This is a genomic window from Luteibacter sp. (genome assembly GCF_036499525.1).
In the GTDB taxonomy this organism is placed as follows: Bacteria; Pseudomonadota; Gammaproteobacteria; order Xanthomonadales; family Rhodanobacteraceae; genus Luteibacter.
On the sequence record NZ_DASYDO010000063.1, the window covers coordinates 55,537 to 111,944 of the forward strand.

Consider the following 56,408-nt stretch of genomic DNA (forward strand, 5'->3'; position numbering starts at 1 on the left):
TGCAGAAGCTAAGGCGTTTCGAGTCTGGCGTGTCGGGTTCATCGTGCCTCGCCGCGAGGCGTGGGCGACCGTTGATGCTGCCAGCAATGAAGCTCGGCAACGGGCTACTCAAGAGGTGTTGCGCTTGCGCACCGCGTGGGCTGCGCTTTACCCGCTTCTGACGCCCGAAGAGCGAGAACAGTGGCTGTCCCGTCCAGGTTAGCGACGCTGCCGAAAACGCAGGTATATCGCCCGTGCCCCGCTGCACATCATTGAACGCTCCCACTACACTTAAATTCCCTCTGCACATGCCAGGATGCACCGTGCTCCATATAGACTCTTCTGCTCCCCTTCCCCTGGCAACAATCATCGCCGCGACCGTAGCGCTTGATGATGCGCTAGGGCGGACGCAGTATCCGCAGGCTCGCCACCACGCACGCATGCTTGTTTTGCGCAGCGAAACCGGCGAATTCGCCGACATTGCGACCGCGGCTCGCGAGCTGATGACAGCGCTCGACCAAACAAGCCGGCCCGAACGAACCCATTGGGGTCCCGCCCTCGACCGAGTCCATCACGCGGTCGACCAGGCGCTCGACGACGTGGACGACCGTAGTTAGCTGGGCAAGCCTTGGCGAGCATTCCGGGCCGCTGCTTCTGCCAGGAACTCCGCTGCACCGTCCACCAGATTTTGTTCGCCGCCCGCTGGTTCGTTGGCGCGGCCGAATTCACGAATCGCGACAATGCCATCAACCAAGATGACGAACAACTGGCTGTTTCGGAGCTGTTTGTGGAACTCGGTCTCAGGCCGCAATTTCAGGGTAGCCATCATCAGGTCCATCGACGCCCCCGCCAGAACGTCCGCCAGTTGAATCTGCGGATATTGTTTAGAGTCCGCGAACGCGAGCTTGGAGATGCGCAGAGGTAGCTCCGCTTTTCGCATGCCATAGCCGAATTTGCGAGGCGCCAGCGGGGTCATTAGCTCTCGAATGAAGGGTTCTCGTTGAGCCAAAGGCTTAGAAGCATCGTGAGTGACGCTGAATTCACCCGGATGCTCATCCATCCACTGACTCACGACGCCGATGAACAGGTCCGGCATGGGGTCGAACACTGCCCTTGCCTCGAACCCTTCTATGCCCTCTTGCGCCCGACCCTTCGTTCCATACAGCAGCATGGCCTCCCGCCCAAACTTTCCATCGGTAGCAGGCAGCACAACCCGGTCAAGCATCTGTTCGTAGGCCAAGAAGGCTTCTTTGGACTGCCTCCGAATAACCGCCTCAAAAGCTCCCAGCACTTTCCTCCACCCACCGTTTGGCAGGATATGAGGGCCAGCAAAATGCAGGAGCCTTGCCAGGCTGACATGCGTGTCTCCGGCATACGCGTCGATACCCGCATCCAGCAACGCCGGTTCGATGAGCTTGTCGACCAGATGAGCCGTCAGATAGAACCGCTTGTCCGCCACCATCACCTTGGCGCTTTCTCGATTCAGTTCGGAACTTCGCAGCAGCGACAGTAGCGCCGACTGTCCTTTGTGGGAGCCCTTGAGCTTCGAGTATTTCGCCTCACTCTGGCCCTGCCTGAGAAGGGGTGAAAGAAGGCCACTGCAAGCGGCTTCTTCCAAAGACGTCGACGCGAGCACCGCCACGGGCTGCGCCTCGTTGAGCAAATCAGTTCCCGTGTTGCCGGACTCATCGAAGTAAAGGTCCATCTACCGCTTTCCTCACAGCTGTTGGTGGGCTCTATTTTTGAACGACAAACTTGAGCCCTAGGGCGTTCAACTGGGCAATCAAACGTTTCACCTCAGCGAGCGACTGACGTTTCTCGAACTCGAAGCGAATGTCTGCCGATTCCAAGCCCGGTATGTTTACGTGCTCAAGCCAAGATATGTAGGCACCTCCTCCTTGCTCTACTGACCACTCACTGGCGCCCAGTATGGGCACCGCCTCGTGACGTTTCTTGCTACTCATAAGTCTCCTCCGGTTGTAATTCAAACGAACGGTAGCGAGTCCGACGCTCGAACTCTTCCAGCCTTACGTTAACCAGTCGCCTTCATTCGGACGACCCACTGCCCGACTGACTCTTCCACCGTCTCCAGTCCTGGATAGGTCTTCACCATATTGAGCAGGCCCGAATGCCCATAGGTCTTCGGTGAAAACGAAGGGTCGGTGCGCTTGAGATACTGACCTAGTGGACTCAGTAACACCTTGCCCTCCGGAGTGCTGGCGACAAGCAACTGCACGGCATCGAACAGGAAGGCCGGGCGCTTGCGGCTCGTTGCTTTCGGAGGCGCTGCGGGCGTGCCTTTGACCACTTTGTTCGGTGGATTGACCATGTCGGCAGCAGGCGCCTCCGCAGGTTTCGTCCACTCAAAGAATTCGTCGCTGGCGTTCCGCAGCGCGTCCGGCGTTTTGGCTTCTCCCACGATGCACACCTTGGCGTTGCGTTCTCGCAGCTTCCGGCACAGATACGCAAAGTCCGAATCGCTTGTGACTAGACAAAACACCTCGGCCCGCTGGTCAAAGAGGACTTCGAGCGCGTCCAACGCTAGCGCGATGTCCGCCGTGTTCTTGCCGGCGGCGTATTGGAATTGGACGCAGGGAGTGAACGCCTGGCTGACAAGCGTCTCTTGCCATCGTCCCGAGAGCGTCCCTGGGTTGCCGTAACCGCGGCGGACCACCACGCGGCCGAACTGAGCGGCCATCTTTAACGCATGCGCGACGATGTCGGGCGAAACGTTGTCGCAGTCGACCAGCACTGCCACTCGCGTATCAGAGTTGTCCATCTCGTGCCCCTCCCTTGGGCCATCGATTGTAGCCACACCAGCGGGATGGAGAACAACCTTTCGAGGCAGGCGTGTGTGCGCCGCGAGCGGGTAATTACATGTAATAACGCACCAACCTTCCGAAGCGGTCGCGGGCCACTCGACGGAACCGAATTCACCAAATTTGCAATCCATTCGCCGGCGAAAAAAGTGGCTCTAGCCGCCGCGTGATCGCACTTTTCGATTTTCGATGGCGAAAAGTCCTTAGAAATAGGTGTCGAAATTCGCCGTGATCCGCAGCCTTCGCGACGTAGCTCACTTGACACGGTCCAAATGAGAGGTAGACGTGCAGACCCTTTATGGACTGCCCCGTGACTCCGGATATCTCTCACTTACGCGCTACTGCATCTGGCCTCGCCGCGAGCCTCTCCGACTCCGGCGCGGCCGCTCAGTCCTTCTCCCGGGCATCGTCGGAGGTGGGCCGAGTCTAGCCGCCCTTCGCTCGCCACCGGGAACGGACACAAAAAAAGGCCAGGAGTAACTAGCTCCCGGCCTTGGTGACGCTGCAGTTTTCAACAGCCTGCGGAGTCGTTGTAGAGCCGAACCCTCCCCTTGTCAACTGGGCCAATCCTTGGCCCCACGGGCGCGCTTGGCCTTTGCCAAGGCGCCGCGGGAGTTCTCATGCAACGTTACGCACAATACGACACCGCTCAGCTTTTGATGACCACGCCGCTCAGCGACCGCGCCGTAGCGGCTTCCACCCGCTTGTCTAAAACCACGGTCAGGCGCTACCGACGCGTGCTCACCCAACAACCCCTGTCGTGGCTCGAACTCAAAACGCTGCCTGACCATGAATTTGAACGGGTGCTGCGCCGGCAGCGCTCGGGCGGCAAGCCCAAGCCCGAACTCGACTTCAAGTTCATCGAGCAAGAGTTGAAAAGCCCAGGCGTGACCCGCCAGCTCTTGTGGGAAGAATATCGCCAGGCCGACCCGGATAACACGCTTTGCTATTCGCACTTTGCAGCGAAGATACGGGAGCAGCGCCACCGGCAACCCACGGTCATGCGCCAAGACTATGCGGCGGGGCGGAGCCTCTTGGTGGACTACTCCGGCAAGCGGCTGTTCTACATCGATCGCGCCAGCGGACAGCCCGTGTATGTCGAGCTGTTCGTGGGTGTGCTGCCGTGCAGTTCGATGGTCTATGCGACATGTACGGGCACTCAGGGCAGCGCGGACTTTCTGAAGGCCCATGTCGCCATGTTCGAATATTTCGGCGGCGTTCCACTGATTCTCGTGTGCGACAACCTGAAATCCGCCGTCACCAAGCCTGCGAGCACCGGCAAACCGGCGGTGATTCAGCGCAACTACGGCGACCTGGCCAGACACTACGCGGTCGCCGTGCACCCGACTCGGCCACGTCGTCCACGCGATAAAGCCACCGTGGAAGCCTCGGTGCGAATCGCCCAGAATTGGATTCTGGCGCCGCTGCGCAAGCGAGTGTTTCATTCGCTCGAAGACATCAACTTGGCTGTGGCTGAAGCGTTGGAGCGGTTGAACCAAAGAAAAATGACAAAGGACGGACAAACCCGGCGCCAGCGGTTTGAAACCCTGGAGCGCCACCACCTGCGCCCGCTTCCTGCCGAGCCCTATCTCTATGGCGAGTGGCACATCGTGCCGAAGGTGCCGCAGGACTACCACGTTGCGGTCGAAGGCCATTTCTATTCAGTGCCGCACCACCTCGTGGGCGAGCGTGTGGATGCCCGCGTGCAGGATGACCTCGTAGAAATATTCCACCAACGCAAGCGCGTGGCACGTCACGCGTATTGCCGCGAACGCGGCCGGCACACGACCGTGCGCGCGCACCAGACCGAGGCGCACCAGATGCAGGCGGACCGTTCACCAGAGGGCATGCTGCGGTGGGCTCAAGATGCGGGTCCCGCCATTGCCCGATTTGTCCACGCGCAACTGAGCACCGACCGGCCTTATTTGGGTATGGCCGCTTGCGAACAGGTGCACGCTTGGGCAGCAAAGCACGGCACTGCGTTGGTGGACCGGGTGGTGGGGCAAGCCCTGGAGATGAAGTCGGCGAATGTCTCGGCGCTGCGCCGGTTGATGGCCCACGCCACCAAACCCGTGGATACGCCCCAGCCCACCACCCGCGGGCGCAACATCCGCGGCGCTCGCGCCCTGGTCGGGGGTGCGCCATGCTGAGCCAAGCCGTGAGACTCCTGCGTCAGGCGCGGCTGGGGGTGATGGCCGAACGGCTGGAGCAATGGGTGGCCGACCCGGTCAGCGTCACGGCGTCCCAGACCGAGTGCGTCATGGCCTTAGTCGAGGCCTTGCTGGCCGAGCGCACCACGCAGCGCCAGCGCAGCTTTGCCCGCCGCTCGGCATTGCCGGCCAATGTGTCGCTAGCCGCGGTGCGCACGCATCCCGCAGGCAAGCATGCGTTGACCGCTCGTGTGCTGAGCAACTTGGCGACGTGCGATTGGGTCCGCGCCGGCCGTAGCATCGTCGTGACCGGGCCGACACAGGCCGGGAAAAGTTTTCTTGCCATGGCTTTGGCTCAGGAGGCCACACTGGCCAAGTTGAGCACGCGCTACCTACGCACTTCGCACTGGGTTGCAAAGTGTGAGCAAGCTGCGTCTTCTCAAGCTGTCTTGGATGACATCCGTGCACTGACCAAGGTGAAGCTGCTGGTGCTGGATGACTTTGCGACGCAGGTGGCCGACGCTCGACACAGCCACTGGCTACGCGAAGTCCTAGACGCCCGTGAATGCGCCGGTGTGTCCACGCTCATCGTCGCGACGCCACCGATGGAAGAATGGGATGAGCGGTTTGAGGACAAGCTGGCGGCCGACGCTATCGTGGGTCGTGCGCTTCAAGCCCATTATCGGCTTCAACTGCCTTAGACGCCTGACACTCGCCGGAGCGAACGCAGCTCGTTGCTGCCGCCGCTCCGGCTTTTTGTTGGCTATTTGCCGAGCTGACCTCGCTATTGCCGAACCTCGGGCTGCGTGCCGCCGAAGGCGGGCGCGTCATCGTGGCACCGGTGAACGACGCAAGGCGGCCCGATGCGACGCAGATTCGGCACAACAAGCAATCTGCCTAACTTGGCCACGAGGTCTGGAACAACCAGACCATCACGCATCAGTGGCAAGCCTTGCCGCAGCAGGGATCGGCCGCTAGCACGGTGGTCACGCTGTTCCAGATTGAGGGAGATCCGTGCCGTCGCGATCATCCATAGGCTTTACTCTTCCTCCGTGAGACTTTTCCCATTCCGGCGTTAACGCTCGTCCTTTTGCTACGTGGTCACTTCGTTCCAGACCGATAGGTCAGTTGAAGCGGAATAAGCAGCTGCATATACCGGTGGGTATCTCCCTTTGGTCCGGAACAGGGCGACCACCATAATGGTCGGCGCATCATTCGCGCGACCTGCGACACATCTTCCGAATAAAGCGTCTACCGCGTCAGCTTTTGATGAGAGGTCATTGCCGGGCACCGTGGCTTATCGGGGGGCCCGTCGATGACCCGCCGAAGGCACGCGTTGCTTGGATGCGCCACCCCCTACGAGGCTGCCAACATTTCGCTAAGATAAAACAGAAGCCATCCGCTTGGTTGCAACGAGGTCAAGATGCCCGGCTATTCCAATGCAAGCCATAGATATCTCTTCTCAACGACAGACCTTCGGGAGCTGTTAGAGCGCCAGCTTGTCGGAATGCGGACGGAAGTCGAAAACCTTCCCCCAGACAGGTTTCTCAACACCGCACCAAGCGACCTGGCCCGGTATCTGACAGAGACATACACCGTTGACGCCATACGGCTCAATCGCCAGGACTGGCACATGACAGAAGAGGAGATTCAGGTCGACGTGCGTTATGACCGGAGGAGAGCCATCTTTGACGATAGCCGACCGGTTTACGTGCCGGGCCAACGGATTCAGGTGTTTGTGCCATTCTCGGGTGAAGCTCCACTGTTCCATGCCCGGCCGCCTCAGTTCACGATGAGCCCTCCGGCGGGTGAGGTCAAAGGAAACGAGTTAGTGCTCACCTTCGAATTTCCCCACGACAGTGCTCCAGAGCTTCGACCAATGATTGACCAAGCGCTGCAGGAAATTGAGTCTTATCTGGCTTGGTCGAACACGCCGATAGATTCAGCAAATCAGCGCCTTCCAGAGGAAGCAAGGCAGGTCATCGAAGCTCGTCGAAACCGAGTGCTTGCTAACCAAGGGAGGGTGAGTTCCCTAGGGATTCCAGTTAGGCCGCGAACGGGTGCGCCCACCACTTACGCGGTGCCGACGGCTAGGCGAAAAGCTCCTCCTTCTCTTCCACCTGCCTCGTCAGCCGCCTTTGAGCCAGAGCCAATATGGGCGATGGAGCACTATGAGCACGCGCTGGGTGTCATTCAGTCGATGGCACAACTGCTGGAGCGGTCGCCGGCGGCGTTCGCTAAGCAGAATGAAGAGCACCTGCGCGACCAATTCCTCTTTCAACTCAACGGACACTTTGAGGGCCGCGCCACGGGGGAGACGTTCAACGTCGGAGGGAAAACCGACATCTTACTTCGCGAGAACAATCGCAACGTTTTCATCGCCGAGTGCAAGTTTTGGAAGGGGTCCAAGGCGTTCCACGAGGCGATTGATCAACTGCTTGGCTACCAGTCCTGGCGCGATACAAAGATGGCGCTTCTGGTGTTCAATCGTGAGACCAATATGACTACGGTGTTGAAGGGAATCTCCGAGACGGCAACCGCTCATCCGAACTACAAGCGGACCCTCCCTTGGAATGAGGAAACCGGATTTCGCTACGTGTTTCACCACAACTCCGACACCAATCGGGAATTCATCCTCAGTGTGTTGGCGTTCGACGTCCCGAACTGACCGGCGCGCGCCCCAATTTTCAACCACCCGACGGGAAGAAACATGAGCGACAACCCGCTATACCGTAATGGATTAAATGCAATTCAGACCGGGGTTGACGATTTCAACGAAGGCTCTCCCGAACGGCTGGCGTCCGCCGTGCGCAACCTCACGGCTGGCATTCTTCTCCTATGCAAGGAGAAGCTTCGCCGTCTCTCGCCATATGACGAAATCCTAATTTGGAAGAATCTCAAACCGTGCTTGGAAGACGGGGAGTTGGTCTTCGAGAAGGTCGGAAATACGACGGTGGATGTCTGGGACATCGAGGAGCGATTCAAGTCCTGCGGTGTCGAATGCGACGTGACGCTGCTTAAGCGCATCGCAAAAGTGAGAAACGCCGTTGAGCATCACTATGTGGAAGACTCTAGACTCATCCAAAGCGCCTTCGTGGATGGTCTACGGTTCCTAACGAGCTTCATGCCGGACCACCTTGGCGCTGACCCACGAGATGCGCTGGGCGCAGAGGCCTGGGAATCGCTGATTGAGCAGAAGGAGGTTGAGGACGCTCTGCGAGCGGAGTGTCGGGCCTCCTACCAGCACATTGATTGGCCGCCCGTTCTTCAAGAAGCCATCGAGAAAGTCGGTTGCCCGGAATGCGGCTCCCATCTCGTCAAGCAAAACGACGCTAAGAATACGGTGGCTTTCGATGCCACATGGTCGTGTGCGGCGTGCGGGCATTCGGAGGGCAATCAAGAATGGGCCGGAAAGATTCTCTCTGAATATTTCGCGGCCGAGAGCTATATGGCAGCGAAGGATGGCGGTCTCGACCCTGTCGATAGCTGCCCCGAATGTGGGGAAGAAGCATTCGTGCACGAGGCCGAGATGTGTTTGGCCTGCGGTGTTGAGCCCGGTGACCTTGGGGAGTGCATGGTGTGCAGCGAGCCCCTTGGCTTGGACGACTACGGTGAATCCCTGTGCTCCTACCACCGCTATGTCGCAGAAAAGGAACGCGATAGCTGAGTGCACCGTTCGCGAGGCGACTCAACTCCTCGGTGGAACGCCAAGTGCAGGCAACGCTCAAAGACTCGGCCGAGCAACGTTCGACTTTTCCAATCGTAGCACCGGAGACGTTTCGACCGAAACGGTCGCCATGTCGAGCGCGTCGGACTCAACGCTTTTCGCGGTCCGGAGCGCCTGTGTCAGGAACGGGGTTGTGTGTGCGTCAGCCACGCTCGTGAGCACCATCGCGTAGAGCGGTTCCAAAGCAGCAACGGACTGCACACACGCATCCAACTCGTGTTGCGCCACGTCTTGTTCGTCCATCGCCGTCGCCATCTGACGGTCAAATCCGGCAACCCGTTCTACTGCGTCGGCGACGCCTCGCTTGAGTTGCTGAACTTCGGTATCGAAAGATGAGGCCTGGCCCTCCAATTCAACCAGGACGGGTGGCTTTCCGCTGCCACCCATGGCGCGGACCATACGCAACTGCCACGGATGCCCGTCGAGCCATTCCGCGAGCGCCTGCCTTGCTTCTGCGCGACGGCGCCGCCGGTCGTGCAGTTCCACCGAAAATGTTGCGCGGGCACCGTCATCCCGCTGGCGTCGCTCGCGCACGTCGAGCAGGCGAGCGGCCAGACCGACCAGCGCGCGCAACGCGCTCTCGATGCGTTGGAGCCAGCCGATAAGCTGCTCCCGCTGCTCGGGCGTTGGCTGCGGCAGCTCCGGCTTCTCGTCGAGTTCGGCAAGAAAGCGAGCCGCCAGACCGGTGGGCGCCACCGTGGGTCGTGACGTCACGGCCGACGGACCCTGGCGAAACACAATCGGAGCGGCTGGATACAGCCAGTCGTGGAGCCTAGCCTCCGACGCCGTTGCGACGACGGGGGCCACCTCCATGGGTGCCGTTGTCGGCGATTGGGTGGGCGCAGCAACGGGGGGCATACGCTCCTCTGCGAGAGCGGCCCGCAGTGAATCGCCCTTCCGTGTCGGTAGACCTTTGCGCTCCATCGCTGTAGCGCTAGGTCCAAGCCGAAGCTGCGGGAGCTTAGCGAGGCCCAGCCGCTTGTAGCTCAGGTGGGTAAAGTCTGGAACGAGGCCCACCGCGGATGCGTGGACGTTTGCCAGGTCGGCCCATTGCGCGTTTAGCTTGTCGATGACGACGGACGCAGCTTTCTTGTGCGACAGCTCTTTTAACTTATCTGTGAAGGACCAGCCCTCCGAACCGCCCGATTCCCCCTGCGCGCCCCCGTCTTCCGACGGTTCGGGTTTGCACTCGAAACGCCGGGTAGGAAAATACACGTGCGCATGGAAGCCAATTTTGCCGATGGGTTTGGGAAATCCCAAAGCGTCGACGGGCGAATCACGGTGGAGACCCACCGAGACGATCGTGTGGAACCGCTCGACGATGGATTGAGCCATGTAGCGGGCCATCTCGGTGGCCTCGACATCGCTGAGGCCAAAGGGCACGGGCAATCGATAGTCATGGGCGACCTGGCTGTCCTTTCGGCGCTCGGCCCGTTCCACAGCCGACCAGAGTCGTTCGGCGTCGGTCGCCCACATCGGCGCTCCTTCGGGCGCGAGCGTGAACGCGGCGACCACTTCTTCGCCTAAGGCCCTGTGCCGGTAGTCGTGCCATTCGCCCGTCCGCTTATCCAGAAGCCTCAGGCCTAGGCGGTAAGCGACGCCTGCCAGCGCCGAATGGCCTTTGCCCCGGCTATGCGTTGTCAGGTGCGGGCGAGCGTGAGTCATTGCACTTCCTTGTGTCAGTCCGTTCCCCGCCATGTAAGCAGCAATTGACGAAGTGTCAAGTAGACTTGACACTTCAGAATCACACTTCAGGAAAGTCTGTTGCGCCAACGCTGAGTGTTGGCGGCCGTGGATGTTCGCCTTGGCTCTGGATGTTGCTGGGCTTTGAGCGGCGAGTTGGAACAACTCTGAGACGCGCCCTAGATGTTGACGTGAAGGCGAGTATTGGTCTGCATATGGATTTTCCACCGGATTCGGAAGACTTTGGCGCGCAGGTCTTCTGCATGACCATTGCCAACGCAATTTCTGAGACACCAGTCCCTCAAGGCGCTCCGAAGAACGGACTACGTTGTCGGGTGCCCGAAACCACTCGCTTGGTCAGGACCGTGAAACCACAACGCACGGATATCAGCGTCATCGCTCTTAGGTCTGGGGTAGACATCACGCACTTTGAACGTAGTTGGCAAATTGACGGAATTACCAAAAATTAGTGCGTGTTGCTTCGGCAGCGAAGGTAGGCGCTTCATAACAGCATCGGAAATGAACGGTGTCATCTGTCGAATATGCACGAGATCGTCGGGGTTCTGAATGCGGTGGACCACGAAATTCGAGCATTGCGAAAGCACTGTCTTTGACAGTTCGCTTGGCCGTTGCGATGCGACCGTCAGGAACAGCCCATATTTTCGGCCTTCTTTGGCGATGCGCTGGAACACACGACTCGAGTCAATGGCGTGCAAGCCAGGTCGCTCCGCGATATATCGATGAGCCTCTTCTAAAATCATGTTTACCGGCAGCGCATTTCGCGGGTCTGCCTTGCGCAAGCGCTCGAAAATCAAACGAGCCATTACCGCAGAAGCAACCTCTACGACTTCGTCCGGCGCTTCGTTCATGTCGAACACCATGACTTGGGCTGCTTTGTAATAGCGACCTTCTTTCTTTCGAATGCCTAAGTAGCCGTCAACAAACGTTCCGATATCACGTTCTTCGGGAGCGAGTTTGTCAGGGTCTACGCGTAGGAAAGCGAACTCTTCTCGGTTGCCAATCCATTTGAGCCGCGTGACCATTTGAGCGCAGTAGTCTCGGATTTGCCGATTTCCGTGAGCCTCCTCATAGAGCAAGGCAAGGTCCATCGCCTTTTCGAGGTCTCGAAAACGGAATGGTGCATTGGCATACGCTGGAAGGTCCACGTTATCGGAAAGAAAGTCGCTCAAATAGGTCAGCGCAGCCGTGGGATCAACAAACCCACCGAAATTCACTTTGAGGCGCGGGCCAATTTTTTCGATGTTTAGCTCAGAGGTGTTAAAAGATGACAGCAAGGCAATGATGCGGTCCGCTTTGGCCGATGGTCCCGCCTCCCCTTGTAGGACGGAAATAAAACACGAGGCCAAAATGTGATTGCGAAGGAGGGCAAGGGAGCCGTCGGAACCCGAAAATAGCGATGACAGACCAAGTGCCGTGCGCAGGACCGGCTGCTGTGTGCGCTCGCTGGCTCGCAGCAACAGCTCCCATTCCTCGACCGCCATATACCAATGCGGCAGCCGAAAGACCGCGGTGGACTCGCTGCCGCTTCGGGGCGGGGGCGGCGCCGATGTCGGATCGCCAAGCAACGTTACATAACGTCGCGAAATCGAAGCGGGCAATTCTGCGAAGGCCTTCCGATACTCGCCATTGACGTCAAGAATTAAGAAGCATGCACCTCTTGCGAAATACTCATCCTTCTTCTCAAACAGGGACTGCACGATGGTCGCCACTGTGCAGGACTTTCCGCTTCCAGTGTTGCCAAGAATTGCCACGTGGCCACCGAAGAAACTATCGATGCGCACCTTCACCGAGTAATCTTTGAAAACGACCGATGTCCCAATCGTCAATGCGTTGTAGCGCGTCGCGATGCCATCGCCCGGCGGCGTGGGCACCACCTCCGTCGCGTCGCGAACTTCAAAAATTCGGTCCAACTCGGCATCTAAAACGTAAAGAGCGTCCGCATAAAGTGACGGAAACACAGAGACACCGAACCGGAACGGTCCATCCGACTCTTGGGGCAGCATCCCCACTGGAACTAGATCAAGAAATTTTGCGGACGAGGCTTTATCCATTCCGCCTTCGGATTGTCCCGAGTCCTTTGAGGGGGACGCGTCCCGCTCGCGCAACCCGACGACTTCGGCAATTACGTATTCCCCTTGTGTTGGCATGACCACAAATGAACCGAGTCGCGCCACGTAGTGGATGTCATCAAATCCCACAACGGTGAAATTTGACGTGCCGCCATGGAGTTCCACGGTGAACCTATCCGCAGCGACGGATACGACTTTGCCAATCGCGCGGCGTTGATCGTCTGTGCTCATGCGGCGTCATCGCTCGAAGCGGCTGGCCCCGCGCGTGTAATTAGTTCCCGCAGCACGCGCTCAACTGCCTCATCGACCTTGTCGCCGGGCGCCTCAGGCATAAAGCTATCGACGAACGTTTCAAAAAAATGCGCTTTGGCGCTCTTTTCCTTGCCCTCGCCGCCAATGAACCAAACCCTAGGGTCTCTTAAATTGCGCAGTTTCGCAGGCACCCCGGTGGCGTCAGGCGGCAGCATGACGACCAGCCGGAAAGTCGGTATGGTCAAGGCCTGGAAGATGATGTTGTTCACATGTTCATCGCCGAAACTGTATCCAACAACAAACAGCACAGTTTGCTCGCGAACCATTTTCGACTGAAACTCTCGAAACAAGTCTGAATAGGGCGACCCAAAACTGGCGTTTTGCTTCATTGGCGTCGGGTAGATCATCACTCGTTCGGAGTGCTTCGCCTGCTCGGCGGAGACCTCGCGGACAGGAAACAGGCTAGAACCGTCTTCAATCCAATTGATAGAACCGTGAAGTTTGCATAGATATACGAAGTTGTCGACAGCAACCCATTTGCGACTAGTGACATCGAGTTGCTCAGCGAGCGCATAGCGAAACGACGTCGGATTAAAGCGTCGCTCAACAACCCCTGAAAAGCCGTTGCAGTAGGGGATGCCCAGGCGGTCCAGCGCTGTTTCACTAAAAAGGTCGTAGTTGGTCGTAAACACCCATGGGCGCGGCAGTGTCCTGTCGCGATAACTTAGTTTTCGATAGAAGACTTGGTAAAGGCGCACCAAGGTGTCGTCGCCGGCAGAGAATTTTCCATCTGCACATTTGTCCGTAACGAACTTCGTAACTTGCTTAATCAGGCGCTTGACGGGTTCGCGCACCTTTACAAGATTCGCGTTATCACTTTTTCCTAGGACGAACTGAAAGCTGTGGAGCACCTCCATCAGGCGCTCCAGATTGTTGGCGAATTCTGGGCCCGCGATATCCAGTCCAAAATGCTCAAGCAAAGCCGTTCGGTCTTCGACGTCATTGTTCATAGCGTCACCGTCCGGCATCACACTCGGCGCATCAACGGGCTTAGCTTGTTTGGCAGATCCATCGGGTGTCTCGGCGCTGACCGTTGAAGGCAATGCGTCCGGGGCGTCTAAGGCTTTCTCCAAGGTCGCCGTTTCTTTAAATCGACGCAAGAATTCAGCCGCCAACGGCCCCATGGTATCGATGCCAAGCTGCTCATCATTGCGCACCATCGAAGAGCAACCTGACCCAAATAAAAAAGCCAGGTTTTTTGCGTTGAGTGCGTCGTGAAAGTGTTCACGCACTTTGGCAGCCGAACGGTCCCAATCAAAATTCTCACTACCCTTGGGAGCAAGGACGTCCTCACCCCCTTTGAGAAACGCAAATTGCTGCGGGTTACCTGCTGCGCTCGTCACGGTAAATGTCCTTAAGTTGTCAAATTCCGTTGCGCGGAGACAGCAGCCCGCGCAGCCCTTCTACGTCGAGCCATTCGCTCCACTTCAACCCGTCGGTGACCGCTGTTAGTTCCGCCGGAGTCCAGGGACGCATGTAGTTCGTCTTATGCACGTCCTCGCCACCTTCGTGCCCGACAAATGCGCGGCGCCGCTCCTCTGAGACCTCGCTGCCCTGAATCATCTGGATGACGTTTTTTCGAAGGCCGTGAAATCCAACGCGCCCGGCGTCGCGCTGGGGCTTAATACCAAGTTGACTGATGTAATACGAGAAGCCTTTGCTCAAAGCATTACCCACGCCGGCCTTGCCGTCGAGCCGCACACCAGGGAATAGTCGTTTTTCACCCTGCCCGCGCAGCCACTCCACGCGTTCCATCAACCCTAACCGAAGAAGGTCTGGGTGTAATGGCACGAGGCGGTGACTTGCCTCCGATTTGACGCGTTGTTCGTCGCTGTCGGCACATATCTTCATGCACGCGATGCCCCCAATTTCTAGAAAATCGCGCAGATACAACTGGGCCACCTCGCCCACCCGCGCGCCAGTGTAGAGCCCAACCAGCGCTCCCCAGCGCACATGATCCATGCGAGTTTTGCGCATGTTGGCGGGATGATAGATTTGCTGAAGATCCGCCAGGTCGAACGGCTCCCAGCGGTGCCCCAACGCCCGGCGCGCTTTCTTTTCCCTAGTTTTGATTTTTACGAGACCGGCGACTGGATTCCCTTCGACCTGGCCCTTCTGCGCTAGGCTGTCGAACAGCGCCGCGACATGGGTCGTGTAGTTCCGGACGGTCTGCTTGCTCTTGCCATCGCGAAGCAACGCATCCGTCCATTCCGATGCCCGAGCCCTGGTAATGCCGCCGACGGGGGTTTGCTCGTCCAGATAGTCCGAAAACGACTGGAGCGCCCGACGCCGAGCGTCCCAGGTGTCCGCCTTCAAACCCAATGCCTCAGTCTCGCCGTAGGTCTTGATGGCCACCTTGAGGGACGGACCGGTGACGGGGGCGGAGACCACGGGGCCCGGCGTCGCCGGCAGTGGACTCGCAAAGATGATTCGCAAGGCTTCGAGACCGGCTGCATTATCGCCGTCGCTGCCATTGGTTTTGAGGTGAAGAGGCAGATTGGTGCGAGGGTCGACCGTCTTGATGTCGAGCCGCTTGCCCCCGCCGCCCTCCATCAGAGCGACCACATCATCGATGTTTGGTGGCATTGACACGACTCGTCCCCTGAGTGCCGCGAAAGCCGCAGCATACCGGGAGCTGAGGGCATATGCGTAGAGCTTTGCCGTAGCGGCGTCTCGGGTGCCTAGCGACCGCTTAATGACGGCCAGGCCGACCTGGCTGCGAAGGTCGGCCGGCACAACGAGGCGGAAGGCATATAGGCCGCTTTCGCGGCGAACAAGATGGTGAGCGAGGCGCATAAGTTGACCCAGCGCATTGACCCACCCGCCAAACCTCAGGCAACAAAAAAGCCCTTGCTTAGCAAGGGCTTAGTTGATGTGGCTGGGAGACTAGGATTCGAACCTAGATAAACGGAGTCAGAGTCCGTTGTCCTACCGTTAGACGATCTCCCAATAAACCGGATTTCGGCGCGCTCTGACCTTGAAGCACCGAAGGGTGAAGCGCCTGCTCTAAAACAGAATCAGCGCTTCGAGAACTGCGTGGCGCGACGGGCCTTGTGGAGGCCGACCTTCTTACGCTCGACTTCGCGGGCGTCGCGGGTCATGAAACCGGCCTTGCGCAGCGGCGACTTCAGCGCTTCGTCGTACTCGACGAGGGCGCGGGCGATGCCGAGGCGAATGGCGCCGGCCTGGCCCGTGATGCCGCCACCGGCGACGGTGACCATGATGTCGAACTTCTCGTTGTTGTCAGTCAGCGCAAGCGGCTGGCGAACGATCATGCGGGAAGTTTCACGACCGAAGAACTGGTCGAGCGGCTTGCCGTTGACGACAATGCCACCGGTGCCTTTGCGGAGGAACACGCGGGCGGCGGAGGTCTTGCGACGGCCGGTACCGTAATTCTGCTGGATAGCCATGTCGATTCCTTAGATTTCCAGCGCCTGCGGCTGCTGTGCGGTGTGCGGGTGCTCGGCGCCGCCGTACACCTTGAGCTTGCGGTACATGGCGCGACCCAGCGGGTTCTTCGGCAGCATGCCCTTGACGGCGATCTCGATCACGCGCTCGGGATGCGTGGCGAGCAGGTCCTTCAGACTGGTGGTCTTCAGGTTACCGACGTAGCCGGTGAAGCGGTGGTACATCTTGTCGTCCAGCTTCGCACCGGTGACAGCCACCTTCCCGGCGTTGATCACGACGATGTAATCGCCGGTATCGACGTGCGGGGTGAATTCGGGCTTGTGCTTGCCGCGGAGACGACGCGCGACCTCGGTCGACAGGCGACCCAGGGTCTTGTTCGTGGCGTCGATCACGAACCAATCGCGCTTGACGCTCTCAGGCTTGGCGCTGAACGTTTTCATTTCGAAAATACCTGGTTTGCCGCCCTGGAAGGCGGAACACGGAATCGGTGAAAGCAAAGGCGCGAGAGAATAGCGAACTTTTCCCTCATCGCGCAAGCCCACGATGGTGGTGAGCTTTGGGCCGACAATCATAGCATGACGTCAGGGAATCTTCACAAGCCTGCCGCATCCGGGACGGCGCGGCAACGGGCATTGTAACGTGTGTCGTCCCACGCATGCTGGAGCCTCCGATGTCTGTCCGCACCCTTACCCCCCTCGACCGCCTCCTGGATGGCCTGGAGCGGGCCATGGAAGCCGTCGCGGGCTCGCCGGAGCCCTCGCGCCGCTCCCCTGCTGACGCCCTGCCCGACGCGGCCCTGAGCGACGCCGAGCGGCGCCACGCGGCCGGCCTCATGCGGGTCAACCACGTGGGGGAGGTCTGCGCCCAGGCCCTTTACGTGGGCCAGGCCGCCCTCGCGCGGACCGACGAGACGCGCCGGCACCTGATGCACGCGGCCCAGGAAGAAACCGACCACCTCGCCTGGTGTGCCGAACGCCTGAAGCAACTCGACAGCCGTCCCAGCCTGCTCAACCCGTTCTGGTACGCGGGCAGCTATGCCATCGGCGTGGCCGCGGCGGCTGTCGGCGACCCGATCAGCCTTGGCTTCGTCGTGGAAACCGAGCGCCAGGTCGAGGCCCACCTTGCCGACCACCTGGAACGGCTTCCTGTGCAGGACGAACGCTCCCGCGCCATCCTCACCCAGATGCAGGCCGACGAGATCCGCCACGCCGAGGCCGCCCTGGCCCGCGGCGGCGTGGACCTGCCCTGGCCCCTGCCCGGCCTCATGCACGCCGCTTCTTCCGTGATGAAGACGGTGGCTTACCGCATCTAGCCCCATGAAGAAGCCCCGCTTTCGCGGGGCTTCTCGTCACATCAGGTTGCGGCCGTGGAAGAGTTCCTCGATCTCACGACGGAGCAGCGACTCGATGCGCTGGCGCTCCTTGAAAGAGAGGTCGTCGGCCTGGGCCTCGAACAGGTACGTGTCGAGGTCGAAGTCCTTGATGTGCATCTTCGTGTGGAAGATGTTTTCCTGGTACACGTTCACGTCGAACATCTCGTACTTCTGGCGGATATGCTTCGCCAGGTAGTCCTGCACCGAGTTGATCTTGTGGTCGATGAAGTGCTTCTTGCCCTTCACGTCGCGCGTGAAGCCGCGCACGCGGTAGTCCGCGATGACGATGTCCGATTCGAAGCTGTCGATCAGGTAGTTCAGGGCCTTCAGCGGCGAGATGACGCCACAGGTGGCCACGTCGATATCGGCGCGGAAGGTGGCGATACCGTTATGCGGATGCGTTTCCGGGTAGGTATGGACGGTGATGTGGCTCTTGTCCATGTGCGCCACGACGGCGCCCGAGATCGTGTCGCGGCCCAGCTTCTCCACCACCGGCTCCTCGGAAATGAGGATGGTGACGGACGCACCCTGCGGGTCGTAATCCTGGCGCGCGATGTTCAGGATGTTGGCGCCGATGATCTCGGCCACATCCGTGAGGATCTGGGTCAGGCGATCGGCATCGTACTGTTCGTCGATGTACTCGATATAGTTCTGCCGCTGCTGTTCGGAAACGGCATAGCAGATATCGTAGATGTTGAAACTCAGCGCCTTGGTAAGGTTGTTGAAACCTTGCAGACGAAGGCGGGGAAGCGGTTTGACCACAGCGACTCTCCGAGGCCGGGGGAGACGGCCAGCAGCAGACGCGGGTTAGCAGCAAGGGTCCCCGCAAGATGAACGCACCGAACGGGGCTTAGCCTGCCCGGCGCTTGTGTACGGCGTAAGACAAGGGTCCGGGCGCCGAGGGGGTGAAATTATGGGGCAAGATGGCGAGGATTTGAACAAGCCGGAACCTCGTCCCCCCAAATGGTGGATTTTAGCGCCCGGATGTCTGCAATAATCGGGAAGGGAACATGGCATGTCGGCGACGCATGACGGAATTCCGTCAGCAACGACCGAAGGAGCCGCCATGCCATTGAGGCTCAACGGAATCTGCTGTGGCTCAACTAAAATACATGTTGCAACAGGCGTTCGAACGGTCGCAGGCTCCCTCGAGCTTCGCGCCCGACCCCACTTCGATGGGACGCTTCCTGGATGCCTGCCACCGCCGCCGTTACCCGGGGAAGACGGCGATCATCCGTCCCGGCGACCCGGCCAACACGCTCTACTACGTGGTGGACGGCTCGCTCGCCGTCTGCACGGAGGACGAGGAAGGCCGGGAGTTGATCCTGGCTTACATCAACCGTGGCCAGTTCATCGGTGAGATGGGCCTCTTCGTCGAGCAGGCGCAGCGCGAATCGCTCGTGCGCACCCGCACGGCCGTGGAAATGGCCGAGATCAGTTACGAACGGCTGTTCCAGCTACTGGAAGGCCCATTGGCCGCCGAATGCCCGAAACTGCTCTTCGCCATCGGCTCGCAGCTGACCCAGCGACTCCTGCGCACCTCGCGCCAGGTCAGCCGCATGGCGTTCATGGACGTGACGAACCGGGTGTCTCGCACCTTGCTCGACCTCTGCCAGGAGCCAGACGCGATGACCCATCCGGACGGTACCCAGATCCGCATCTCGCGCCAGGAGGTGAGCCGGATCGTCGGCTGTTCCCGCGAGATGGTGGGCCGGGTGCTGAAGCAGCTCGAGGAAGAGCGGATGATCGACGTAGCCGGCAAGACCATCGTGGTTCGCGGCACCCGCTGAGATACCGCCCCGGGGGTCAGTTCCCCCGGTACACCATGTAGACGTCGGCCCGCTCGTAGTGTGAGCCGGGCCGGATGGACGACTGCCGGACGAATCCGGCGCGCTCGTACATGCCGAGGGCGCGGTCGAGCTTGCTGTTCGATTCCAGGAACAGCTCCTTGCCGCCGCGACGGCGGTATTCGGCGAGGGCCGCTTCGAGCAGCGCGCGCCCGGCGCCCAGCCCGCGGAAGTTTTCGTCCACGCCCATTTTCGACAGTTCGAAGACGTCCTCGCTTTCGCGGATGAGCGCACAGGTTCCCACCACTTCGCCTGCGTAAAGGGCGAAGAAGATCGCACCGCCAGGCGCGAGGATCAGGCCCTCCGGATCGGCGAACAGCGTCCGATCCACGCTTTCGACGTGGAAATGGCGCTCGAGCCACTGCTGGTTGAGACGACGGAAGTGATCGCGCAGGGCCGGATCGAACGGCACCACTTCCACGCTCGCGCGGGTGAGCGCGGCGCGTTGTTCGAGGATCGCCGGTACGAGTGGCCGGTCGAGCAGGGCCTTCTCGCAGTCGTCGATGGCTTCCAGCATGATCAGGCCATGTGGCCCCAGGGCTTGGGCCATGCCACGCCGGATGGCGAGCCAGACGGGCCCCAGTGCACCCAGCGCCCGCTCGCCGGCATCGGTAAGTCCGAGCACGCTGCGGCGTCCGTCGTGCGGATCGCGCCGTCGCACCACCATGCCTGCTTCCACCAGCCGGTCGGCCAGCTGGCTGACGGCGGAATGTGTCTGTCCGATCGCCAGGGCCATGTCGGTGACCGTGGTGGGGCCGACGTCACGGAGGTAGCGCATCACCGGGAACCAGCGCGATTCGATACCGGCGCCACAGGCGCGGTAGACCTCGTCGACGGCCGTATAGAACTGGTCGCTCAGTGCCTTGAGCCGACTGCCGAGCGCCAGCTCGCGCAGGGATGAGAGATACATCGGTGATCTCGCGGTGTGTGATGGATGAGGCTAGCCGTGGCGCGATGCCGCATGCAAGCGCCAGAAGTCGCCCTTCATGCCGCCGTGCCGCCAACCTCGTATATGGTGGTCGCCGGATCCACCGGAGGATGAGAAACCATGGACTGGAGCCAATTCGCGATCTTCATCGGCGTCGGCCTGCTCGCACAACTGGTCGATGGCGCGCTTGGCATGGCCTACGGCATCGTGTCGAACTCGGTGCTTCTGGCGCTCGGCCTGCCGCCAGCCGTGGCCAGCGCCACGGTGCACACGGCCGAAGTATTCACCACCGGCGTATCCGGCGGCGCCCATGCCCTGTTCGGCAACGTCGACTGGAAGGCATTCCGCCAGCTTGCGATACCAGGGGTGGTCGGCGGTGTCATCGGGGCGTGGCTCCTCGCGAGCGTGCCCGGCGACGCGTTGAGGCCCTTCGTCTACGCCTACCTGCTCATCCTCGGCGTGGTCGTGCTCGTGCGCGCCGCGGGGCGCGTCGTGTCCCACCATCGCGTGCGGCACAAAGGCATCCTGGGGTTCTTTGCCGGCCTGCTCGACGCCATCGGGGGCGGCGGCTGGGGCCCAATCGCTACCTCCACCCTGCTTGCCCGCGGCGGGCCCGTGCGGCAGACCATCGGCACGGTGAACGCGGCGGAATTCGTGGTCACCGTCGCTATCTCCACGACACTGATCGCCCACATGGGCATCCAGCACTGGCCGATCGTGCTGGGCCTGCTCACCGGCGGCGTGGTGGCCGCGCCGCTGGCGGCCTGGCTGGTGCGGCACCTGCCGCCGCGCTATGTGATGACCGCGGTAGGCTGCCTCATCGTCGGCATCAGCCTGTACCAGCTGGGCCGTTACGCCCTGGGCTGATCACTAGTACCAGTACAGCACCTCGAGCTTGTCGCCGAGTAGGCGGCTGGCCTTCTTCAGCGTCTTCGCAGTGGGATTGACCAGGCGCGCCGCATCGGCTGCCTTCAGCATCGGGATATCCGACAGGGAGTCGCCATAGGCGATCGTCCAGGGCCGCGGGATGCCCGCCCGGTCGAGCGTACGCACCTTGGCATGGTGAACGTTGTGGCTGACGAAACGCATGCCGAACAGGCCCGCGCGAGTCTGCGAGGCCATCAGTTCGCAGCCCCCGAGGTTCACCTCGTCCAACATGGATTCGACCATCTGCTTGTCGTTGCCGGTGACGATCACCACGCGGTCGCCGGTATGGACATGCCGCCGCAGCGTCGCCACGGCATCACGGCAGAACACGCCCGGGCGGCGCGCGTACGCGCGTCCGAACGCATTCATCAAGCGCCGGCAACCCGCCTCGCTACGGCCGAACGTGACCACGCGAAGAAAAACGCGGCCAAGGAAACGGTTGCCCGCCGCACTGCCGATGAGCAGGGGCACGAACGGCACCAACGGAAGCGCCAGCAACACGCGCCAGCGCCCCATGCCGGAAAGGCGCTCGCGGACGAACAGTTCCAACGTCTGATGACGGACGATCACGCCATCGAAATCGAACAAGACGACGCGCCTCACGTCGGCGGCGGTGTCTTCGACTACCGCCGCTTCCATCCCCTGATCCATGTTTTCCTTAGTGCTTGTGTACGGCGGTGTGTGGACGAACGCCGAACAGCTTCTGCAGTTCGGCCCCGGGATCGGCCGCGCGCATGAAGGCCTCGCCCACCAGGAAGGCGTTGATGCCCGCCTCGCGTAGCTTGCGCACGTCTTCCACCGTGTGGATGCCGGATTCGGCGACGATCGCTGTTTCCGAACCGACACGATCCTTCAGCCTCAGCGAGGTGCCAAGCGACGTCTCGAAGGTGCGCAGGTTGCGGTTATTGACGCCGATCAGCGGCGCCGGCGTACCGAGAGCGACCTCGAGTTCCTCTTCATTATGGACTTCCATGAGGACGTCGAGATCGAGTTCCGCGGCAAGCAACGAAAGTTCCGTGAGGCGATTTTCGTCATAGACGCGATCGCCATCGGATTCCTTCTGCGCGAACGCGGCCACGATCAGCAGGATGCAATCGGCACCGATCGTGCGGGCCTCGTACACCTGGTATTCGTCGATGATGAAATCCTTGCGCAGGATCGGCAGGTTGCAGGCCGCGCGCGCCAGGCCCACGAAATCCTCATGGCCCTGGAAGAAATCGGCATCGGTGAGCACGGACAGGCATGTGGCCCCGCCCTGCTGGTAGCTGGCCGCGATGGCGGCGGGATCGAAATTCTCGCGGATCAGGCCCTTGCTGGGACTGGCCTTCTTGATTTCGGCAATGACTGCCGGATCGCCGTCATGCAGGCGGGCGTCGATGGCGGCAACGAAGCCTCGTGTCGGTTCCAGGTCGGCGATGCGAGCGGCGAGGTCGTCGAGGGTGTGCTTGCGGCTGCGCTCCGCGATCTCTTGCACCTTGCGGTCCAGGATGCGATGGAGAATGTCGGACATCGGGGGAGTTCCTTGGGTAAGGCCGGGGGACTGGGGAGCCCCGACGATATCAGGCGCCGAGCCGCTGCGTCTCGGCCACGAACGCCTCCATTTTCACACGGGCCGCGCCGCTGGCGATGGTAGCGCGGGCAAGATCGATGCCGGCCTGTATCGACGGTGTGACGTCGGCCGTATAGAGCGCCGCACCTGCATTCAGGCAGACGATGTCCTGGGGCACGCCCGGCACGCCGCTGATGGCGTCCAGGAGCATCGCCTTCGAACCTTCGGCGTCTTCCACCCGCAGGTTGCGGCTCGATGCCATCGACAGGCCGAAGTCCTCCGGCTCGATCTCGTACTCACGCACCGTGCCGTCGCGGAGTTCGCCCACCAGCGTGGCCGCACCCAGCGAAATCTCGTCCATGCCGTCGCGGCCCCAGACCACCATCGCGTGACGGGCGCCCAGCGCCTGCAGCACCCGGATCTGGATGCCCACGAGGTCGGGATGGAACACGCCCATGAGGATGTTAGGGGCGCCGGCAGGATTGGTCAGCGGGCCAAGGATGTTGAAGAGGGTGCGCACGCCCATCTCCTTGCGCACCGGCGACACCACCTTCATCGCCGGATGGTGGTTGGGCGAGAACATGAAGCCGATGTCCACCTGCTCCATGCATACGGACACCTGCGCCGGCAGCAGGTCGATGCGCGCCCCCAATGCCTCGAGCACGTCGGCGCTGCCGGATTTTGACGAAACGCTGCGTCCCCCGTGCTTGGCGACGCGGGCGCCCGCGGCAGCGGCGACAAACATGGATGCCGTCGAAATATTGAATGTCGAAGCACCGTCGCCGCCGGTGCCCACGATGTCGAGGAAATGCGGATGGGGCCCGGTTTCCACCTTGGACGAGAGGTCGCGCATCACGCGTGCGGCGCCGGTAATCTCGCCGACGGTTTCCTTCTTCACACGCAGGCCGGTAACGATGGCGGCCGTCATCAGCGGGCTCACATCGCCGCGCATGATCTGGTGCATGAGCTCGATCATCTCGTCGTGGAAGATCTCGCGATGCTCGATCGTGCGCTGGAGCGCCTCGGAGGGAGTGATGGCCATGGAGCGCGGGTCCTTACGCGGCGAGCGGCAACGGCATGCCGAGGAAATTGCGGAGAAGGTCGTGGCCATGCTGCGTGAGGATCGATTCCGGGTGGAACTGCACGCCCTCGATGTCCAGCGTGCGGTGGCGCAGGCCCATGATCTCGTCGATCGAACCGTCTTCGCGCTCCGTCCAGGCCGTTACCTCGAGACAATCGGGCACTGAGTCCTTCTCCACCACCAACGAGTGGTAGCGCGTGGCTTCGAAGGGGTTCGGCAGGCCGGCGAACACGCCCTGGCCGCGGTGCCGGACCGGCGAGGTCTTGCCATGCATGATCTCGCGCGCCCGGATCACCTTGCCGCCGAACACCTGGCCGATGGCCTGGTGCCCCAGGCAGACACCGAAAATAGGCAGCTCGCCCGCCAGTTCTCGCAGGATGTCGATCGACACGCCGGAATCGTCCGGCGTGCCCGGCCCCGGCGAAATCATGATCCGCGAAGGCGCCAGCGCGCGTATACCTGCGACGGTAAGCGCGTCGTTCCGTACGACCTTGACCTCCTGCCCCAACTCGCCGAGATACTGGACGAGGTTGAAGGTGAAGCTGTCATAGTTGTCGATCATCAAGATCATAAACGACCTAAGCGATTGATATGGCAAGGAGCGATCGCCTTGCTCTTGAAAATATACCCTCATTTGTACCCCAGTCGTCTTCGGCTGGGCAGCGAGAGCGCCGGTATTGTATCGTTACGGTGACGCCGGTACGGCGTCGACAGCATGCGTTCGATCAGGTGTGATAGCAGCCGATACAGGACTCGAGGGCAGCAGTGGCCGCGTGACTGCTCGACCTCGATTGATCTGTCTGCCCTCCCATGTGGCGCAGCACCAGCATAGGGCTGACCTGTCTCACTGGACGAAAAAATGGGCGACCGAGCCCGCCCCCTTGATGGGACACGGATTGGACTACTGGTCACGCCGCGCGGCGGGCTTCGATCGGTTCCACGGACACGAGAATGCGATAGCCTACCGCAGCCAGCGCCGCCTCGACCTGTTCCAGCTTGGACTTGTGGGTCAAGTCCAGGAGGCGTTCAACCTGCGGCGCGTGCATGCCCAGTTTCCGGGCAAGCTCCGATTTGCGGAGCCCCTTCGCGCGCATGGCCTCGTAAAGCCCCACCTTCGCCACGTCGAGGGCCGGGAGCGAAGCCCAGTATTCGCCGCGTTTCTTGTCGCTGGCCACTGGGATCGGCTCACGCCGGTCACGTTCGTTGGTGCGTGCACATTGCACTAACACTTATGTTTCATTGTAAACATTTTTGTTAGCCGGGCCGTCGCCTCGAACCCGATGCCCATGCCTGCTACATCGATCGCGATATCAGTAATGATGTAACACGGTGAGCACCTTGATCGAACGCGTGGAAGTCAAATCGCGATAATTTGTCAGCAGCCTTATGGTGCATAACCACCAGGGCAATTCTCAACGTGCTGGGCATCATCCACAAACACCGCCCAGCTTCCCTGATTTCAATCATGGATCCTGCGAATGGATACATTCGATCGGTTCGTTCTGGAACGCAAGGAAGACTTGAAAAGGATTGCACGGCGCACCAAAGGGGAGCACTCGTACAACGATGTGGTGAATGAAGCCTGGTTGATGGCCAGAGCTATATCGGCACGGAAGTGCGTTCCCGCCGATTTCCTCGACCCTTCTTTCCAGCGGCTGCTACTCAGTCATCTGTACCAGCATCTCGTCCGCTATACCGAACTGAACGTGCGCCACGCCATCCGGCTCGACCCGGCCCGGTCAGCGGGTGACGAGCAACCAAATCCCCATCCGCTGCTGAACATGCTGGCCAGCGACGATGGAAACGATCCGCTCTCTTTCCTAATTGCCACAGAAGCGCAATTTGCACGACCTTCCACAGCAAACGAGCGTCATTCCCTGGCCAGCGCCTATCTGATCCTGCTCAACCACTTCGGCAACAGGATGTACAGCGTTGCCAGGCATCTTCTGATCTCGACGTCGCACGCGTACCGTTGTTGCGCCGAAGCACGGTTGATCACGACCCACCAGCATGCGCTGGAGCTTTCACCGCCAGTATCCTTGGCCATGATGAAACCCTGGCGTAGGCAACGCGCGCCGCGTGCTCCGCGACAGATGGCATTCGACTTCGAGGAAAGACTCCCGTTCCTATCGACACCAATGCCGATCATCCGCCATCAACTCTGATGCAAGTCAGCGAGCAACTGCCCTACAACGGCCTCTTCGGCGATGGCCAAGCCATGTTCGTCCATTGCGGCGGCTAGTTCCGCATCCCACAGCGGCTCGACTATGCCCACGCCCAGGTCGCGCGGACGTGACGGCGCCTGCGCGACGGCGGCACGATAGTAGGATCCGCCGAAGCGCCAGGGTGAGGCGCGCCAGGTGCGCATGACGAAGTTGCCGATGGCAATGCCGGGCCAGTCGTAGTCTCCGTGGTAGTGCAACTGCGCACCGGCGGCAGTCAACTGGTCCAGCAGGATGCGCTGCGCGGCGGCGGGCATACCGTCGGTGCAGACCAGTGGCGCACAGTCAGCGCCCAGGCAGTCGGCGGCGATGGAGACGATGTCCGGATTCTCGCAGACATGGATGCGGCGCCCCGCAACCGGCCAGGCCGGTGGCTGCCGTAACAACTGCCTCAGCGACAGGTAGCCTGGGTCGCCGGGACTCATGGCACGACGGCCATCGGTGAACATCGGCAGGTTCAGGAACAGCACCGGACGCGCCAACTCGCTGACCGACACGCCGGCGCGTGCCCAGACCTCGCGCTGACGCTCGGCTTCCACGTCGGGCGCCGTGGACACCGACTCCGGTAACTGATTAGCGCCGGACGCGCCCGTATCTTCGCCGCCTTTGTTGCGTCCACGCTGCCGCCACGCCGCCAGCACCAGCGTCGCCACCGGCTTGCCGGCATCCAGGCCATGGGCATCACCCAAGGTTTCCGCGGCCAATTGCGAGCGCGGAATGCCCTTGGCGGGCAAGCGGGCGAGTACGGCGTCGGCGGCAGCGAGTAATTCGGCCCCACGCTTGGGCTCGCATGCAAGCCGCTTGAGCAGGCCTAGCCCGGCAGGGGATGCCGTCAACCAGTCGCGCAGCATCGGAGCGGCCTGGCCGGCGACCGCAAGCCACCGCGAATGGAGCTCCCTACGCAACCTGGCATGGGCAATGATCGGGCCATCCAATCTCTCGAGCGCATCGAGCAGCGAATCGGCCAAGCCGGCGGCGCGCAGGCGATTGTCGAGATCGGCGATGTCCAGGGTCATCGACTGCCCCAGGCGCAAGCGTTTCCCAGTCAACTGGCATAACGCGCGATGCGCATCCGGGTCGAGTTGGTCCAAGCGCATCATTGCCACAGTCGCATCCGCGTCGGCCCGCTGGAAACGGCGCCGCAGTCGCCAGCGCACCCGAGCTAGTTCCGGTCCACCGAGCAGGCGTTGCAGGCGCGGATCCGGTACGCCGCTCATGCCGGCGGGAACCTGCGGTCGGGATCGTCCTCAGTGCGCCGCGCATTTCCGTCCCACAGCCAGCGCGAAACGAATACCGCGTCAATGCCTTCACGGCGCTGCAGGAGGCTGATCGCCACGCCGGGCAGTTCCGCATAGCAGGCCCATTCGCGCTCACTGGTGATGACGAAATCCAGGTCGAACTCTCGCACCAGGCCCATGCAGTGGGCGCGGGCGCTGTCATCGATGCCAGCGAAGGCTTCATCCAGCAGCATCAGTCTCGGCGCCAGGCGGCTGCCGCCGTGCTCGTAGAAGCTGGCGACGGCGGCGAACAGCGGCACGGTCAGGCCAAGCGCACGCTCTCCACTGGAGGCCGGGCCGGACAGCTTGCGCCATTGCCCGTCCTGCAGGCGCTGGATGCGGAAACGGTGCCAGTGGCGGTAATCCAATGCGCGCGCCAATTGGTCGATCATGCTGCCGCCGGCGGCATCGGCATCCGCCCGCGCGCGTTCTGCCGCGATCTGATGTTGCAGCATCTGTCCCACCGTGCGCCGATCCCCGGGCGACCATAGGTCCGCGCTGGTATTGAGCAGCCTTTGACGGGCCTGATCGAGTCCGGCGGGCGCGCCTTCGTCCACCGACAGCGGTTCCCATTGCAGGCGGTAGCGCACGCCGGTGGTGGTCGGGCGCTTATGCAGTTCGGCGTTGATTGCCCCGACGCGTTCGTCGGCGGCGCGCATCAGGCGCTGGATCTCCGCGGCGATTTCGGCCTGCAGGTGGTTTTCAAGTACTTCGCGTTCCCTGGCCGAAAGCAGTTCGCTGCGCTGGGCGATGTCTTCGGTCAGCAACCGCGCCAGCGTGTCCGGGCGTTCGGCGCGGTTCTGGTACTGGATGGCGACGGTCAAGCCGAAATCGTTGGGTTCGGAAATGGCCTGGTGACCGAGTGCGCCCAAGCCGCGCTGCAACTCGCCGAGATCTTCGGAAATCTGTTTCTGCACGCGGTTCCAGGCGTGTTCGTTATCGTCGATGCCGGACAGCGCCCGCTCGATCTGACGGGCAAGATTCAGGGCCGGATCAACGCTCCATTGGCCGGGCAATTCCTGCCCGGGCAAGGCCGAGACTAGCAGACCGCTGGCGGCGAACTGACGCAAACGCTCGACCGTCCCGGTGCGGATACTGATGCGTTCTTCCAGGGTTCTCTCCGCCTGTTCGGCGTGGGTGCTGGCGACCGCATGCGCCTTATCGGCCTCGCTGGCCGCCTGGCGGCAATGCTCGAAGGCGCCTTCGGCCTGCGTGCTGCCGGCGCGCGCGGCACTGATACGGGCACGCAGTTCCTCGACCTTCCGGCCGACCGAATCGCGCAGGGTTTCGAAGTGGCTGCGCGCCTTTCCGGCCAGTTCCTCGGTGATCGCGAGGAGTTCTTCGGCTTCCTCTGCGACGTGGCGGGCGTGGCTCTCGCGCTGTCGCTGGTCGAGATGATCGGGCCAGGCGCGCCGCCAGTCGCGCGCGGTCTGGATCAACTCGGCCAGCACCCGCTCGCAGGCTTGCAGGGCCAATTCGACATCCGCCAGCTTTCCGACTTCGGCCGGAAGATGCAGGTCTGATGCATCGTGCTGTAGTTGATCGCGTGCATCATGCAGCTTGCCCTCGGCCTCTCGGGCCCGTTGTTCGACCTGCGCCAGCCGGTTACGGGCGCGATCGACCTCGTTAGCCGATGCCAGCGCGGCGGCGATGGCGTCACGCAAGGGCTCCCCGGTCGGCGCGCCGCGCCACTCGCGCTCGCTTTCCTCGCGTTCGTTCGCCATTGTTTCGTACTGTCGCACCAGCTCCGCATCGGCGGCGGCCAGTTGCGTCAGCTCGGTGACGATAGCCTCGAGCCGTTCCCGCCGCGCGCGTTCGCGGGCGGCATGGCCGATGTAGCTCGCTGCAGGCTTGGTCCACGCCCCGGCCAGCGCGCCAAGGCGGAATTGACCGCTGGGCGACAACCAGCTTTCGGCCTCGGGGCGATCCCGCGCGCCGTACGCGATGCCGCCGAGCAACGCATCGATGGTGTTCGTCGCGATACCGCAGTCCTGTGGCGGCGTCGGCACCAACACGCCGCGCAGGCTGGCGCCGGTGACCGCAGTGCGACGTTGCCACTGGCTGTCTAGCAGAATGCGGCCGTCATCGCTCAGCAGTTCGCCCTGCGGGGACAGCCAGGCGTCGAGCAGGCCGCCGGCTTCAAGCGCGGCTTCCAGCCCGGCGCGCGCCTCGGCATTCAATTCCGATTGGAAGTCCACCACCTGCCACAATGGAGCGCCGGCGCGACCTGCGCGCGCATCGGTGCCACGGGTTGGCGACGGCGGCGGGCTGGCGATGTCACCTGAGAGCAGGCGCTCGCGTTCGCTTTCCAGTTCGCGGCGCTGGTAGCGCTGAGCGTGCTGTGTAGCGTCCAGTTTCGCCTTGCGTACTGCGTGGCGGTGCAGGCCATCCTGCCAGGCACGGTCCAGTGCCGCCTGCACTGGATTCGGATTGCCGCTATCGGCACGCGCGATCCAGTCGGCAAGTTTCCGCAGCGGCGCGTCGGTATCGAAAAGCAGGTGGCGCAAGCTGGCACAGTGCGCGGCCCAGTCCCGTGCCAGCGAGTCGCCGATGGCTTCGGCATGGCAGTCGGCGTGCTCGCGTCGCGACAGGGAATCAGCGATGTCCGCGCGCGCCGCCTGTACAGCATTCTCTCTCTCGCCAACCACCGTTCGCAGTGTGTCGATCTCGGCATGACGGCGACGCAGCAGTTCGATATCTTGCCTGCGGCAGCGCGTTGCGTCGTGTAGTCCATCGACGTCGATCGGCGCGTCCGTAGTCAGCGCATCGACCGGCTCGGCGAACAGCGGGTGTACAACGAACACCCTATCCAGGCCGACGGCGGCGGCATCATCAAATACGCGAGCGCGACCGACTTCCAATGCGTGGCGCGCCTGCCCGGCGGCCTCAGCGCGTTGCCGGCTAAGCTCGCTTTCCCGCTGCAACGCGGTTTTTGCGTCAAGGCTGCGCTCGCTGGCTACGCGGGTCTCGCCTTCACGCTGGAGGGCGTCGGCCTCGGCGCGGGCAAGACGGTTGGCGTCCTGGTTGGCCGGGTCACTCAGCAAGGTGTCCAGATGCTCGCGCGCCGCCATGCTCGCCTGCCTTGCCTTCTCCGCGGCATGGCTGGCCTCCTGGCTCAGCGCCAACGCTGTATCGCGCTCGGCCTGCGCTCGGTTGCGCACTTCGCTGGCCTTGTCGAAGCCGGTCTGGGCCTGTCGAAGTTCGCGCGCCTGGCGGCGGGCGAGCATGCCGGCATAGATCCGATATCGCTGCTCGAAACGGGTCACGGTCTGTTCGAGGCGCTGGCTGTCCTGCAACTGACGACGATCCTCTTCCAACTGGTTCAGCGCCTCGGCCACATCGCTCAGCAGATCCACCGGCAGTGGCGGCAGCGATTCACTCAAGGCGTTGGACAGGCCGCTTTCATCCGGCTTTTTCGACAATTGTGGCTGGCGCAGCTGGATCAGGGTATCCATCAGGGCCGCGTAGCGCTGCACGCCGAGATGGAACAGGCGTTCATCGACAGCGCGGCGATAGCCTTGCGCGTTGTTCTCGAAAAGCAGGCCGCGACCGGCAATCGCATCCCGCAGGCGCTCGCGCGTGAGCACCTGGCGGTCGGCCGTGGTCAGCCACACATCCTGCCCTATGCGCGGATCAGGCGTGCCGCCATCGCCTTCGAGCAAGAAGAACCAGCTTTCGACCTGTGCACGGCCATTCACCGCCGACAGACCGACGCCCAGGGTTAGGTATCGCGCGGAACCATCGGCTTCGCGGCGACCTAACTCGATCCAGCTATAGCCGATACGGCGCGGATAGCGGTCGCCCATCAGCAGGTTCCAGGCCATCTTCTTTCCGGGGTCGCCGTCGGGCTCGACCCGTGATGGGCGCAAATTGGCATCGAACAGCAACGGCAAGGTCAGCGACAACACTTTTGACTTGCCCGAGCCGTTGTTGCCGCGCAGCAGCAGGTGACCGTCGTGGAACCAGAATTCCTCGCTGTCGTAATGAAACAGTTCGACGAGGCCCAGGCGCAACGGCTGCCAACGTTCGCGTCGCGGTTCGGGCAGCGGCGGCAGGGTGGGTTCGGACAGCTGCAGGTGTTGTGTCATGGATGGGCAGCTTCGGAAAACAGGGACATGGCACCGCTGGCGTCGCGCACCTCGGTATGGCCGAGGGCGAAGCGTGCAATAGCCGGCAACGGTTCGATGCAAACGCCATCGCACGCCAGCAAGCCCAGGCGATGCAGGCGACCGATGGCAACATCGGCCAGTTCGCGCTCGGCGCCCGGTGCGCGCGCCGACTTGCGCCAGAACCTCCCGAAGCGGCCTGCGGCATCGCGCAGGTACAAGGCGATTTCGTCCACCTCCACCTGTATTGGCACACGTGCCTGGCGCAGGCGTGCGGCCAGGTGCTCTGCCACCAGCAGGGTGACGTGGGCCTCGGTGCCTTCAGCGGGCATCGCCACGTCGGTCAACTGCCCACCCTCATCGGCCAGCGCCAGGCCTTCGGCGCGCTGTTCGGCCACCAGCCCGGTGTCCTTGCATAAGCGGGCGGCCAGTGGGCCGCGCTGGTTGATGAAGTAATTGCGGGTGTCCTCGTCCAGCGTGCCGTTGTACAGCACCGGGTCGTCGAGCAGGCGACGTGCGAGATGGTGGCGCCTGGCGTCGCGGCGACCCTGCTCGCTATCCAACTCCAGTTCGGCCACCAGCGCGTGCAGGCGTGCTTCCAGACTGACCGGGGCTTCCGCGGCACTCCAGGTGGACGGCCCCCGCACTGACGCCAGCAGGCCGGCCAACAATCGCCTCTGCACATCATAGAGCGCATCCGCTTGCTGGCCGGTACCATCACGGACGAAATTTTCCTCCTCGCCGGCCACCCGCACCAGCACACCGCGTTCCAGCAGGGTACGGCAGACCACGACCAATTCGCGGCGCTCGCTTGCGCTGCCCAAGGCGAAGCTGAACCCCTGCGCCTCCAGCGCGGGATCGCCAGCATGCTGCACCACGCGCTCGCCGATCTGTTGCAGGGTGATCTGTGGATCGGCGCGCTCCAGCACCGCGCAGGCCAGGCACAGCAACACGTAGCGACGGCGATCGTAATCCGGTAGCCCGCGGCTGGAATCGGACAGATTGGCCGGGCGCTTGTACAGGCGCGCGCCCTCACGATCGATCAGCAAAGGCCAGCCCGCCTCACGCATGAACCAGTCGCGCAGGCGCTCGGCCTGGCGCCGCACGGCCGAGAACTCGGGATCCACGGGCGGCATCAAGGGGCGCATGAGCAAGGCGCGCAAGGCGCGACGGAACTCATCCTGTTGCTGGGCCTGCTGCCATTCGCCGACCGGGCGTGCATTGCGGCGATTCAAATGTGCATTCATCGCGTCATCCGCATGGGACTTATGGTCAGCAGGTGATCGCGCCCGGTGAACGCTCCCGCAGTCGTCCGGATTTGCGCAAAGCTGTCCGCTGCCAGCGGCTCCAGGCGCAAGTGCAGCAGGCCGTCGCCGGTCTGACGTTCCACCGGCTTGTCCGGACCATCCTGCGCGGCCAGCGCTTCACCGAGCAGGTTCAGAAACAGGGCAAACGCGTGCGGATCGAGTTCGCCCAGCTCCGACAACCGTGTCGGGTGAGCAGTCGCCAGACGCTTTCGCGCGGCCTCGACCTGGCGCGATTCGTCCGCCAGTTGCCGCGCCATCAGTTCGCGCTCGCGGCTGCGATCGCGTATCCGCGCCAGTGGCCCACGCGGCGCCGCTTCGCCGTACTCGCGCAGGCGCGGATTGATCGTCAGCGGCGGCGCGTCCAGCCACGACGTACTCGCCGGGATATCCTCGTCCGCCGCCACGTCCAGCGAAAAATGACGCGCCGGATTCAGGGCAAAGGCCGCGCGTGAAAGGCGGTGTGCTTCGCCATCGCTGCCGCAGGCAGCGAACCACTGCGCCAGCACGCGGAAGTCAGCGGAGCGGTCGCTGCGTCCGCTGCGCTGCTCGTTGACCGCCGCAATCGCAGCGAGCAATTGCGGGATAGCCGCGCGGGCACGGGAGCGTAGTAATTCGGCTTGCGGCAGCTCGTTGCCCTGACTGAGGAACCAGCCGCATAGACCTTTCCAGCGCTCACGCCACTCCGCCTGGCGGCGCTGAACTTCCGCCGTGCGGTCCTCGCCGTCGCCCGGCGCAGCATCGCGGGAGTCGCGCTCGACCACCAGCGCCAGCACCGGATCGATGCGTTCAGACAGTTCACGAAGCATCCGCGCGATGCTGTCGGAGCGACGGATCAGATCGGACACGAAGCGATCCAGGTACTCGATCAGCCTTCGCTTGTAGGCCACCAGCGCGGTGGCGTCGGCCTGGCGCAATTCCAGGCTGCGTGCCACACCGGCCATGAAGGCCTGTGCGTTGGCGGTCATGTCTTCGAACACCCTCACTAGATCACGAAGAACCTCATTGGTCTTCGCCACGTCGATGTCGTGGATTGAGGCTGCGGCATCTACCAACTGGCGCAGGGCCTGCAACCGGCTGTCGATGTCCTCCAGAGCCACCGTCTGCAACTGAGCGCGGTGGCTTAGGTTGCGCGCGAAGGCATCGAGACCGACTTCCACCGCCTCTCCACCGCGTGAGAGGCGGTAAATGTTGTGGGCGCGGTAGAAGTCGGCCAAGGTCTGCTTGCGCGCCATATCCGGTTGCGACTCCAGATTGCCCCATTCAGTAAGCTGCGATAGCGCCGCAGCCACCTCCTCACGCGAGGGCGGCGCGCTCGGCCAATCAGCCTCGGCCAGAACCTCCTCGGGACGCAGTTGCAGCCGGTACTGCCGCTTGGCGGCGGCGAACACCGCCATGATCGCGCGATAAAATGCTGCCTTGTCGGCGCTGACGTGACGAAACAAGTCGGACGACGCAAGAACCGACACGTCCTGGTGTCCCGACGTGCGCTGTTTCACTGCCAGATCCGTGTCGGCCACCAATTGCCTCATCTCCACTGTTCAATTCTCGGCTTTCAAGTTCTCGTACGCTGCGAAACGGCCGGGATATTGTGTCCGTAAGATTTCTGAATGTCTCGCCAAACTGGCGACGACCACTGGGCATTATCAGTTCATCATGCATAATGCGCTTTTTTACACAAGAGCTCTTCCATGGAACATCGTCAACTCGGCCGCTCCGGCCTGAAAGTCCCCGTCCTCAGCCTCGGCACCGGTACCTTCGGGGGCTCGGGCGAATTCTTCGAGCGCTGGGGCTCCACCCAGGTGAACGAAGCAAAACGCATCGTGGACCTGTGCCTCGAGCATGGCGTCAACATGTTCGACACAGCGGACATTTACTCCCGTGGCATGGCCGAGGAAGTGCTCGGCGAGGCCCTCAAGGGGCGCCGCGACCAGGCGCTGATCGCCACGAAGTCCACCTTCCCGATGGGCGATGGCCCGAACGACAAGGGTTCGTCGCGCTATCACATCATCCGCGCCTGCGAGGCGAGCCTGCGTCGCCTGCAGACGGACCATATCGACCTGTACTTCATGCACGGCTTCGACGCGCTTACGCCGGTGGAGGAAACCCTGCGCGCGCTCGACGACCTGATTTCCAGCGGAAAGATCGGTTACATCGGTGCATCGAACTTCTCCGGCTGGCACCTCATGAAATCGCTCGCGGTCTCGGAGAAGTACGGCCTCGGCCGTTACGTGGCCTACCAGGGCTTCTACTCGCTCGTCGGCCGCGACTACGAATGGGAACTCATGCCGCTGGCGCTCGACCAGGGCGTGGGCACGATGGTGTGGAGCGCGCTTGGCTGGGGTCGCCTCACCGGCAAGATCCGCCGCGGCCAGCCCGCCGACACCGGCCGCATCGCATCGGGCGGCGCCGTGGGTGGCCCGCCGGTGGACGACGAGAAGCTCTGCGACATCGTCGACGTGCTGGACGAAATCGCCCAGGAGCGTGGCAAGTCCATCGTGCAGGTCGCCCTGAATTGGGTGCTGAGCCGTCCGTCGATTTCGAACATCGTGATCGGCGCGCGCGACGAAACCCAGCTGACACAGAACCTCGGCGCCGTGGGCTGGACGCTCACACCGGAGGAAATCGTACGCCTGGACACCGTGAGCCAGACCACGCCGCCCTACCCCTACTGGCACCAGAAGGGCTTCGACGAGCGCAATCCGAAGCCGACGACCTGGTGAAACGACGAAGCCGCCGGTGTCGCCGGCGGCTTCTACCATACGCTGACGTCACGGCATGGGATCATCACGTGGTTGCTGACCTCCGGCCGTAAGGACGACGCCATGCGAAACCTCGACTTCAGTTCCTGGCAGGCCCTGCTCTCGACCTTCGTGGGGCTTGCCGTCATCACGCTCATCGGCGTCGGCATCCGGCTTTTGGCGATGCAGACCGTACAACAGCGACGTGAGCGCGAGAACCGGCAGATCAACGAGCGGCTGCGCACGTTGATTGCCGCCTACAAGACGCTGGGCGGATCGTTCACCGGCAACCTGGCCGTCGATCCGACTCACCTGCGCGACCTGCTGCACCGTGAGCCGCAGTCCGAAGGCAGTGCCGATGCCGGCGCAACCGGAGACCGCGCGCGGCGCATGCGCGATGCCGTCGAGGCAGCGCTATCGGACATCATCCTGCTCGGCACGGAAGAACAGGTTGAACTCGCCGCGCACGCGGCGACCGAACTGGCCGCCGGCCGGCCAACGCATACGGATGCGCTGGTGATTTCCCTGCGCAACTTCATCCGCAAGGTGCTCGACCTCGAGCCCGTTTCCGATCGAGTCGTCGTACCGAGGGAGGCAGGGCCCCGCCCGTATCGCCGCAGGCGCACGCGGCAAGGGCGAGGGTGGCGGCAAGGGCGAAGGAGGATCGGGTGGCGGCAAAGGAGGCGGCGGAATGGGTGGCGGGGCCATGGGCGCCGGCCTGGGGCTCGGCGGCGGCATGGCACTCGGTGACGCGCACGACCCCCATTCCTGAGGGTTGATTCAGGCCTGCAGCTTCGCCAGGAAGTCCGCCGTGCTCGTCGTCTCCGCGAGGCGCGGGAAGATCTTCGTGATGCTGTTCTCATGCACACCGATGTCGAAGTCGGTCATGGCATCGGTAACCATCACCACGTGATAGCCGTGCTCATTGGCAAAGCGCGCGGTGGACTCCACGCCGATGCTCGTCGCGATGCCGACGATGACCACCTGCTCCACACCCTTACCGCGCAGCCAGGCATCGAGGTTGGTGGTGAGGAAGGCACCCCAGCGCTTCTTGGTGACGACATGATCGCTCGGCGCCCGCTCAAGCTCGGGGACGAAGGCGGCGAATTCGGGATCGTCGGGTAGCTGGCGATGGCCGGCATCCGTGCGGCCCGGCGCACCGGCATCCACATTCACCAGGACGACGGGACGGCGGCTGGCGCGGAAGGCGCGCGCGATTGCAGCGGAACGTTCCACGATGTCCGCGGAAGGATGAATGGTCGGCATGGCGACGATCCCTTTCTGGAGATCGACGACGATCAAGGCGGCGTTGCTGTCGAGTTGGGTGAGTGGCATGGGAATGGCCTCGGGGATGGGAGCTAAAAGCTCATTTTGATCCGTGCGCCGCATGATTTCTTGCGAACGTGCCTGAAAGGATTTCCTGCAAAGGCCGGTCAGCCCTGGTTGAACCCGACCAAGGAGCATCCACGATGAGCGCATCGCCCGCCGGCACCGGCCTGGCTTCCCTGCTGTTCGAACGGCCGTCGCGTTTCTCGCGCTGGGCACCGCTGGTGCTGCGCCTGGTTATCGGTGGCGGCTTCATGCAGCACGGCTTCGCCAAACTCTTGCGCGGCCCGGAGATGTTCGCGGGGATCCTCGCCGCCATCGGCGTGCCGGCACCGGAACTGATGTCGTGGCTGACCGTGGCCATCGAGATCCTCGGCGGCTTCGCCATCGTCATCGGCGCCTTCGTCACGCTCGCCAGCATCCCGATGATCGTCGTGCTGCTGGTGGCGACGTTCACGGTCCATCTGCCTTACGGGTTCAGCTCGATCAAGCTGATGTCGGTACAAGGCGGTGTCGCCCATTTCGGTCAACCGGGTTATGAGTGCGACCTGCTTTACCTGGCGGGCCTCGTCACACTCGTTCTATCCGGCGCAGGCACCTGGAGTATCGATCGCATCATCGCAGGGGGGCTGAACCGATCAAGTTAAAAACGTCGTCACTTGCCTCACCCCGTGACGGCGCGGATGCTAGGTGTTCGCCTTCGACGGAAACCACCATGAACGACGCACGCATCCGGATCGCCGTCCTCGACGACTACCAGCACGTCGCGATGCGCAGCGCCGACTGGTCGCCGCTCGAAGTCCGCGCTGACATCACCGTCTTCCATGACCATGTGGCCGATCACGACGTGCTGGTTCGGCGGCTCCAGCCGTTCGACGCCGCCTGCGTCATGCGCGAACGCACCCCGATGACGGGGGAACTCATCGCCGCCCTGCCCCGCCTTCGCCTGATCGCATCCACCGGCCGGGCCAACGCGTCGATCGACCTCGATGCGGCGGCGGCACGCGGCGTGGAGGTGGTGAACACGAACTACTCCTCCACGCCGACCATCGAATTCACCTGGGCAGCCATCCTGGGTCTCATGCGCGGCATCGCCCCCGAAGCGGCATCGGTGCGCGCCGGTGGCTGGCAGGTAGGGCTTGGCTCGGAGTTGCACGGCAAGACGCTGGGCATCCTCGGCCTGGGGCGCATCGGCTCGAAGGTGGCGCGTATCGGCCAGGCCTTCGGCATGCAGGTGATCGCCTGGAGCCAGAACCTGGAGGAAGAGGCCGCGAGCGCGCTCGGCGTGCGGCGGGTTTCGAAGCAGGAACTGCTCGCCCAGTCGGACGTGCTGACTGTCCATGTCCGCCTGAGCGAACGCACGCACGGCCTGATCGGCGCCGCCGACCTCACCGCGATGAAACCGACGGCAAGGCTCGTGAACAGTTCGCGCGGCCCCATCGTGGACGAGGCTGCACTGGTGGACGCGCTGCGTTCGGGACGCATCGCCGGTGCGGCCGTCGATGTCTTCGACGAGGAGCCGCTGGCGGAAGACCATCCCTTCCGCACACTGCCGAACGTGCAGGCGACACCGCACATCGGCTACGTCACCGAAGAGATGTACCGCACCTTCTACGGCGACACGGTACGCAACCTCGTGGACTGGCTGGACCGCCAGTCCGCCTGAAGCGACGAGGGATCAGAACGAGGCGACCTTCTTGTCCTCGCGGTCGCTGTCGTGATCCTCGTCGTGATCGCTGTCGTGGTCGTGCTTCGGCTTGATCGTCATCAGCTCGAGCGGCTTGCCGTTGTCCAGGCGCACCTTCCAGCCCCGCTGCAGTTCGGCAAGCTCGTTGAGCCGGGGACAGATGGTCTTGGCCTTGGCTTCGAGCGCATGGGAGCGCTTGTCCATCTCGCGGTCCATGGTCTTGTCAAGCGACTCGGCCCTGGCCTGAAGCGCGGCCACCTTGGTCGAATCGCCCGACAGGGCGGCCGTCACCGCGCTCGAGGTGACCGAGCCGACGAGTTCGCCGATGGAGTCAGTGACCGAACCTGCGACAGTTTCGGTCATGCGGTTCGACGACCAGTGTCCGGCACCGATGCCTTCGTCGATCTCGCGCAGCGCCTGAGCCTGCTTGCGCTTGAGCTTTTCCAGCATGTTCGCGCGCTGGTCGCCGTCGGCGAAGGTCAGGGTGACGCTGGTCATCGCGGAGAAGCCCATCTGGATGCCTTCCCGCGCGATCTCGGCCACCTGGGGAACCAGCTTCCGCACCCCGTCCTCGTAGCGGCGCAGGACTTCAGCGTCCGCGCGCGACACCGCCACGTCCTTCCCGTCGACGCGCAGGGCACCGTCGTGCAGGAAGACCTTGGCCGGGACACCACCGGTGCGATGGAAAAACAGCCCTGCGGAGGTTACGTCCACGTCGTACGGCGTGGAGTAATCGTGGTCGCAGGTATCGGTGCTGAAGCCGACGGTCCTGGCCTGCCCTGCCGAGGCGGCGAGGGTCAGTGCGAGAACGGCGGTGCCGGCTATGAACGGATGACGCATGGTCCTTCTCCCCTGGTTGTCGCGGGTAGGATGCTCCCGGCAGCTCCAGGGTTTAAGCCGATCGCGCTGCGAACACATGGGTGGTTGGTCACCCCCTGACTTCCGGCAGGGTCAGGAGGAGAGGCCGCGCTCGCGGGCGTACTCGGAAAGGCGACTGTCGTGATCGACGCCCAGCTTGCGCATGGCGTCGCGCTTTTGCCGGCTCACGGTCTTCACGCTGCGACTGAGGCGCTCGGCGATCTGGGAGATGGACATGCCGCTGACGTACAGCCGCACCACTTCGATCTCCCGTGCCGACAACCGTGTCGCATCGGGCGTGTTGTACACGCCGGCATGGTCGAACTGACGGCGAATCGTCTCGCTGAGGTAGGGGCGCCCGGCGGCGGCATGACGCACGGCGACGGCCACCTCCTTGAGGGGGGCGCGCTTGTCGCACAGCCCCAGCGCCCCGCGCGCCCGAATGGTCTGCAGCACGGCGGCGTTGTTGACCATCGTCAACACCACGACGGGAAGACGCGGATAGCGGCGGCGCACGAGGTCGATCAACGACAGTCCATCCCCATGACGGCCACCTGGCATGGAAAAGTCGGTCACGACGACATCGCAAGGACGCGAAGCCAGGAGATCGACAAGCTGGTCGCCATTGGCGGCCTCGCCAACCACTTCGATATCGCCTGCTGCTTCGAGCGCCGCACGGGTACCCATGAGGACCACGGGATGATCGTCGGCAATGATCGTGCGCAGAATCATGTCTTTCCTCGCCGGCGGAAAGCTGCAGCCGCCGTCCGTGAGATGTGTCACTCGTCGTACGGCGCGAAGGTTACCGTAAACGTTAGGGCCTGTTCGGAGGCACACCATGGTGCCGTTGAGATTACTCGTCGTTGCGCGGCAGGCGCGCCGCACAACGACGGCCAGCGGACACCGACATTTGCACGCTCATGCCACCGACCAGCCGCAACCTGGAAATCGAGGGTTGGTTACACCCGCCACCTACGCTACGCGATGGGCGAGGAACGAAAGGAAGGCGTTGAGAATCTGCTCAAAAAAAAAATCTGATTTTTCAGACTTATCTTATTCTCTCGCCGCCCTCATGCAGGCCATCCTGTCCGGAACACGCCGTCATGGCGTATGCCTGGCCACGCAGATGCTGCCGCACACCATCGAATATCACATTGCCGATATAGGCCACGCCTGGGGCGTTTTCCGTGAAGGCATGCAGATCGCCATTCGCCAGGATCCTGCAGACGCCATTGCGTTCGCCAATTATTTCGCGGACAGGGAAACGCTCATGTCGCCGCACCCGGTTTGCGTATCGGCGGACATTCACCTGCATCGCACGCTGCGCGACATGCGCACGGCGGCTTGAACACACCGGGTTCAGCGTCCGGCGGCGCTGCCGAGGTTGGTCATGTCCAGGTGCAACAAGCGAAGGCGCGCCATGTGCCGGCCGACCATGGCGCGATCGCCCGAGGTCGCCTCGAGGCGCAGGAACGCGTCGAGCAGTCGGCGCTCCATCTGTTCCAGCGTCCGGATGTAAGTCACGTCCGGATCATGGGACAGCTTGGCGGAGGCATCCATCATCGTTCGGCGCACGCCACTCATGGCACCGCCGGCCGTGGCCGGGCGTCCACCGGTGGCGCTCACCTGGCCCTGCAAGTCGTGGGCAAGCGCGGTGAGCGAATCGGCTGATTCTTCGAGAATGACCTTCAGGCCAGGTTCGCGGACCCCACGCGCGGCTTGGCGATAGAGGTCGCGATCGGCGATCACACGTTTTATCAAACCGTTAACGACGCGATTCGAAGTGTTTTCCATGGGGCGGACCTTAGCCCTGCGGCACTTAGCCCGCGCTAAACGCGCCAGATACCAGTCAGCGCCCGGTCATTCGCCCTGCTCAACCAGAACCAAGGGCTTACCCGACGCGTCGCGAAGCCCCGATTGGAAGTCCACCAGCTGGTGGATAGAGGGACACAGGGCCTGGATCCGGGGCCGCAGCGAAGCCTCGAGCCGTGCGACGACGCGCGCCTGCCCGCCTGTCGACACGGTGGCGACGCGATCGCGCAGGGCCGCCGCGCCCTGCAGATCGCCGTTCATGGCCAACTGCATGGCCTCCCCGCCTACCTCATTGGTAAGGATAGGGCCGACGTCCGCCACGATCTCCTGGGCATACGCGCGCATGGCGTCTTCCTGCCAGTCGCGTGTGCTCTGGCTCGCGGCGATGCGCCGCTTGATATCCGCGACGCGGCTTTTCAACACCTGGTCGAGCTCGCCACTGGCCAGCGCTGCAGGCGCGGCCGTGGACGCTTCGTCACGGACGGCTCGTGCTGCAAGGTCGACACCGTCGGTGGCGATGGCCTTCGCCTTGGGCACGAGGGCGCGCACCTGGCGTTCGAAGAGTGTCACCCGATCCTGCTCGTCCGGGCGAAGCGCCACGCGCCTGCCGTCGGTCTCCAGCGTGCCGTCATGCATACGGACCGTACGGGGCGCCGGCTCGGCCCGGTCGAACACCAGGGCCTCGGGGCGCACCGTCAGGTCGTAGGTGCTGGCGATGTGGCAAGTGGTAGCAGGGTCCTGCGCGGACACGCCACCGGCGAAGCAAAGGAGGGCTGCGGCGATCGGTAGGCGTGCGGTCATGGCTAGGGCCGATGCAAAGCCCATTCGATACCGGGCAGCGGGCGAATGCCCGCTGAACCGCTCAGAACGGGAGCCGGGCGAACTGCTGGCGAACGCGCGCACTGCCCAGCACCCATGAGAGCCAACCGAGTACGGGAACCGAGACCACCTTGAGGACAAGCCCGACGATCAGGATCGTGCGGTGCTTTTCCCCCGCGGCGAGCAGTTGCGCCGGCAGACCGGCCTGGGTCAGCACCACGCCCAGTTGCTGCCACTGGTCGAACGACACCCAGGCCGTATAAGCCGACCAGACCAGCAACAGGAGGGCGACGACGCGCATCGCCCGCCGACCCCAGTCGCGCCAGCGCAAGGTGCCGAGGGTCACGACCACGACCGCGAAGGCTGCCAGCGCATAGGCCAGCGACCACATCATGCCCACGCGCGGATCGCCGGCACCGGCGGCGATGGCCTCGGGGCTCACCGCGCCCACGGCACCGGCGAGGACCACCGACGCATAGGTATTGATGACGAAGCCGACGGCGGCCAGCAACATGACCAGCCACACGACGATGCGCCAGGTCGCGAACGGACGTGAGCGCTTCGCGCCCTTGGCGGCACCGAACACGATCAGGCGCCCGCCTTCTTCAGCTCGGCGATGTCGGCCAGGACCTGGCCGGAGTTCTTCTCCGGATCCACGTCTTTATAGATCCTGACGATCTTGCCTGCCGGGTCGATGAGGAAGGTTTCGCGACGGGCATACTTCTGGCCCTTCGCCGTGGTGGTCAGCACGTCGTACTTCACGGCCACGGCGCTGTCAGCGTCCGAGAGCAGCGGGAACGGCACGTGGTACTTCTCGGCGAATTCCTTATGCGACTTGACGTCGTCGAGGCTCACGCCCAGCACGACGGCGCCGGCCTTGTGCAGCTTGGCGGTGTCGTCGCGGTAGGTGCAGACCTCAGTGGTGCAGCCGGCCGTGAAGTCCTTCGGGTAGAAGTACAAGACCAGCCACTTGCCCTTGTGGGTGTCCAGCGTATGCCAGTCGCCCTTCTGGTCCTGCAGGTGGAAGCCGGGAGCCTTGTCGCCCACGGCGGGCGCGGCGGCCCAGGCGGTGGCGGTCACGATGCACAGCGCGAGGAAGGTGAGGAGGCGACGCATGGTGGAACCTCAGGATGCAGAATGGAATGCCGTGAGTGTACTCGCGGCGTCACGGGGTTGCGCCAGCCCATGACGTTTGTAAGAAAAAGGGCGCCCGATGGGCGCCCCGTCTCCCTATCACTTGAGCGGTTTGATCTCGAACCTGCTGAGGTCGACGCCGAGATTGAAACCGCGTCCGGTACCCGTAATGGCCAGGGAGACTTCGCCCTTGGTCATGACGGAGCTTTCGGCGCTCTTCACCACGCCGGCGTTCGCGCCCGCATTGGCGTACTCGCCATAGACCTCATGGAGTCCCTTGACGTTGGTGAACTCGCCCTTGCCACCCTCGATACTGAACTTGCCGGCAGTCAGGCCTCCGCCCCGCACATGGATGATCACGTCGGCGCTTTGGCCGTTGTCGCAACGCACGTGACCGCGGCCGTCGGCCTTCTTGTAGATCGCCGCCCAACCCGTGGTATTGAAGGTCATGTGGCACTTCGTCGCGGCCTCCGCGGCCTGGGCCGGCTGGACGCTGAAGGAACCTGCCGCCGCCAGTACCAGGGCGGCCATACCCGTGATGCGCTTGATCATGTTCGTTCTCCGTGGGAAAGATGGCAGGAAACTGCGAGGCGGATTCTCCACTCACGATTGTGAAGAAAGACGAAGTGGATTTCGACCCGTTCAGGGCAGGCACGTCCAGGTGGACGCCCCGTGAACCGCTTCGCGGGAAAGGCCCGCAGGCCTACTATGGAGTCATCCCGCCGAGGACCTCCCTTATGCCCAAGCACATCCTGGTTGGCTACGACAGCTCCGAAACCGCCCGTCGCGCCTGCCTGTTCGCCCTGGAACTGGCGGCCTGCGCCGGTGCCCGTGTGCACGTCGTGTCGGTGCTGCAGATCGAAAATGGCGCCGACACGTCCGCCCTGATGATGACCGACAACGGCGAGGAGCGGCTGGCGGCCTTGCGCGCCGAGGTGGCCGCGCTGAGCCCCGCGTCCCGGGTGCCGGTCGAGGTGGACCTCGTGCACGGCAGCCCGGGCGACGCTCTGCTCTCCTACGTGGCCCAGCACGAGGTAGACCACATCGTGATCGGCCACACCGGGCGGGGCGCACTGGCCCGCTGGCTGGTCGGCTCCACCTCTACCGACGTGCTCGCCAGGGCGCACGTCCCGGTCACGGTGGTGCGTTAAACCTTGCGTGATGCGCGGGGCGCCCGCCTTTGTCACAATCCTGCCATGGCCCGACGGGGGCGACAGACAGAGACCGGGGAACATCAGCAGTGAGCTATGCCGCCACCTTGCCATGGACGCTCGAAACACTGGATCTCTCCCGGATCGACATCGGGAAGGTCAGGGACAACGAGGACCTGTTCCTGCTGCTGTGCAGCGCGTCCTTCGTCGAAAGCGGATCGGACCTGTACACGCACAACCTCGTGGATCACTTCGCCGGCGACGACGAACTGCAGGGATGGCTACGTGACCACTGGGAGCATGAGGAACTGCAGCATGGCCGCGCGCTTGCGGCCTACGTGCGCCACGTGTGGCCGGAGTTCGACTGGGATACCGGTTTCAGGAATTTTTTCGCGCACTACGGTTCGGTCTGCACGTCCGAGGAACTGGAGCCCAACCGCGGGCTCGAGCTGGCCGCGCGTTGCGTGGTCGAGACCGGTACGGCCAGTCTCTACCGCGCGTTGAACGACGTGACCGACGAGCCCGTGCTGCGTGAACTGACGAACCTCATCAAGAGCGACGAAGTGCGGCATTACAAGCACTTCTACCAGCACTTCCGCATCTACCGCCAACGCGACGGCATCGGCAGGATCAGCACGTTCCGCACCCTTCTGAAGCGCCTGCGCGAGATCAAGAACGAAGACAGCGACATCGCACTGCGCCATGTTTTCAACGTGCGCTACCCGGAAAAAGCGCACGACGACGCCGAGTTCCGCCGCATCATCTCGCGTGCCGAGGGCCTGCTGAAGCGGCATATTCCCGCCGAGATGACAGTGAAGATGCTGCTGCGTCCTCTGGACCTTCCGCCGAAGGTGAACTCGATGCTGGAGTGGCCGCTGACCCGGATCACCGAGAAGCTGTTCCTGCATTAGCGGTCACGTCATTTCTTCTTCGGCAACGGCGTCCATTTCTCCGGATCGAAACCGCCGGTTTCGAATGTGAGCGTGGTTTCGCCACGGCTGATCGTCACCACGTCGATCGTCAGGCGCTTTGTCTTCGCCAGGTCCTTCAGGAACTGCGCATCGTTGCGGAACAGGAGCGCCGGCTCGCCGGTGGGCGGACGGAAGGCCTTGAGGGTCTTCGGCTTGCCGTCGAAGCTCGCCTTCAGCGAGCAATCGCCTTTGCAGACGAAACCCTTGCCGGTGGTGGCGTAGAGGAACACGCTCTGCCCCCAGGCCGTGTGCCGGCGCAGGATCAGGCGCACCGTCTGCTCGCCGGCAGGCCGGCTCGACTGGAGGGTGGCCGTGCTTTGCGTTCCGCCCTGCATGGGGGAGGTCTGGTAGAGCCACAGCGCACTCAGGCGCGCCTTTTCACTGGCCGCCTTGTAGCTGGTTTCCAACTCGTCGAGGGTCTTCTTCACCTCGGCGGCCGCAGGCGTATCGGGGTATTTATCGACGATCTCGTGACCGATCTGCACCGCCGGACCGTCGTTATGCAGCTTCAACAGCTGCTGGTAAATCTCCAGTTTCCTGGCCGCTTCGTCGGCCCGGTTATCCGGGGCGGGAGCCTGTGCGGCCTGTTGGTCCTGCGGCGACGAGCAGGCGGTGGCGAGCGCGGCGGCGGCGATGAGGGTGGCGATACGGCGCATGATCTTGCGGACCCCTTGCGGAAAGGACCTAGCTTCCCCGATACGGCCACGCCGATCAACGCGCCATGTGCGCGTGTAAAATCCGCATAAATTCTCAAGGAGTGCCGATGTCCTCCTCGTCCCCGGGAGCGGTTTCGCTGTTTCGTTACCGCGCCTTCGTGCAGTTCTGGTTCGCCAAGAACGCCTCCAGTTTCGGCTTCCAGATGATGTCGGTGGCCGTGGGCTGGCAGGTCTACGAGATCACCCACCGCGCCCTGGACCTCGGCCTTATCGGCCTTGTGCAGTTCGTGCCCTCGGTGCTGCTGGCCCTGCCCGCGGGCCACGTGGCCGACCAGTTCGACCGGCGGCGCATCGTCACCATGTGCCAGGCCGTGGAGTGGATCGCCATCACCCTGCTGGCCGTTTTCAGCCTCTCCGGGCACCTGACGGAAGCCGGCATCCTTGCCCTGGTTTTCGTGGTCAGCCTCGCCAAGACCTTCGAGTTCCCGGCACTGCAATCCATGCTGCCGGCACTGGTGCCGAAGGAGGTGCTTCCGCGCGCCATGGCGGCGAACGCCGCCGCGGGACAGGCCGCGATGATTGCGGGCCCTGCCTTGGGCGGCCTGCTCTACGTCGCCGGCCCTGCCACGGTGTACGGCGTCTCCGCGCTGCTTTACCTCGTCGCACTGCTGCTGATGTCGCGGCTCGCCTACGACCACCTGCTGCCACGGCGCGAGCCGGCCACGCTGAAGAGCCTGTTCGCCGGCATCCACTTCATTCGCAACCGCCCGGCCGTGTTCGGCGTGATCTCGCTTGACCTCTTCGCGGTGCTGCTGGGCGGTGCCACGGCGCTCCTGCCCATCTTCGCAAAGGACATCCTGCATGCCGGCCCCTGGGGCCTCGGGGTGTTACGCGCCGCGCCAGCGGTGGGTGCCCTGCTGATGTCGCTTTGGCTGTCCCGGCATTCCCTGGAGCGGCGGGTGGGGCCGATCATGTTCGCCTCGGTGGCCGGCTTCGGCGTGGCGACCCTGGTCTTCGCCCTGTCGAGCGTACTGTGGCTTTCCGTGATGGCACTGTTCGCCCTGGGAGCGTTCGATATGGTGAGCATGGTGATCCGCGCGGCGCTGGTGCAGCTGGAGACGCCGGACGACATGCGCGGCCGCGTAAGCGCGGTGAACGCCATCTTCATCAACACGTCCAATCAGCTGGGCGAGTTCGAGTCGGGCCTGCTCGCCGCGGCCATGGGTGCGGTCAACGCGACACTGGTCGGCGGCATCGGCACCCTCGTCGTCGTCGGCCTGTGGATGTGGTGGTTCCCGTCCCTGCGCCGTCGCCAGGGCCTGGTCTCGGACCCCGAACCCATCGAAGGCGCCAGCGGCACGATCTGACACGGACCCCCAAGCCGTGTTATTAGGTGGACGTCTATACCTCCAAAGGGGAAGAAACCACCATGAGGCGACTGCTCGCTGTCCTGATGTTCGGCCTGGTTGCGACGGCCACCGCCGCGCACAAGGAATCTGCCAGCCTCGATGACGCGCTCGCCCAGGGCAAGCGCGAGCACAAGCCGGTACTGGCCGATTTCCAGGCGGTGTGGTGTTACTCGTGTTACTTCATGGCGAGCCACGTGCTTAACGGCAAGGAATGGAACGACCTGACCGGTAAGGTCGTGTTTTACGAAGCGGACGCCGACAAGCCCGACGACAAGGCATGGATGGAGAAGCTCGACGTCCACTTCCTTCCGACTTACGTGCTGGTGGGACCCGATGGCGAAGAGCTCGGCCGCATCCTCGCCGAACGGCCGCGCACGGCGTTCTACAAGGAGGTGGCGGGCATCCTTTCCGGCGATGCGCGCTTGTCGAAGCAGAAGGCCGACGCGGCGAAAGGCTCCCTGGCCGCCGTCGCCGATGTGCTCGACACCTACCAGCTGCGCTACCAGGGCAGCGAAGGCATGGCCTGGTTCGAAACACTGCCGTCGATGGTGCGCAACGTATCCGACAAGGACAAGCGCGTTGCACTCGGGAGGCAGCGCCTGCTGCTCCTGCAGGCGAAGGACAAGAAAGACGAGAACGGCATCATCGATGCCGCGACCAGGGTCCTGGCGGGCAGGATCGGTTGCGACCATCCCTACGTGCTCGACGACCTGATCGGAGCGAGCAAGTCGCGGCAGCCCGATGCGCGGCGCAGCCTGCTCACGCCGCAGAAGGCTCCCTATGAGAAGTACCTCGCCTCCCAGGTATTCACCGGCACGCCCGCGTGTGCCGACCAGCGCAGCGCGGTGCTCACCGCGGCGGACCTCGATGCCGCGCTGGGCGATCGCGAGGGTGAGCAGGCAGTACTGCGCAAGGGGATCGACCTCAGCCGCACGAAGCTCCACGGCGACCTGCGCAGCGATCGCAACATCGCCGACAACCTGCGCGTCTACCTCGTGCGCGCGAAGGCCGGCGAGGAACTCGACACGCTGGAGAAGCAGCTGATCGCCGCCTACCCGGAAGACTACGTGTACAACTACCGCTACGGGCGCCGGCTCGTGGAGAACGGCAACGCGGCGGAAGGCCTGCCCTACCTCGATGCTGCCGCGAAGAAGGCCTACGGAGCGAACCGCATCACCGTCACCCTGTACCAGGTGAAGGCGCTACGCGCGCTGCGGCGCGACGACGAGGCGCGCAAGCGCGTCGCCCAGACTGTCGTGGAGGAAGGCAAGGCGTTTCCCGAGCAGACCAGGAAACTCCAGGAATCGCTGACCTCCACAGGCTGAAAAATCGCCTGCCATGGAGCCATGCGCGTCCCGCCTACCGCACAGCCTCTGAACTCGGTGGCGATGACGACTCGCACCGAAACCCGAACGCTGAATCGCGGCGCAATTCGGCACCTCCTGTTTACGCGCTCCTCACGGCGCGGATCGCAGAGTTTGCGACGTATAACCACGCAGCAAGGGAGCCATCCGATGAGCAGAAATCGCGAGTTCGCGCGCCAGGTAGAGAGCGCCGTCAACGGGGTCTCCGGCCGCGTCCGTCATTACGCCGACGAGGCGGCGAGTACGGGCACCGACATGCTAGACCGCAGCCGCCGCATCACGGGCAAGTTTGCGCGTACCGCCAACGACCAGCGCATCCGTTACCTCGCCGAAGACCTCGCGGACGAGGCCACGTACCAGTACCGCAAGATGCGCCGGCGCGTGCAGCGCCACCCTGCCGTAACCATCGGCATTGCCGCAGCGGCAATAGGCACGTTCCTCCTGATCCGCCACGCACTGCGCGACGACGATTGATACCCTCCTCGTAGGAGCGCGCGCCGCGCGCGACATGTGTTGAGGCCGCGGCCTGGAGCTGGCGCGCCAACTCCGGGACTGCGCCGAAGAGCGGTCGCGCGCAGGGCGCGCCCCTACAACGCGCACGCGTGGCGGAAAGTAACCGTCGAGGCTGCCATCCCCTGAAATGCACGAAGAACTTTCTTATTGCACAGGATGCTGCTCGACCACCTTGTCTACGTGCCAACGCACGCGTGAGGCATCCGCCGCTGCGTGCTTGGGATGCACTTCGGTGATCTTCAGCAGGTATTCGTTACCCGACTGCCAGTCGAGCCCTTCGATCGGCACATAGGTCGCCTGCCAGGGCTCCGTGGGCTGCTCACGGAATTGCAGGCACTCGGTCTTCATCGTGCCGTTGCTGCACGGCACCTTGCTGCCGGCGATGTAGAGCAGGCGTGACCGGGAGCCGTGGTCCGGCGGCATGGTGGCGCATCCGGCCAGGGCGAAGGCGACGAGAACGAAGGCGGTCAGGCGCATGACGGAGTCCGAGATCGGGAATGGGTAAGGATTACCACCGGACCCATCGACGGCGCGTGATGCGGAAACGACGAAGGCCGGGATGGCCCGGCCTTCGTGATGCTCCACGCCTGGACGGTCAGACCGACATCGGATTCGGCTTGTCCATGTCCAGCTTGTATTCCTTGATGGCGCGGCTGACATCCTTGGCATTGACCTTGCCGTCCTTCGCCAGCGCGGCCAGCGCGGCATGGGCGATCCAGTAGCGGTCCACTTCGAAGTGGCTGCGCAGGTTGGCACGTGTGTCGCTACGGCCAAAGCCGTCCGTGCCCAACACCGTGTAACGCATGCCATCCGGCATGAACGCGCGGATCTGGTCGGCGAACTCGCGGACGTAATCCGTCGCGGCGATGGCCGGACCCTGGCGATCGGCGAGCAGGCCGGTGACATACGGCACGCGCTGCGGCGATTCCGGATGCAGGCGATTCCAGCGCTCGGCGTCGAAACCCTCGCGACGGACTTCCGAGAAGCTCGGCACCGACCAGATGTCGGAAGTGACGCCGAAATCCTTCTCGAGCAGTTCGGCTGCCGCAATGACCTCGCGGAGGATGGTGCCCGAGCCCATCAGCTGCACGCGCGGCTCGTTCTTCTTCGCCTTGACGCCGTCCTTGAACAGGTACATGCCCTTGACGATGCCTTCCTCGCTGCCCTTCGGCAGGTCGGGATGGGCATAGTTCTCGTTCATCACGGTGATGTAGTAGTAGACGTCTTCCTGCTCCTGCATCATGCGGCGCGTGCCGTCCTGCAGGATCACCGCGAGTTCGTAGGAGAAGGTCGGATCGTACGACACCACGTTCGGGATCGCGCCGGACAGCAGGTGCGAATGGCCGTCTTCATGCTGCAGGCCTTCGCCGTTCAGCGTGGTGCGACCCGACGTACCCCCGATGAGGAAGCCGCGCGCGCGCATGTCGCCCGCCGCCCAGCAGAGATCGCCGATACGCTGGAAGCCGAACATCGAGTAGTAGATGAAGAACGGCAGCATCGCCACGTTGCTGATGCTGTAGCTGGTGCCCGCGGCGAGCCATGCGCTCATGCCGCCGGCTTCGCTGATGCCTTCCTGCAGCACCTGGCCCTTCTGGTCTTCGCGGTAGTACAGCAGCTGGTCGGCGTCCTGCGGACGGTACTTCTGGCCGAACGGCGCGTAGATGCCGATCTGGCGGAACATGCCTTCCATGCCGAACGTGCGGGCCTCGTCGGCCACGATCGGCACCAGGCGCGGGCCGAGTTCCTTGTCGCGCAGCATGAGGTTCATGCCGCGGACCAGGGCCATGGTGGTCGAGATCTCGCGATCGCCCGTGCCCTTGGTGATCTGCTCGAACGACTCGAGCGTCGGCGCCTTGAACGACTGGTCGGCCTTGCGGCGACGCTGCGGCAGCGAGCCCCCGAGCGCGCGGCGGCGCTCGAGCATGTACTGCACTTCCTCCGAGTCCTTGCCCGGGTGGTAATACGGCACGTCGTCCAGCTTGTCGTCCGGCACGGGGATGTTGAAGCGGTCGCGGAACGCGCGCACCGCGTCGGCGTCCATCTTCTTCTGGTTGTGCGCCGGGTTCTGCGATTCGCCGGCGGCGCCCATGCCGTAGCCCTTCACCGTCTTGGCGAGGATCACGGTGGGCATGCCCGTGGTATTCACGGCCGCGTGATAGGCCGCGTAGACCTTGTGCGGATCGTGGCCGCCGCGGTTGAGGCGCCAGATATCGTCGTCGGACATGTTGGCGACCAGCGCCGCCGTTTCCGGATACTTGCCGAAGAACTTCTCGCGCGTGTACGCGCCGCCGAAGGCCTTGCACGCCTGGTACTCGCCGTCCACGGTTTCCATCATCAGCTGGCGCAGCTTGCCCGTGGTGTCACGGGCGATGAGGGGATCCCAGTAGCTGCCCCAGACGACCTTGATGGCATTCCAGCCGGCACCGCGGAAGACGCCTTCCAGTTCCTGGATGATCTTGCCGTTGCCGCGCACCGGGCCGTCGAGACGCTGCAGGTTGCAGTTGATGACGAAGATGAGGTTGTCGAGGCCTTCGCGACCTGCCAGGGAGATAGCACCCAGCGACTCCGGCTCGTCCGACTCGCCGTCGCCCATGAAACACCAGATCTTGCGATCGCTCTTCGGTATCAGGCCGCGATGCTCGAGGTACTTCCAGAACTGTGCCTGGTAGATCGCCTGGATGGGACCAAGACCCATGGAGACGGTCGGCACCTGCCAGTAATCCGGCATGAGGTAGGGGTGCGGATAGGACGAAAGGCCGCGGCCCTTGCCCGCCACTTCCATGCGGAAGAGGTCCATCTGGTCTTCGCCGAGGCGGCCCTCCAGGAACGACCGCGCATAGACGCCCGGCGCCGAATGGCCCTGGTGGAACACCAGGTCGCCCGGATGGTCGGCGCTCGGAGCACGCCAGAAGTGGTTGAAGCCCACGTCGTACAGCGTGGCCGACGAGGCGAAGCTGGAGATGTGGCCGCCAAGGTCGCCGGGTTTGCGGTTGGCGCGCACAACGGTGGCCAGGGCATTCCAGCGGATCAACGAACGGATCCGCCATTCGATGGCGGCGTCGCCCGGGCTGCGCGCTTCCATGTGCGGCGGAATGGTATTCAGGTACTCCGTGGTCGGGTCGAACGGCAGGTAGCCGCCCGCGCGACGGGTGGAATCCACCATCCGCTCCAGCAGGAAATGCGCGCGCTCAGTACCGTCATGATTGATGACGGCGTTGAGCGACTCGACCCATTCACGGGTTTCGGTGGGGTCGAGGTCCTGGTTCAGGATGTCGTCGAACTGGTCCATGGATGCTCCGCTCGCGCATAACGCGCGCTCATGGGGACTATGTGGGGCCGCTGGGATGGCGGGAAAACCTTTTAATGATAGCGCAAGGTCTCCACGCGCGGGATTTGGATCGTGTTAAACCGGACCTTCCCGTAGGAGCGCGCCCCGCGCGCGACATGTTTTGAGGCCGTGACCTGGAGCTGGCGCGCCAGCTCGCAGGCTAAGGTAAAAACTGTCGCGCGCAGGGCGCGCTCCTACAGTCATCTAGGTAAATCAATCGTTTACGACCGTCCTCGGCTTTCCTGCCCGGATCTGCGCCTCGACGCAGGCCACGGCGGTCATGTTCACCACCCGGCGGACCGTGGCCTGCGGGGTGAGGATATGGGCTGGCTTGGCCACGCCCATGAGGATCGGGCCGATCACCACGCCGTCGCACAGCACGCGAACCATGTTGTAGGCCGTGTTGGCCGCGTCGAGGTTCGGGAACACGAAGACGTTGGCCTTACCCTCGAGTCGTGAGTTCGGAAAGATCCGCTCGCGCAGTTCCGGGGTTAGTGCCACGTCGGCCTGCATCTCGCCTTCGACCTCGAGCCGGGGCGCACGCTCGCGAATGAGCCCCAGTGCCTCGCGCATCTTCCGCGAGCTGCGCGTTTCGCGGCTGCCGAAGTTGGAATTCGACAGCAGCGCTATCTTGGGCTGGATGCCGAACAGCTTCAGGCGGATGGCCGCCTGCAGCGTGGCCTCGGCGATCTGCGCCGCGCTGGGGTCTTCCTGCACGTAGGTATCGAGGAAGAAGAACGTGCCCTGTTCCGTCGCCACCGCGGCCATCGCCGAGGCTTCGGCGACACCTTCGTCCAGGCCGATGATGTCGCAGATGTAGCCGAGCTTGCTCTGGTAGTTGCCCACCAGGCCGCAGATCATCGCGTCCGCCTCACCGCGTTCCACCATCAGCGCCGCGATTACCGTGGGGCGCGAACGGACCACGGCCTTCGCCGAGGCGGGCGTGACGCCGTTGCGCTCCATGATCGAGTGGTACAGGCGCCAGTAGCCTTCGAAGCGGGGATCCGAATGGATGTTGCACATGTCGAAGTCGACGCCTGGCTTCATGCGCAGGCCCGCACGCGCGATGCGCTTCTCGATGACGTCGGGACGACCGACCAGGATCGGGCGCGCCAGTCCTTCGTCCACCACCGTCTGCACGGCGCGCAGCACGGTCTCTTCCTCACCCTCGGCGTAGACCACGCGCTTGGGATCGGCCTTCGCCCGGTCGAACACCGGTTTCATCAGCAGGCCGGTGCGGAATACGAAGCTGGTGAGCTTCTCGATATATGCGGGGAAATCCTCGATCGGACGCTCCGCAACGCCGGAGTCCATCGCCGCCTGCGCGATCGCGGGAGGCAGCTGGATCAACAGGCGCGGATCGAACGGCTGCGGGATCAGGTAGTCGGGGCCGAAGCTCGGCGGCTTGCCGCCATAGGCACGCGCGCTCACGTCGGACGACTCGCGACGCGCGAGTTCGGCGATGGCCTGCACGCAGGCCACCTTCATCTGTTCGTTGATCACGGTGGCGCCCACATCGAGCGCACCGCGGAACAGGTAGGGGAAGCACAGCGCGTTGTTCACCTGGTTCGGATAGTCCGAACGGCCGGTCGCCATGATGCAGTCCGGGCGCACGGCCTTGGCGTCTTCCGGCAGGATCTCCGGATTCGGATTGGCGAGCGCGAAGATGATCGGCCGTTCCGCCATCGTCGCGACCATGTCCGGCTTGAGGATGCCGCCGGCGGAAAGGCCAAGGAAAATATCCGCGCCTTCGACGATCTCGGCCAGTGTGCGCTTGTCGGTATCGCGCACGTAGCGCTGCTTGTCCGGGTCCAGGTCGGTGCGGCCGCTGTGCAGCACGCCGTCGCGGTCGAAGGCGAGGATGTTCTCCTTGCGCATGCCCAGGGTCACCAGCATGTCGACGCAGGAAATCCCCGCGGCGCCCATGCCCGTGGTGGCAAGTTTCACGTCCTCGATCTTCTTGCCCGTGACCAGCAGCGCGTTGATCACTGCCGCGCCGACGATAATCGCAGTGCCGTGCTGGTCGTCGTGGAACACGGGGATTTTCATCCGCTCGCGCAGCTTGCGCTCGACCACGAAGCACTCGGGCGCCTTGATGTCCTCGAGGTTGATGCCGCCGAAGGTCGGCTCGAGACTGGCGATGATGTCGACCAGCTTGTCCGGGTCGGTTTCATCGATCTCGATGTCGAACACGTCGATGCCGGCGAACTTCTGGAACAGCACGCCCTTGCCTTCCATCACCGGCTTGCCCGCCAGCGCGCCGATGTTACCCAGGCCGAGGACCGCCGTGCCGTTGGAGATCACGGCCACGAGGTTGGAGCGCGCCGTCAGTTCGGCTGCCTGCCTGGGGTCCGCGACGATCGCATCGCACGCGGCGGCGACGCCTGGCGAGTACGCCAGTGACAGGTCGCGCTGGGTGAGCAGCGATGTGGTCGGCGTGACCTTGATCTTTCCCGGACGGGGAAGGCGGTGATATTCGAGAGCGGCTTGCCTCAGTTCCTCGGAGATGGCCATGGGATCCTGTGGGACGTAACGGGTAGGTAGGGGCGGACGGCCCGTCGGGCCGCGACGCAAGCGGCCATGTTAGCACCGGGCGGTGCAGGCTCCGCTGCGGCAACTGTGTGGCAATGCGACAAGCTGTGATACGGATTCCCACCTATCAACCCGGGGCATATCTGCATTGCATGACCGTGCGTCCCCGTACGGATCGGGGGCCGCGCGTTCAGAGCCCGAGCGAAATTTCCTCGGCCTCTACCCCAGCCATGTGGATGTGGTTCACGAACAGCGAGAAGGCGAGTTTTCCCGCCAGCCCGTGCACGTGCTGCATCCACGGCGGCAGGTAGCGCGGCAGGGCGATGTCGCCGCTCTCGAAGTGGGCTTCGAGACTCATCACGTCGTGCAGGGCGAGCTTGCCGGCGAAGAGGTTGCGGAGCAGGTCGAGCCGGCGCTGGCGCAGCGCCCAACGAAAGAAGGTGTGCACCGCGAGCAGGCCGCTGAGGTAGACGTTGTCCTTCGCGAACGCCGAACCGCCGGTCAGCGGCACGCCGCGGAACACGCGCTGCGCCGAGTGGAAGCTGTCGGGTACGTTCTGCCCACACTCCCGAAAGTACCGGAAGACCTCGACGAAGTTGGCGCCATGGAGCGCCATGTCGATCGCGAGGATACGCAGGCTGATGCGTTTCAGCCGGGAAATGTCGATGGCGCCCGACATGAGCTCGGCGAACACCGCCAGCCCTTCCTGTGTCGCCGTCACGCGCGGCGATGTGCGCGCCAGCGACGCCAGCACCGGCTGCTCACGGCCGTTCAGGGCCGTGAGCGAATGCACGAAGGCCTCGTGCGCCAGCAGCTGGTGGCGATCGTATTCGGTGAATCGCACGCCCCCGCGCAGGCGGATGCGGGTGGCGCCGGCCGCGGCCTTGGCGGTGAGTTCCGGATCGACCTCGACCGAGATGGTGCCCGGGGCGAAGAACGCGTCCAGACGCTCGGCCATGTCGCGGCGCAGTTCCTCGGCCGGAATGCTGCCGGTGGCGTCCTCGGTTTCGAGGTCGGCACCCAGTTCGTTGGCCAGATCCACGAAGTAGCGTGCGGCGTCGAGGTTGCTGCGGTTGCTGCCGGGTATGGCGTCGCCCGGCTTGCCGTAGAGCAGCACGGACGTATCGGTTACCCGCTCGGTGCCGGCCGCATGGAGCATGTCCGCCGCGATCCGCCATGACTCGGCGGTGCGCCGCAGGTAGTCGGCGATCGGGTGATCCTCATCGGCCTCCGCCTCGATGGCCTCCAGTTCCGCCCGGGCGTCATCCAGCATCGGCGGACGGTAGCGAATGTCAGGGATCGATACGCGTCCTGCCCCGAACTCCT

At 63.4% G+C, this 56,408-nt stretch carries 52 protein-coding genes, 1 tRNA gene and 2 pseudogenes (2 of these 55 only partly in view); 20 read left to right on the forward strand and 35 right to left on the reverse strand.

Translation table 11 applies throughout. From position 1 onward, the window contains the following. Together VGM71_RS12075 and VGM71_RS12080 are read left to right on the forward strand one after the other, a co-directional pair. On the forward strand, positions 1-202 hold the 3' portion of the coding sequence (locus tag VGM71_RS12075) for a hypothetical protein (RefSeq protein WP_331545420.1). It extends 152 nt beyond the left edge of the window; the window shows 202 of its 354 coding nt (coding positions 153-354); its start codon lies beyond the left edge, outside the window; the stop codon is at positions 200-202. A 100-nt stretch (positions 203-302) separates the two neighbouring features. Further along, on the forward strand, positions 303-596 hold the full coding sequence (locus tag VGM71_RS12080) for a hypothetical protein (protein ID WP_331545422.1): 294 nt from the start codon (positions 303-305) through the stop codon (positions 594-596). Here the strand turns inward: VGM71_RS12080 and VGM71_RS12085 are convergent. The 3 genes from VGM71_RS12085 to VGM71_RS12095 form a co-directional block, all read right to left on the reverse strand. Next, complete coding sequence (locus VGM71_RS12085; protein ID WP_331545424.1) at positions 593-1,684, reverse strand: DUF3800 domain-containing protein; 1,092 nt, start codon at positions 1,682-1,684, stop codon at positions 593-595. The two genes, VGM71_RS12080 and VGM71_RS12085, sit on opposite strands and share 4 nt — an antisense overlap. Positions 1,685-1,715: 31 nt before the next feature. After that, positions 1,716-1,943 (reverse strand): hypothetical protein, encoded by a 228-nt coding sequence (locus VGM71_RS12090; RefSeq protein ID WP_331545425.1) that lies wholly within the window; start codon positions 1,941-1,943, stop codon positions 1,716-1,718. Positions 1,944-2,011: 68 nt separating this feature from the next. Further along, complete coding sequence (locus tag VGM71_RS12095; protein ID WP_331545427.1) at positions 2,012-2,758, reverse strand: NYN domain-containing protein; 747 nt, start codon at positions 2,756-2,758, stop codon at positions 2,012-2,014. 660 nt (positions 2,759-3,418) lie between these two features. On the opposite strand from VGM71_RS12095, the gene istA reads away from it, so the two are divergent. The 4 genes from istA to VGM71_RS12115 all read left to right on the forward strand — a co-directional run bounded on the left by istA (position 3,419) and on the right by VGM71_RS12115 (position 8,615). Further along, a complete protein-coding gene (istA, locus tag VGM71_RS12100; RefSeq protein ID WP_331545429.1) occupies positions 3,419-4,948 on the forward strand; it encodes an IS21 family transposase in 1,530 nt (509 codons plus the stop codon). Then, positions 4,942-5,649 (forward strand): ATP-binding protein, encoded by a 708-nt coding sequence (locus VGM71_RS12105; RefSeq protein WP_331545431.1) that lies wholly within the window; start codon positions 4,942-4,944, stop codon positions 5,647-5,649. Before istA ends, VGM71_RS12105 begins: the two co-directional genes overlap by 7 nt. Positions 5,650-6,371: 722 nt before the next feature. Beyond that, entirely contained in the window at positions 6,372-7,616 is a 1,245-nt protein-coding gene (locus VGM71_RS12110; RefSeq protein ID WP_331545433.1) for a hypothetical protein, read from the forward strand. Positions 7,617-7,658: 42 nt separating this feature from the next. After that, complete coding sequence (locus VGM71_RS12115) at positions 7,659-8,615, forward strand: hypothetical protein (RefSeq protein ID WP_331545435.1); 957 nt, start codon at positions 7,659-7,661, stop codon at positions 8,613-8,615. A gap of 57 nt (positions 8,616-8,672) precedes the next feature. On the opposite strand, the gene VGM71_RS12120 is transcribed toward VGM71_RS12115, so the two are convergent. From VGM71_RS12120 to rplM, 8 genes and pseudogenes are all read right to left on the reverse strand, one after another. Then, complete coding sequence (locus tag VGM71_RS12120) at positions 8,673-10,340, reverse strand: MobA/MobL family protein (protein WP_331545437.1); 1,668 nt, start codon at positions 10,338-10,340, stop codon at positions 8,673-8,675. Positions 10,341-10,681: 341 nt separating this feature from the next. Beyond that, on the reverse strand, positions 10,682-12,679 hold the full coding sequence (locus tag VGM71_RS12125) for an ATP-binding protein (protein ID WP_331545439.1): 1,998 nt from the start codon (positions 12,677-12,679) through the stop codon (positions 10,682-10,684). Then, complete coding sequence (locus VGM71_RS12130; protein WP_331545441.1) at positions 12,676-14,103, reverse strand: SIR2 family protein; 1,428 nt, start codon at positions 14,101-14,103, stop codon at positions 12,676-12,678. Before VGM71_RS12130 ends, VGM71_RS12125 begins: the two co-directional genes overlap by 4 nt. A gap of 19 nt (positions 14,104-14,122) precedes the next feature. Further along, positions 14,123-15,346: a site-specific integrase gene (locus VGM71_RS12135; RefSeq protein ID WP_331545443.1), complete on the reverse strand. Its 1,224-nt coding sequence runs from the start codon at positions 15,344-15,346 to the stop codon at positions 14,123-14,125. A 27-nt stretch (positions 15,347-15,373) separates the two neighbouring features. Continuing rightward, positions 15,374-15,556 (reverse strand): annotated as a pseudogene (locus VGM71_RS17685) (DUF6538 domain-containing protein); the annotation flags it as partial. A 79-nt stretch (positions 15,557-15,635) separates the two neighbouring features. After that, a tRNA-Gln gene (locus VGM71_RS12140) sits at positions 15,636-15,709 on the reverse strand. A gap of 68 nt (positions 15,710-15,777) precedes the next feature. Continuing rightward, on the reverse strand, positions 15,778-16,170 hold the full coding sequence (gene rpsI / locus VGM71_RS12145; RefSeq protein ID WP_331545445.1) for a 30S ribosomal protein S9: 393 nt from the start codon (positions 16,168-16,170) through the stop codon (positions 15,778-15,780). A gap of 9 nt (positions 16,171-16,179) precedes the next feature. Then, positions 16,180-16,608 (reverse strand): 50S ribosomal protein L13, encoded by a 429-nt coding sequence (gene rplM, locus VGM71_RS12150; protein WP_166699779.1) that lies wholly within the window; start codon positions 16,606-16,608, stop codon positions 16,180-16,182. A gap of 230 nt (positions 16,609-16,838) precedes the next feature. On the opposite strand from rplM, the gene coq7 reads away from it, so the two are divergent. Further along, positions 16,839-17,480, forward strand: coding sequence for a 2-polyprenyl-3-methyl-6-methoxy-1,4-benzoquinone monooxygenase (gene coq7 / locus VGM71_RS12155; RefSeq protein ID WP_331545447.1), 642 nt, complete (start codon positions 16,839-16,841; stop codon positions 17,478-17,480). A gap of 36 nt (positions 17,481-17,516) precedes the next feature. On the opposite strand, the gene speD is transcribed toward coq7, so the two are convergent. Continuing rightward, positions 17,517-18,302 (reverse strand): adenosylmethionine decarboxylase, encoded by a 786-nt coding sequence (gene speD / locus VGM71_RS12160; protein ID WP_036109987.1) that lies wholly within the window; start codon positions 18,300-18,302, stop codon positions 17,517-17,519. Between the two features lie 350 nt (positions 18,303-18,652). On the opposite strand from speD, the gene crp reads away from it, so the two are divergent. Further along, positions 18,653-19,330 (forward strand): cAMP-activated global transcriptional regulator CRP, encoded by a 678-nt coding sequence (gene crp, locus VGM71_RS12165; protein ID WP_414675125.1) that lies wholly within the window; start codon positions 18,653-18,655, stop codon positions 19,328-19,330. A gap of 16 nt (positions 19,331-19,346) precedes the next feature. Here the strand turns inward: crp and VGM71_RS12170 are convergent, their stop codons facing one another. Further along, positions 19,347-20,297, reverse strand: a complete 951-nt coding sequence (locus tag VGM71_RS12170; protein WP_331545460.1) for a helix-turn-helix domain-containing GNAT family N-acetyltransferase — start codon at positions 20,295-20,297, stop codon at positions 19,347-19,349. Positions 20,298-20,435: 138 nt separating this feature from the next. Here VGM71_RS12170 and VGM71_RS12175 point away from each other — a divergent pair, with 138 nt between their 5' ends. After that, a complete protein-coding gene (locus tag VGM71_RS12175) occupies positions 20,436-21,182 on the forward strand; it encodes a sulfite exporter TauE/SafE family protein (protein WP_331545462.1) in 747 nt (248 codons plus the stop codon). A gap of 3 nt (positions 21,183-21,185) precedes the next feature. Here the strand turns inward: VGM71_RS12175 and VGM71_RS12180 are convergent, their stop codons facing one another. The 5 genes from VGM71_RS12180 to VGM71_RS12200 form a co-directional block, all read right to left on the reverse strand. Continuing rightward, the gene (locus VGM71_RS12180; RefSeq protein WP_331545464.1) at positions 21,186-21,893 is read right to left on the reverse strand and encodes a haloacid dehalogenase-like hydrolase; all 708 of its coding nucleotides are present in this window, start codon (positions 21,891-21,893) and stop codon (positions 21,186-21,188) included. Between the two features lie 7 nt (positions 21,894-21,900). Next, positions 21,901-22,752: an indole-3-glycerol phosphate synthase TrpC gene (gene trpC, locus VGM71_RS12185; protein WP_331545466.1), complete on the reverse strand. Its 852-nt coding sequence runs from the start codon at positions 22,750-22,752 to the stop codon at positions 21,901-21,903. 49 nt (positions 22,753-22,801) lie between these two features. Further along, a complete protein-coding gene (trpD, locus tag VGM71_RS12190) occupies positions 22,802-23,833 on the reverse strand; it encodes an anthranilate phosphoribosyltransferase (RefSeq protein ID WP_331545468.1) in 1,032 nt (343 codons plus the stop codon). A 13-nt stretch (positions 23,834-23,846) separates the two neighbouring features. After that, complete coding sequence (locus VGM71_RS12195) at positions 23,847-24,443, reverse strand: aminodeoxychorismate/anthranilate synthase component II (protein ID WP_331545470.1); 597 nt, start codon at positions 24,441-24,443, stop codon at positions 23,847-23,849. Positions 24,444-24,780: 337 nt separating this feature from the next. Beyond that, positions 24,781-25,047, reverse strand: a complete 267-nt coding sequence (locus VGM71_RS12200) for a hypothetical protein (RefSeq protein ID WP_331545472.1) — start codon at positions 25,045-25,047, stop codon at positions 24,781-24,783. 303 nt (positions 25,048-25,350) lie between these two features. Between VGM71_RS12200 and VGM71_RS12205 the strand changes: the two genes are divergently transcribed. After that, positions 25,351-26,037, forward strand: a complete 687-nt coding sequence (locus VGM71_RS12205) for a hypothetical protein (protein ID WP_331545474.1) — start codon at positions 25,351-25,353, stop codon at positions 26,035-26,037. Here VGM71_RS12205 and VGM71_RS12210 read toward each other — a convergent pair. The 4 genes from VGM71_RS12210 to VGM71_RS12225 are packed head-to-tail and all read right to left on the reverse strand — an operon-like array spanning position 26,028 to position 34,301. After that, complete coding sequence (locus tag VGM71_RS12210; RefSeq protein ID WP_331545476.1) at positions 26,028-27,311, reverse strand: TIGR02679 family protein; 1,284 nt, start codon at positions 27,309-27,311, stop codon at positions 26,028-26,030. The two genes, VGM71_RS12205 and VGM71_RS12210, sit on opposite strands and share 10 nt — an antisense overlap. Continuing rightward, entirely contained in the window at positions 27,308-31,459 is a 4,152-nt protein-coding gene (locus VGM71_RS12215; protein WP_331545478.1) for a TIGR02680 family protein, read from the reverse strand. Before VGM71_RS12215 ends, VGM71_RS12210 begins: the two co-directional genes overlap by 4 nt. Further along, positions 31,456-32,724, reverse strand: coding sequence for a TIGR02678 family protein (locus tag VGM71_RS12220; protein ID WP_331545480.1), 1,269 nt, complete (start codon positions 32,722-32,724; stop codon positions 31,456-31,458). Before VGM71_RS12220 ends, VGM71_RS12215 begins: the two co-directional genes overlap by 4 nt. Then, entirely contained in the window at positions 32,721-34,301 is a 1,581-nt protein-coding gene (locus VGM71_RS12225) for a TIGR02677 family protein (protein ID WP_331545482.1), read from the reverse strand. Before VGM71_RS12225 ends, VGM71_RS12220 begins: the two co-directional genes overlap by 4 nt. A gap of 171 nt (positions 34,302-34,472) precedes the next feature. Between VGM71_RS12225 and VGM71_RS12230 the strand changes: the two genes are divergently transcribed. Next, complete coding sequence (locus VGM71_RS12230) at positions 34,473-35,504, forward strand: aldo/keto reductase (protein WP_331545484.1); 1,032 nt, start codon at positions 34,473-34,475, stop codon at positions 35,502-35,504. A gap of 102 nt (positions 35,505-35,606) precedes the next feature. Then, positions 35,607-36,294, forward strand: a pseudogene (locus VGM71_RS12235) (hypothetical protein). An 8-nt stretch (positions 36,295-36,302) separates the two neighbouring features. Here VGM71_RS12235 and VGM71_RS12240 read toward each other — a convergent pair. After that, the gene (locus tag VGM71_RS12240) at positions 36,303-36,857 is read right to left on the reverse strand and encodes a cysteine hydrolase (protein ID WP_331545486.1); all 555 of its coding nucleotides are present in this window, start codon (positions 36,855-36,857) and stop codon (positions 36,303-36,305) included. A 134-nt stretch (positions 36,858-36,991) separates the two neighbouring features. Here VGM71_RS12240 and VGM71_RS12245 point away from each other — a divergent pair, with 134 nt between their 5' ends. Together VGM71_RS12245 and VGM71_RS12250 are read left to right on the forward strand one after the other, a co-directional pair. Then, a complete protein-coding gene (locus VGM71_RS12245; protein ID WP_331545488.1) occupies positions 36,992-37,495 on the forward strand; it encodes a DoxX family protein in 504 nt (167 codons plus the stop codon). A 68-nt stretch (positions 37,496-37,563) separates the two neighbouring features. Next, entirely contained in the window at positions 37,564-38,514 is a 951-nt protein-coding gene (locus tag VGM71_RS12250; protein WP_331545490.1) for a D-2-hydroxyacid dehydrogenase family protein, read from the forward strand. Between the two features lie 12 nt (positions 38,515-38,526). Here the strand turns inward: VGM71_RS12250 and VGM71_RS12255 are convergent, their stop codons facing one another. Together VGM71_RS12255 and VGM71_RS12260 are read right to left on the reverse strand one after the other, a co-directional pair. After that, a complete protein-coding gene (locus VGM71_RS12255) occupies positions 38,527-39,375 on the reverse strand; it encodes a DUF2884 family protein (RefSeq protein ID WP_331545492.1) in 849 nt (282 codons plus the stop codon). A gap of 111 nt (positions 39,376-39,486) precedes the next feature. Continuing rightward, entirely contained in the window at positions 39,487-40,125 is a 639-nt protein-coding gene (locus tag VGM71_RS12260; RefSeq protein WP_331545494.1) for a response regulator transcription factor, read from the reverse strand. 106 nt (positions 40,126-40,231) lie between these two features. Here VGM71_RS12260 and VGM71_RS12265 point away from each other — a divergent pair, with 106 nt between their 5' ends. Beyond that, positions 40,232-40,741, forward strand: a complete 510-nt coding sequence (locus VGM71_RS12265) for a hypothetical protein (protein WP_331545496.1) — start codon at positions 40,232-40,234, stop codon at positions 40,739-40,741. 11 nt (positions 40,742-40,752) lie between these two features. On the opposite strand, the gene VGM71_RS12270 is transcribed toward VGM71_RS12265, so the two are convergent. From VGM71_RS12270 to VGM71_RS12290, 5 genes are all read right to left on the reverse strand, one after another. Then, positions 40,753-41,187: a PA2169 family four-helix-bundle protein gene (locus VGM71_RS12270; RefSeq protein WP_331545498.1), complete on the reverse strand. Its 435-nt coding sequence runs from the start codon at positions 41,185-41,187 to the stop codon at positions 40,753-40,755. 66 nt (positions 41,188-41,253) lie between these two features. Beyond that, the gene (locus VGM71_RS12275; RefSeq protein ID WP_331545500.1) at positions 41,254-42,006 is read right to left on the reverse strand and encodes a DUF2884 family protein; all 753 of its coding nucleotides are present in this window, start codon (positions 42,004-42,006) and stop codon (positions 41,254-41,256) included. A 61-nt stretch (positions 42,007-42,067) separates the two neighbouring features. After that, the gene (locus tag VGM71_RS12280; protein WP_331545502.1) at positions 42,068-42,610 is read right to left on the reverse strand and encodes a hypothetical protein; all 543 of its coding nucleotides are present in this window, start codon (positions 42,608-42,610) and stop codon (positions 42,068-42,070) included. 2 nt (positions 42,611-42,612) lie between these two features. After that, positions 42,613-43,140, reverse strand: a complete 528-nt coding sequence (locus tag VGM71_RS12285; protein ID WP_331545504.1) for a peroxiredoxin — start codon at positions 43,138-43,140, stop codon at positions 42,613-42,615. Positions 43,141-43,257: 117 nt separating this feature from the next. Further along, a complete protein-coding gene (locus VGM71_RS12290) occupies positions 43,258-43,710 on the reverse strand; it encodes a hypothetical protein (RefSeq protein ID WP_331545506.1) in 453 nt (150 codons plus the stop codon). A gap of 185 nt (positions 43,711-43,895) precedes the next feature. Here VGM71_RS12290 and VGM71_RS12295 point away from each other — a divergent pair, with 185 nt between their 5' ends. After that, entirely contained in the window at positions 43,896-44,309 is a 414-nt protein-coding gene (locus VGM71_RS12295) for a universal stress protein (RefSeq protein ID WP_331545508.1), read from the forward strand. 89 nt (positions 44,310-44,398) lie between these two features. Next, complete coding sequence (locus VGM71_RS12300; RefSeq protein ID WP_331545510.1) at positions 44,399-45,220, forward strand: ferritin-like domain-containing protein; 822 nt, start codon at positions 44,399-44,401, stop codon at positions 45,218-45,220. An 8-nt stretch (positions 45,221-45,228) separates the two neighbouring features. Here VGM71_RS12300 and VGM71_RS12305 read toward each other — a convergent pair whose 3' ends face one another. After that, complete coding sequence (locus VGM71_RS12305) at positions 45,229-45,936, reverse strand: hypothetical protein (RefSeq protein WP_331545512.1); 708 nt, start codon at positions 45,934-45,936, stop codon at positions 45,229-45,231. 107 nt (positions 45,937-46,043) lie between these two features. On the opposite strand from VGM71_RS12305, the gene VGM71_RS12310 reads away from it, so the two are divergent. The 3 genes from VGM71_RS12310 to VGM71_RS12320 all read left to right on the forward strand — a co-directional run bounded on the left by VGM71_RS12310 (position 46,044) and on the right by VGM71_RS12320 (position 49,183). After that, positions 46,044-47,303 carry an MFS transporter gene (locus VGM71_RS12310; protein ID WP_331545514.1) on the forward strand — a complete coding sequence of 420 codons (1,260 nt, stop codon included), beginning with the start codon at positions 46,044-46,046 and terminating at the stop codon, positions 47,301-47,303. Between the two features lie 62 nt (positions 47,304-47,365). Further along, entirely contained in the window at positions 47,366-48,670 is a 1,305-nt protein-coding gene (locus VGM71_RS12315; protein ID WP_331545516.1) for a thioredoxin family protein, read from the forward strand. A gap of 189 nt (positions 48,671-48,859) precedes the next feature. Next, positions 48,860-49,183, forward strand: coding sequence for a hypothetical protein (locus VGM71_RS12320; protein ID WP_331545518.1), 324 nt, complete (start codon positions 48,860-48,862; stop codon positions 49,181-49,183). A gap of 183 nt (positions 49,184-49,366) precedes the next feature. On the opposite strand, the gene VGM71_RS12325 is transcribed toward VGM71_RS12320, so the two are convergent. The 4 genes from VGM71_RS12325 to VGM71_RS12340 all read right to left on the reverse strand — a co-directional run. Beyond that, positions 49,367-49,699: a DUF4377 domain-containing protein gene (locus tag VGM71_RS12325; RefSeq protein ID WP_331545520.1), complete on the reverse strand. Its 333-nt coding sequence runs from the start codon at positions 49,697-49,699 to the stop codon at positions 49,367-49,369. 118 nt (positions 49,700-49,817) lie between these two features. Then, on the reverse strand, positions 49,818-52,511 hold the full coding sequence (aceE, locus tag VGM71_RS12330) for a pyruvate dehydrogenase (acetyl-transferring), homodimeric type (RefSeq protein ID WP_331545522.1): 2,694 nt from the start codon (positions 52,509-52,511) through the stop codon (positions 49,818-49,820). Between the two features lie 252 nt (positions 52,512-52,763). Further along, the gene (locus VGM71_RS12335) at positions 52,764-55,064 is read right to left on the reverse strand and encodes an NADP-dependent malic enzyme (protein WP_331545524.1); all 2,301 of its coding nucleotides are present in this window, start codon (positions 55,062-55,064) and stop codon (positions 52,764-52,766) included. Positions 55,065-55,272: 208 nt separating this feature from the next. Then, positions 55,273-56,408: the 3' portion of a flavohemoglobin expression-modulating QEGLA motif protein gene (locus tag VGM71_RS12340; RefSeq protein WP_331545526.1), read on the reverse strand. The gene runs 145 nt beyond the window's last position; only the last 1,136 of its 1,281 coding nucleotides appear in the window; its start codon lies beyond the right edge, outside the window; it ends in the stop codon at positions 55,273-55,275.

What these genes read in the sequence shown, in the direction of transcription:
- VGM71_RS12085 (WP_331545424.1), bottom strand. Translation starts at nt 1,684, where the DNA reads ATGGACCTTTACTTCGATGAGTCCGGCAACACGGGAACTGATTTGCTC.
- VGM71_RS12090 (WP_331545425.1), bottom strand. Translation starts at nt 1,943, where the DNA reads ATGAGTAGCAAGAAACGTCACGAGGCGGTGCCCATACTGGGCGCCAGT.
- VGM71_RS12095 (WP_331545427.1), bottom strand. Translation starts at nt 2,758, where the DNA reads ATGGACAACTCTGATACGCGAGTGGCAGTGCTGGTCGACTGCGACAAC.
- istA (WP_331545429.1), top strand. Translation starts at nt 3,419, where the DNA reads ATGCAACGTTACGCACAATACGACACCGCTCAGCTTTTGATGACCACG.
- VGM71_RS12105 (WP_331545431.1), top strand. Translation starts at nt 4,942, where the DNA reads ATGCTGAGCCAAGCCGTGAGACTCCTGCGTCAGGCGCGGCTGGGGGTG.
- VGM71_RS12110 (WP_331545433.1), top strand. Translation starts at nt 6,372, where the DNA reads ATGCCCGGCTATTCCAATGCAAGCCATAGATATCTCTTCTCAACGACA.
- VGM71_RS12115 (WP_331545435.1), top strand. Translation starts at nt 7,659, where the DNA reads ATGAGCGACAACCCGCTATACCGTAATGGATTAAATGCAATTCAGACC.
- VGM71_RS12120 (WP_331545437.1), bottom strand. Translation starts at nt 10,340, where the DNA reads ATGACTCACGCTCGCCCGCACCTGACAACGCATAGCCGGGGCAAAGGC.
- VGM71_RS12125 (WP_331545439.1), bottom strand. Translation starts at nt 12,679, where the DNA reads ATGAGCACAGACGATCAACGCCGCGCGATTGGCAAAGTCGTATCCGTC.
- VGM71_RS12135 (WP_331545443.1), bottom strand. Translation starts at nt 15,346, where the DNA reads ATGCCACCAAACATCGATGATGTGGTCGCTCTGATGGAGGGCGGCGGG.
- rpsI (WP_331545445.1), bottom strand. Translation starts at nt 16,170, where the DNA reads ATGGCTATCCAGCAGAATTACGGTACCGGCCGTCGCAAGACCTCCGCC.
- rplM (WP_166699779.1), bottom strand. Translation starts at nt 16,608, where the DNA reads ATGAAAACGTTCAGCGCCAAGCCTGAGAGCGTCAAGCGCGATTGGTTC.
- coq7 (WP_331545447.1), top strand. Translation starts at nt 16,839, where the DNA reads ATGTCTGTCCGCACCCTTACCCCCCTCGACCGCCTCCTGGATGGCCTG.
- crp (WP_414675125.1), top strand. Translation starts at nt 18,653, where the DNA reads ATGTTGCAACAGGCGTTCGAACGGTCGCAGGCTCCCTCGAGCTTCGCG.
- VGM71_RS12170 (WP_331545460.1), bottom strand. Translation starts at nt 20,297, where the DNA reads ATGTATCTCTCATCCCTGCGCGAGCTGGCGCTCGGCAGTCGGCTCAAG.
- VGM71_RS12175 (WP_331545462.1), top strand. Translation starts at nt 20,436, where the DNA reads ATGGACTGGAGCCAATTCGCGATCTTCATCGGCGTCGGCCTGCTCGCA.
- VGM71_RS12180 (WP_331545464.1), bottom strand. Translation starts at nt 21,893, where the DNA reads ATGGATCAGGGGATGGAAGCGGCGGTAGTCGAAGACACCGCCGCCGAC.
- trpC (WP_331545466.1), bottom strand. Translation starts at nt 22,752, where the DNA reads ATGTCCGACATTCTCCATCGCATCCTGGACCGCAAGGTGCAAGAGATC.
- trpD (WP_331545468.1), bottom strand. Translation starts at nt 23,833, where the DNA reads ATGGCCATCACTCCCTCCGAGGCGCTCCAGCGCACGATCGAGCATCGC.
- VGM71_RS12195 (WP_331545470.1), bottom strand. Translation starts at nt 24,443, where the DNA reads ATGATCTTGATGATCGACAACTATGACAGCTTCACCTTCAACCTCGTC.
- VGM71_RS12205 (WP_331545474.1), top strand. Translation starts at nt 25,351, where the DNA reads ATGGATACATTCGATCGGTTCGTTCTGGAACGCAAGGAAGACTTGAAA.
- VGM71_RS12210 (WP_331545476.1), bottom strand. Translation starts at nt 27,311, where the DNA reads ATGAGCGGCGTACCGGATCCGCGCCTGCAACGCCTGCTCGGTGGACCG.
- VGM71_RS12215 (WP_331545478.1), bottom strand. Translation starts at nt 31,459, where the DNA reads ATGACACAACACCTGCAGCTGTCCGAACCCACCCTGCCGCCGCTGCCC.
- VGM71_RS12220 (WP_331545480.1), bottom strand. Translation starts at nt 32,724, where the DNA reads ATGAATGCACATTTGAATCGCCGCAATGCACGCCCGGTCGGCGAATGG.
- VGM71_RS12230 (WP_331545484.1), top strand. Translation starts at nt 34,473, where the DNA reads ATGGAACATCGTCAACTCGGCCGCTCCGGCCTGAAAGTCCCCGTCCTC.
- VGM71_RS12240 (WP_331545486.1), bottom strand. Translation starts at nt 36,857, where the DNA reads ATGCCACTCACCCAACTCGACAGCAACGCCGCCTTGATCGTCGTCGAT.
- VGM71_RS12245 (WP_331545488.1), top strand. Translation starts at nt 36,992, where the DNA reads ATGAGCGCATCGCCCGCCGGCACCGGCCTGGCTTCCCTGCTGTTCGAA.
- VGM71_RS12250 (WP_331545490.1), top strand. Translation starts at nt 37,564, where the DNA reads ATGAACGACGCACGCATCCGGATCGCCGTCCTCGACGACTACCAGCAC.
- VGM71_RS12255 (WP_331545492.1), bottom strand. Translation starts at nt 39,375, where the DNA reads ATGCGTCATCCGTTCATAGCCGGCACCGCCGTTCTCGCACTGACCCTC.
- VGM71_RS12260 (WP_331545494.1), bottom strand. Translation starts at nt 40,125, where the DNA reads ATGATTCTGCGCACGATCATTGCCGACGATCATCCCGTGGTCCTCATG.
- VGM71_RS12265 (WP_331545496.1), top strand. Translation starts at nt 40,232, where the DNA reads ATGGTGCCGTTGAGATTACTCGTCGTTGCGCGGCAGGCGCGCCGCACA.
- VGM71_RS12270 (WP_331545498.1), bottom strand. Translation starts at nt 41,187, where the DNA reads ATGGAAAACACTTCGAATCGCGTCGTTAACGGTTTGATAAAACGTGTG.
- VGM71_RS12275 (WP_331545500.1), bottom strand. Translation starts at nt 42,006, where the DNA reads ATGACCGCACGCCTACCGATCGCCGCAGCCCTCCTTTGCTTCGCCGGT.
- VGM71_RS12285 (WP_331545504.1), bottom strand. Translation starts at nt 43,140, where the DNA reads ATGCGTCGCCTCCTCACCTTCCTCGCGCTGTGCATCGTGACCGCCACC.
- VGM71_RS12290 (WP_331545506.1), bottom strand. Translation starts at nt 43,710, where the DNA reads ATGATCAAGCGCATCACGGGTATGGCCGCCCTGGTACTGGCGGCGGCA.
- VGM71_RS12295 (WP_331545508.1), top strand. Translation starts at nt 43,896, where the DNA reads ATGCCCAAGCACATCCTGGTTGGCTACGACAGCTCCGAAACCGCCCGT.
- VGM71_RS12305 (WP_331545512.1), bottom strand. Translation starts at nt 45,936, where the DNA reads ATGCGCCGTATCGCCACCCTCATCGCCGCCGCCGCGCTCGCCACCGCC.
- VGM71_RS12310 (WP_331545514.1), top strand. Translation starts at nt 46,044, where the DNA reads ATGTCCTCCTCGTCCCCGGGAGCGGTTTCGCTGTTTCGTTACCGCGCC.
- VGM71_RS12315 (WP_331545516.1), top strand. Translation starts at nt 47,366, where the DNA reads ATGAGGCGACTGCTCGCTGTCCTGATGTTCGGCCTGGTTGCGACGGCC.
- VGM71_RS12320 (WP_331545518.1), top strand. Translation starts at nt 48,860, where the DNA reads ATGAGCAGAAATCGCGAGTTCGCGCGCCAGGTAGAGAGCGCCGTCAAC.
- VGM71_RS12325 (WP_331545520.1), bottom strand. Translation starts at nt 49,699, where the DNA reads ATGCGCCTGACCGCCTTCGTTCTCGTCGCCTTCGCCCTGGCCGGATGC.
- aceE (WP_331545522.1), bottom strand. Translation starts at nt 52,511, where the DNA reads ATGGACCAGTTCGACGACATCCTGAACCAGGACCTCGACCCCACCGAA.
- VGM71_RS12335 (WP_331545524.1), bottom strand. Translation starts at nt 55,064, where the DNA reads ATGGCCATCTCCGAGGAACTGAGGCAAGCCGCTCTCGAATATCACCGC.